The organism is Campylobacter concisus, from assembly GCF_003048555.1.
Lineage (GTDB): Bacteria > Campylobacterota > Campylobacteria > Campylobacterales > Campylobacteraceae > Campylobacter_A > Campylobacter_A concisus_AO.
The window spans coordinates 1-45,284 of record NZ_PIRR01000011.1; the positions used below are offsets into that span (position 1 = coordinate 1).

General features: G+C 37.2%; 48 protein-coding genes. 38 read left to right on the plus strand and 10 right to left on the minus strand.

The genetic code is table 11. From position 1 onward, the window contains the following. The first annotated feature begins 64 nt into the window (after positions 1-64). The 7 genes from trxA (at position 65) to CVS92_RS03080 (ending at position 4,984) form a co-directional block, all read left to right on the plus strand. Complete coding sequence (trxA, locus tag CVS92_RS03050; protein WP_107788469.1) at positions 65-367, plus strand: thioredoxin; 303 nt, start codon at positions 65-67, stop codon at positions 365-367. Then, positions 367-813, plus strand: a complete 447-nt coding sequence (locus CVS92_RS03055; protein ID WP_107788470.1) for a hypothetical protein — start codon at positions 367-369, stop codon at positions 811-813. Before trxA ends, CVS92_RS03055 begins: the two co-directional genes overlap by 1 nt. 9 nt (positions 814-822) lie before the next feature. Then, positions 823-1,761, plus strand: coding sequence for an NAD(P)/FAD-dependent oxidoreductase (locus CVS92_RS03060; RefSeq protein ID WP_107788471.1), 939 nt, complete (start codon positions 823-825; stop codon positions 1,759-1,761). A 145-nt stretch (positions 1,762-1,906) separates the two neighbouring features. Then, the gene (gene dapB, locus CVS92_RS03065; RefSeq protein ID WP_107788472.1) at positions 1,907-2,677 is read left to right on the plus strand and encodes a 4-hydroxy-tetrahydrodipicolinate reductase; all 771 of its coding nucleotides are present in this window, start codon (positions 1,907-1,909) and stop codon (positions 2,675-2,677) included. After that, positions 2,670-2,978 (plus strand): DUF2314 domain-containing protein, encoded by a 309-nt coding sequence (locus CVS92_RS03070; RefSeq protein ID WP_107788473.1) that lies wholly within the window; start codon positions 2,670-2,672, stop codon positions 2,976-2,978. The genes dapB and CVS92_RS03070 overlap by 8 nt, the downstream gene beginning before the upstream one ends. Positions 2,979-2,987: 9 nt before the next feature. Beyond that, positions 2,988-4,325, plus strand: coding sequence for an amidophosphoribosyltransferase (gene purF, locus CVS92_RS03075; protein WP_072593956.1), 1,338 nt, complete (start codon positions 2,988-2,990; stop codon positions 4,323-4,325). Continuing rightward, positions 4,322-4,984, plus strand: a complete 663-nt coding sequence (locus tag CVS92_RS03080; RefSeq protein ID WP_107788474.1) for a hypothetical protein — start codon at positions 4,322-4,324, stop codon at positions 4,982-4,984. The genes purF and CVS92_RS03080 overlap by 4 nt, the downstream gene beginning before the upstream one ends. Positions 4,985-5,106: 122 nt before the next feature. Here CVS92_RS03080 and CVS92_RS03085 read toward each other — a convergent pair whose 3' ends face one another. The 8 genes from CVS92_RS03085 to CVS92_RS03120 form a co-directional block, all read right to left on the minus strand. Further along, entirely contained in the window at positions 5,107-5,658 is a 552-nt protein-coding gene (locus tag CVS92_RS03085; RefSeq protein WP_107686204.1) for a DUF2393 family protein, read from the minus strand. Then, a complete protein-coding gene (locus CVS92_RS03090; protein ID WP_107788475.1) occupies positions 5,658-6,188 on the minus strand; it encodes a DUF2393 family protein in 531 nt (176 codons plus the stop codon). The genes CVS92_RS03085 and CVS92_RS03090 overlap by 1 nt, the downstream gene beginning before the upstream one ends. Next, positions 6,178-6,912: a bifunctional phosphoribosyl-AMP cyclohydrolase/phosphoribosyl-ATP diphosphatase HisIE gene (hisIE, locus tag CVS92_RS03095; protein WP_107788476.1), complete on the minus strand. Its 735-nt coding sequence runs from the start codon at positions 6,910-6,912 to the stop codon at positions 6,178-6,180. The genes CVS92_RS03090 and hisIE overlap by 11 nt, the downstream gene beginning before the upstream one ends. 2 nt (positions 6,913-6,914) lie before the next feature. Continuing rightward, complete coding sequence (locus CVS92_RS03100) at positions 6,915-8,033, minus strand: prohibitin family protein (protein WP_021090685.1); 1,119 nt, start codon at positions 8,031-8,033, stop codon at positions 6,915-6,917. Positions 8,034-8,050: 17 nt separating this feature from the next. Beyond that, a complete protein-coding gene (locus CVS92_RS03105; protein ID WP_107788477.1) occupies positions 8,051-8,965 on the minus strand; it encodes a branched-chain amino acid transaminase in 915 nt (304 codons plus the stop codon). A gap of 104 nt (positions 8,966-9,069) precedes the next feature. After that, a complete protein-coding gene (locus tag CVS92_RS03110; RefSeq protein ID WP_107788478.1) occupies positions 9,070-9,711 on the minus strand; it encodes a thiol:disulfide interchange protein DsbA/DsbL in 642 nt (213 codons plus the stop codon). Positions 9,712-9,720: 9 nt separating this feature from the next. Further along, positions 9,721-10,218, minus strand: coding sequence for a thioredoxin-dependent thiol peroxidase (gene bcp / locus CVS92_RS03115; RefSeq protein WP_107788479.1), 498 nt, complete (start codon positions 10,216-10,218; stop codon positions 9,721-9,723). Next, the gene (locus CVS92_RS03120; protein ID WP_107788480.1) at positions 10,215-10,418 is read right to left on the minus strand and encodes a tautomerase family protein; all 204 of its coding nucleotides are present in this window, start codon (positions 10,416-10,418) and stop codon (positions 10,215-10,217) included. Before CVS92_RS03120 ends, bcp begins: the two co-directional genes overlap by 4 nt. A 114-nt stretch (positions 10,419-10,532) precedes the next feature. On the opposite strand from CVS92_RS03120, the gene CVS92_RS03125 reads away from it, so the two are divergent. Next, positions 10,533-10,937, plus strand: coding sequence for a hypothetical protein (locus tag CVS92_RS03125; RefSeq protein ID WP_107788481.1), 405 nt, complete (start codon positions 10,533-10,535; stop codon positions 10,935-10,937). Here the strand turns inward: CVS92_RS03125 and CVS92_RS03130 are convergent. Beyond that, positions 10,934-14,242 carry a DUF748 domain-containing protein gene (locus CVS92_RS03130; RefSeq protein ID WP_107788482.1) on the minus strand — a complete coding sequence of 1,103 codons (3,309 nt, stop codon included), beginning with the start codon at positions 14,240-14,242 and terminating at the stop codon, positions 10,934-10,936. The two genes, CVS92_RS03125 and CVS92_RS03130, sit on opposite strands and share 4 nt — an antisense overlap. 173 nt (positions 14,243-14,415) lie before the next feature. Between CVS92_RS03130 and CVS92_RS03135 the strand changes: the two genes are divergently transcribed. The 24 genes from CVS92_RS03135 (at position 14,416) to CVS92_RS03250 (ending at position 36,330) form a co-directional block, all read left to right on the plus strand. Further along, on the plus strand, positions 14,416-15,948 hold the full coding sequence (locus tag CVS92_RS03135; RefSeq protein WP_107788483.1) for an ABC transporter substrate-binding protein: 1,533 nt from the start codon (positions 14,416-14,418) through the stop codon (positions 15,946-15,948). Positions 15,949-15,960: 12 nt separating this feature from the next. After that, complete coding sequence (locus CVS92_RS03140; protein WP_107788484.1) at positions 15,961-16,899, plus strand: ABC transporter permease; 939 nt, start codon at positions 15,961-15,963, stop codon at positions 16,897-16,899. Then, on the plus strand, positions 16,896-17,696 hold the full coding sequence (locus CVS92_RS03145; RefSeq protein WP_107788485.1) for an ABC transporter permease: 801 nt from the start codon (positions 16,896-16,898) through the stop codon (positions 17,694-17,696). Before CVS92_RS03140 ends, CVS92_RS03145 begins: the two co-directional genes overlap by 4 nt. Continuing rightward, positions 17,693-18,373: an ATP-binding cassette domain-containing protein gene (locus CVS92_RS03150; protein WP_107788486.1), complete on the plus strand. Its 681-nt coding sequence runs from the start codon at positions 17,693-17,695 to the stop codon at positions 18,371-18,373. Before CVS92_RS03145 ends, CVS92_RS03150 begins: the two co-directional genes overlap by 4 nt. After that, on the plus strand, positions 18,370-19,119 hold the full coding sequence (locus CVS92_RS03155) for an ATP-binding cassette domain-containing protein (RefSeq protein ID WP_107788487.1): 750 nt from the start codon (positions 18,370-18,372) through the stop codon (positions 19,117-19,119). Before CVS92_RS03150 ends, CVS92_RS03155 begins: the two co-directional genes overlap by 4 nt. 27 nt (positions 19,120-19,146) lie before the next feature. Next, on the plus strand, positions 19,147-20,220 hold the full coding sequence (locus tag CVS92_RS03160; RefSeq protein WP_107788488.1) for an epoxyqueuosine reductase QueH: 1,074 nt from the start codon (positions 19,147-19,149) through the stop codon (positions 20,218-20,220). Between the two features lie 150 nt (positions 20,221-20,370). Next, positions 20,371-20,817: a 3-hydroxyacyl-ACP dehydratase FabZ gene (gene fabZ, locus CVS92_RS03165; protein ID WP_021091063.1), complete on the plus strand. Its 447-nt coding sequence runs from the start codon at positions 20,371-20,373 to the stop codon at positions 20,815-20,817. Between the two features lie 21 nt (positions 20,818-20,838). Next, entirely contained in the window at positions 20,839-21,627 is a 789-nt protein-coding gene (gene lpxA / locus CVS92_RS03170; protein WP_021091018.1) for an acyl-ACP--UDP-N-acetylglucosamine O-acyltransferase, read from the plus strand. Further along, positions 21,627-22,859 (plus strand): ATP-dependent Clp protease ATP-binding subunit ClpX, encoded by a 1,233-nt coding sequence (clpX, locus tag CVS92_RS03175; protein ID WP_021090629.1) that lies wholly within the window; start codon positions 21,627-21,629, stop codon positions 22,857-22,859. Before lpxA ends, clpX begins: the two co-directional genes overlap by 1 nt. A gap of 9 nt (positions 22,860-22,868) precedes the next feature. After that, entirely contained in the window at positions 22,869-23,906 is a 1,038-nt protein-coding gene (locus CVS92_RS03180; RefSeq protein WP_021090637.1) for a rod shape-determining protein, read from the plus strand. Beyond that, the gene (gene mreC, locus CVS92_RS03185) at positions 23,896-24,651 is read left to right on the plus strand and encodes a rod shape-determining protein MreC (protein ID WP_107788489.1); all 756 of its coding nucleotides are present in this window, start codon (positions 23,896-23,898) and stop codon (positions 24,649-24,651) included. Before CVS92_RS03180 ends, mreC begins: the two co-directional genes overlap by 11 nt. Further along, the gene (carB, locus tag CVS92_RS03190; protein WP_107788490.1) at positions 24,651-27,911 is read left to right on the plus strand and encodes a carbamoyl-phosphate synthase large subunit; all 3,261 of its coding nucleotides are present in this window, start codon (positions 24,651-24,653) and stop codon (positions 27,909-27,911) included. The genes mreC and carB overlap by 1 nt, the downstream gene beginning before the upstream one ends. Before the next feature lie 163 nt (positions 27,912-28,074). After that, positions 28,075-28,515 carry an isoleucyl-tRNA synthetase gene (locus CVS92_RS03195; RefSeq protein ID WP_085657831.1) on the plus strand — a complete coding sequence of 147 codons (441 nt, stop codon included), beginning with the start codon at positions 28,075-28,077 and terminating at the stop codon, positions 28,513-28,515. A gap of 49 nt (positions 28,516-28,564) precedes the next feature. Further along, positions 28,565-29,119, plus strand: a complete 555-nt coding sequence (locus CVS92_RS03200; protein WP_107788491.1) for a DUF507 family protein — start codon at positions 28,565-28,567, stop codon at positions 29,117-29,119. Further along, entirely contained in the window at positions 29,116-30,234 is a 1,119-nt protein-coding gene (gene carA, locus CVS92_RS03205) for a glutamine-hydrolyzing carbamoyl-phosphate synthase small subunit (protein WP_084041626.1), read from the plus strand. Before CVS92_RS03200 ends, carA begins: the two co-directional genes overlap by 4 nt. A 22-nt stretch (positions 30,235-30,256) precedes the next feature. Further along, entirely contained in the window at positions 30,257-30,901 is a 645-nt protein-coding gene (locus CVS92_RS03210; RefSeq protein ID WP_107788497.1) for a sulfite exporter TauE/SafE family protein, read from the plus strand. A 79-nt stretch (positions 30,902-30,980) separates the two neighbouring features. Beyond that, a complete protein-coding gene (locus tag CVS92_RS03215) occupies positions 30,981-31,664 on the plus strand; it encodes a response regulator transcription factor (RefSeq protein WP_084041627.1) in 684 nt (227 codons plus the stop codon). A gap of 92 nt (positions 31,665-31,756) precedes the next feature. Further along, positions 31,757-33,244, plus strand: a complete 1,488-nt coding sequence (gene ccoN, locus CVS92_RS03220) for a cytochrome-c oxidase, cbb3-type subunit I (protein ID WP_035167282.1) — start codon at positions 31,757-31,759, stop codon at positions 33,242-33,244. Beyond that, positions 33,244-33,909 (plus strand): cytochrome-c oxidase, cbb3-type subunit II, encoded by a 666-nt coding sequence (gene ccoO, locus CVS92_RS03225; RefSeq protein ID WP_084041629.1) that lies wholly within the window; start codon positions 33,244-33,246, stop codon positions 33,907-33,909. Before ccoN ends, ccoO begins: the two co-directional genes overlap by 1 nt. Before the next feature lie 9 nt (positions 33,910-33,918). After that, on the plus strand, positions 33,919-34,128 hold the full coding sequence (locus tag CVS92_RS03230) for a cytochrome c oxidase, cbb3-type, CcoQ subunit (protein ID WP_021090915.1): 210 nt from the start codon (positions 33,919-33,921) through the stop codon (positions 34,126-34,128). Then, on the plus strand, positions 34,116-34,979 hold the full coding sequence (locus CVS92_RS03235; protein WP_107788492.1) for a cbb3-type cytochrome c oxidase N-terminal domain-containing protein: 864 nt from the start codon (positions 34,116-34,118) through the stop codon (positions 34,977-34,979). Before CVS92_RS03230 ends, CVS92_RS03235 begins: the two co-directional genes overlap by 13 nt. Further along, positions 34,979-35,191: a DUF4006 family protein gene (locus tag CVS92_RS03240; RefSeq protein WP_021090794.1), complete on the plus strand. Its 213-nt coding sequence runs from the start codon at positions 34,979-34,981 to the stop codon at positions 35,189-35,191. Before CVS92_RS03235 ends, CVS92_RS03240 begins: the two co-directional genes overlap by 1 nt. Before the next feature lie 106 nt (positions 35,192-35,297). Beyond that, positions 35,298-35,867 carry a hypothetical protein gene (locus CVS92_RS03245; protein WP_107788493.1) on the plus strand — a complete coding sequence of 190 codons (570 nt, stop codon included), beginning with the start codon at positions 35,298-35,300 and terminating at the stop codon, positions 35,865-35,867. Next, complete coding sequence (locus CVS92_RS03250) at positions 35,860-36,330, plus strand: FixH family protein (RefSeq protein WP_103560498.1); 471 nt, start codon at positions 35,860-35,862, stop codon at positions 36,328-36,330. Before CVS92_RS03245 ends, CVS92_RS03250 begins: the two co-directional genes overlap by 8 nt. Before the next feature lie 117 nt (positions 36,331-36,447). Here CVS92_RS03250 and CVS92_RS03255 read toward each other — a convergent pair whose 3' ends face one another. Beyond that, complete coding sequence (locus CVS92_RS03255; protein ID WP_103560499.1) at positions 36,448-37,035, minus strand: flavin reductase; 588 nt, start codon at positions 37,033-37,035, stop codon at positions 36,448-36,450. A 150-nt stretch (positions 37,036-37,185) separates the two neighbouring features. On the opposite strand from CVS92_RS03255, the gene CVS92_RS03260 reads away from it, so the two are divergent. The 6 genes from CVS92_RS03260 (at position 37,186) to CVS92_RS03285 (ending at position 45,132) form a co-directional block, all read left to right on the plus strand. Beyond that, positions 37,186-39,531: a PD-(D/E)XK nuclease family protein gene (locus CVS92_RS03260; RefSeq protein WP_107788494.1), complete on the plus strand. Its 2,346-nt coding sequence runs from the start codon at positions 37,186-37,188 to the stop codon at positions 39,529-39,531. Continuing rightward, positions 39,528-42,347: a RecB-like helicase gene (locus CVS92_RS03265; protein ID WP_107788495.1), complete on the plus strand. Its 2,820-nt coding sequence runs from the start codon at positions 39,528-39,530 to the stop codon at positions 42,345-42,347. The genes CVS92_RS03260 and CVS92_RS03265 overlap by 4 nt, the downstream gene beginning before the upstream one ends. Before the next feature lie 80 nt (positions 42,348-42,427). Further along, the gene (rplM, locus tag CVS92_RS03270) at positions 42,428-42,856 is read left to right on the plus strand and encodes a 50S ribosomal protein L13 (protein WP_002939292.1); all 429 of its coding nucleotides are present in this window, start codon (positions 42,428-42,430) and stop codon (positions 42,854-42,856) included. Between the two features lie 2 nt (positions 42,857-42,858). Next, positions 42,859-43,248: a 30S ribosomal protein S9 gene (gene rpsI, locus CVS92_RS03275; protein ID WP_021084780.1), complete on the plus strand. Its 390-nt coding sequence runs from the start codon at positions 42,859-42,861 to the stop codon at positions 43,246-43,248. Between the two features lie 153 nt (positions 43,249-43,401). Continuing rightward, entirely contained in the window at positions 43,402-44,418 is a 1,017-nt protein-coding gene (locus CVS92_RS03280; RefSeq protein WP_084041636.1) for an OmpA family protein, read from the plus strand. Between the two features lie 75 nt (positions 44,419-44,493). Next, on the plus strand, positions 44,494-45,132 hold the full coding sequence (locus tag CVS92_RS03285; RefSeq protein WP_107788496.1) for an HAD family hydrolase: 639 nt from the start codon (positions 44,494-44,496) through the stop codon (positions 45,130-45,132). Positions 45,133-45,284: the final 152 nt, after the last annotated feature.

Genomic DNA, 45,284 nt, shown 5'->3' on the forward strand with positions numbered 1-45,284 from the left:
AATTTAAATTTGATTTGTATAATTGCAACATTTTAAAAAATAAGGAGAAAAAAAGGGAAAATACATCGAACTTACAAAAGAAAATTTTGATGTTACAAAAGAGGGCGTTGCTTTAGTAGACTTTTGGGCTCCATGGTGCGGACCTTGCCGTATGCTAGCTCCAGTGATCGAAGAGCTTGCTGAAGACTTTGATGGCAAAGCAAAAATTTGCAAGGTAAATACTGACGAAGTGCAAGATCTTGCAGTTGAGTTTGGCATCAGATCGATCCCAACATTGCTATTTTTCAAAAATGGCGAGCTAGTTGAACAAATGGTCGGTGCACAGTCAAAACAAGCCCTAACTGACAAACTAAATTCGCTTCTTTAATGAGCGAAAAAAGAAGAGGAAGTCTACTTCCTCTTACATATATATTTGGTTCATTTTTTGGTGCAGCTATGATAGCAGCTGCATTTGCGTATAGCAACTATCGTTTTTCACAATATAAATTTGTTGATTTTGCGAAGCTAGTTTTCTACGAAAAAAGCGAAATTTTCACTCCAAAAGAGCCAAAATACACGCTTTTAATCTTTAGCTCAAATCAATCAAAATTAGACAAAATTTTACCAATCAAAAATGAAAAAGTTGTGGCAATCGATATCTTTCAAAAAAGATATGAGTCAAACTCAACACTAAAATATATAAGCTCAGATATTAATACGGTCTTGGAGCTAATACAAAATTTAAGCATTACAAAGCTTCCAAGTAGTGTTGAGATAGTTCATCAAAAGGGCGAGATTTATAAACAAAATTCGCCCATAAATGTTTTAGAATAAAGGAAATTTATGCTTGATTTAGCAATTATCGGAGGCGGTCCAGCAGGACTAAGCGCCGGACTTTACGCCACTAGAGGCGGATTAAAAAATGTTGCAATGTTTGAAAAAGGCGAGCCTGGCGGTCAGATCACCTCGAGCTCAGAGATAGAAAACTACCCAGGCCAAAAAGCACCTGGCGAGAGTGGCTTTGACTTTATGAGCACTTGGTGGAAGCAGTGTAGCGCATTTGGTCTAGTTCACAAATGGGCAAATGTTGTTGGCGTTAGAAAAAATAGCGACGGCAGCTTTGAAGTTTTACTAGAAGGTGGCAAGAGCGAGCAGGCAAAGGCCGTAATCGTAGCGACTGGTTCAACCCCAAGACGTGCTGGTTTTAAGGGTGAGGATGAATTCTTTGGCAAAGGCGTTAGTACATGCGCAACATGCGATGGCTTTTTTTACAAAAACAAAGAAGTGGCTGTTCTTGGCGGTGGTGACACAGCTGTTGAAGAAGCACTTTATCTAGCAAATATCTGCTCAAAAGTCTATCTTATCCATAGACGTGACGAATTTAGAGCGGCGCCAACTACGGTTGAAAAAGCTAGAAAAAATGAAAAGATCGAATTTATAACAAGTGCAACGATAAAAGAGGCGCTTGGCGATAAAATGGGTCTCACAAAGATCGTGCTTGATACCAAAAATGGCGAGCGTGTGCTTGATGTGCCGGGAATTTTTACCTTTGTAGGACTAAACGTAAATAACGAAATTTTAAAAGACGAAAACGGCAAATTTATCTGCGATATGGTCGATGGTGGACAGGTCAAGACCGATCTAAAGATGCAAACTAGCCTAAAAGGACTTTTTGTGGCAGGTGATATCAGAGAAGACGCTCCAAAACAAGTAGTTGTAGCCGCAGCTGATGGTGCAGTAGCAGCACTTAGCGCTATGAGCTACATTGAAAACTTACATTAATCCTTAAATTTAGCCAAATTTTTGGCTAAATTTTTCTTCTTTTTCTATCAAATTTTTGATTTTATACGCATTTTTTAAAGCCTATTTGTAATCTATCTATAATAAAATTTATGTTAAATTTCAATCAAAAATCAAAGGATAAATTTTGGTAAGAATAGGCCTTTACGGCGCTAGCGGAAAGATGGCTCAAAGTATCATTTCTTGTTTAAAAGATGAAAAAGATGCCACTTTAAGCATTGCTTTTAGCCAAAAAAATCAGGTTGAAAATTTAAATAGCGAACTTTTGACAAACGACTTTGCTAAATTTTTTGAAGCGTGCGACGTCATCATCGACTTTAGCCAAAAAGAGGCGACCGTAGCACTGCTAAACTACGCTAGAACCAACCCAAAACCACTAGTTATAGGTACGACCGGGCTAGATGACGAAGATAAAAACTTACTCCATCTAGCATCTGGAGCTATGCCTATTCTTTACGCAACAAACATGAGTCTAGGCGTAGCAGTGTTAAATAGAATTGCAAGGATAGCTTCGAAAGTTTTAAGAGAATTTGATATAGAGATCGTCGAGCAGCACCACAGACACAAAAAGGACGCTCCAAGCGGCACTGCGATGACCTTGGCGGGCTGCGTGGCAGAGGCAAGGGATCTAAATTTAAAAGATGTTTTAGTAACTGGCAGAGCTGGCATGGTAGGGGCTAGGAGCAAAGACGAGATCGCAGTCATGGCGCTTCGTGGTGGAGATGTAGTCGGTCGTCACACGGTTGGCTTTTATAATGACGGCGAATTTATCGAGCTAAACCACACGGCAACTAGTAGAGCGACCTTTTCAAAAGGTGCGATCAAGGCTGCCATTTGGCTAAAAGATCAAAATAGTGGCCTATACTCGATAGACGATAGCTTAGGGCTTGATGATTAAATTTGAGCTTGATGATGTAGAGAGTTACAAACTAGAATTTGGTGATAAATTCTACCTGCCTGAGCGTGAAAAGCGTCAAAATTTAAGAGCTGGCGATATAGTAAAGCTTATATTTAGATTTGAAGATGATGAATTTGCTCAGGTTGAGCGCATGTGGGTGGTCGTTAGCAAGACAAATAACGGCGAATTTACCGGCATTTTAGATAATGAACCATTTACAAAAGGCTGTTTAAATGTTGGCGATGAGATCAAGTTTAACTACAAAAATGTTCTTGAAATTTACAAAGATGATGAAAACTAAAGGAAAAAAATGTGTGCAATAGTTGGTATTATAAATTCTAAAGATGCAGCAAAGACTGCCTATTATGCGTTATTTTCTATGCAGCATCGCGGCCAAGAGGCAAGCGGCATTAGTGTTTGTGATGACGGAGAAATTTCTACTCACAAGGGTAATGGCCTAGTTACAGAGGTCTTTAATGAAGAAATTTTAAGATCACTAAAAGGCGATATGGCGATCGGTCACAACCGTTATGCAACTGCTGGTAAAAACTCAGGTCGTGATGCCCAGCCAATAGCCGCTAATTACTCTTTGGGACAAATTTCAATCGTCCATAATGGAAATTTGGTAAATAAAGATGAGGTTAGAGATGAGCTTATTAAGGATGGTGCGATATTTCAGACAAATATGGATACTGAAAATATCATCCATCTAATCGCAAGAAACCATAGCGAACACTTGCAGGACCGTATTATTGCAGCACTTGATAAGATAAAAGGTGCTTATTGTCTGCTTATCCAGTCACGTCATAAAACCTTTGCCATAAGAGATCGCTGGGGTGTTAGGCCACTAAGCCTTGGCAAGCTAAAAGATGGTGGATATATCGTAGCTAGCGAGACTTGCGCTTTTGATCTTGTGGGGGCTAGCTTTATAAGAGATATTAGGCCTGGTGAGATGATAGTTTTTGAACATGGAAAAAGTGAGTTTCAAAGCATTCAAATTTATGAGCCAGATCCTAGAATATGCGCATTTGAATATATCTATTTTGCTCGCCCAGATAGCGTGATAGAAGGTAAAAGCGTCTATGAAGTTAGAAAAAAAATGGGTGAAGTACTAGCTAAAAAGAGCAAGATTAAAGCAGATTTCGTCGTACCTGTACCAGATAGCGGAGTACCAGCAGCGCTTGGGTACGCAAATGAGAGCAAAATCCCATTTGAGCTAGCTATCACTAGAAACCACTATGTGGGTAGAACCTTCATCGAGCCAAGCCAAGAGATGAGAAATTTAAAAGTTAAGCTAAAACTTAATCCGATGTCATCGGTTCTAAAAGGTAAAAGTATCGTTGTTATCGATGATAGTATCGTTCGCGGTACTACTTCAAAAAAGGTGGTTGATCTTTTAAGACATGCGGGCGCTAAAGAGATTCATTTTAGAGTCGCTTGTCCTGAGCTTAAATACCCTGAGCGATATGGTATCGATACGCCAAGCTTTGAAGAGTTAATAAGCTCTAAAAAAAATGCAGAAGAAGTAAGAGAATATATCGGTGCAGATAGCTTAGAATTTTTAAGCATAGATGAACTTAAAGAAAGTATCGGCAATGAGCGAAAATATTCGCTTGTAAGCTTTGATGGTGACTATTTCATAAAGTGAAAAATTTAGCCATTTTTTTGCTTGTTGCAATATTTTTTAGTGGTTGCTCACAAAAGAGTCCAAGCAAAAAAGATGAAATTTATATTTACGTAAGCTACTATGAGATAAATGGCACAAAACAGCAGCTACAAATAAAAACCGTTCAAAATTTCGCAGAACAAAATGCTAGTGTGCCATTTTTTGGTGTAGTAAATTTTTTAGCAGAAGATAAAATTTTAAATGCTTATTCGCTTGCAAAGGGTACTATAAACGTACTTGAAGTAAATAACAACTCTATAAATTTAAATAAATCAAGTGATATTCTGGCTTTAAAAAAAGCTAATGAGATAAAATTTTATGAGATAAGGCCTGATGTGCTTGAGAGTGTTAAATTTAGCTCAAAAAATAGTGTTTGCGGTGATTTTTTGTTACAAAAGCCAGTGCATGTAAATGTAGCAACAAACTACTATTTAAGAGATGATAGCTTTTTTGCAAGCTTAATAGAGGCAAATTTCTTTTATAAAAAAGGCGCAAAGATCCTAAAAAAAGAGTTTGTTTATAATATAGCTGAGATTAAAATCCTAGAGGAAGCAAAAGAATTTACACAAAAGACAAAGCAGCTCTTTTTAAATGACCTACAAAAATTGGGAAGGCTACTTGATATACTTTGTACTTTTTAAATCTTTATCTTAAAAATTAGTATTCATCTCAGATACTAAAAAAGATAAGATTTACTCTAAAATCAAACTAATACTTAGCGTTTTATCCTATGAAATTTGTGAAAATTTGCTTTAAATTTGACTTAGTAGCAATTTAGTTTTGTGATATTTATGCCATTTTTAAAGTAAGGCGGATATGGCATATATACGGTAAATGGTGTGCTTTTTTGCTTTGGTAAATTTTTGGCTACATCAAATTTATATTCAACTGTATTTGGCCTCTCGTCCTTATCTGTGCCAAGAACCCATGAGAAAAATGAAAGCCCACTTGGCTTAAAAAATGCTTCACCGCCAAGGTCATTTTTATTTAGCGGTTGATTGATTAGTTTGACTGTCAGTGTGCAGTTGCTAATTGTAAATTTACCGATATTTCTCACTTGCCCTTTAAAAACGATACTCTCATTTCGTAAAATTCGCTCACTTTTTACATTTTCAAGCATGCCTTTTTTTGTATATTTATCAAGCACTAGCATCAAAAAAACAGCAAGTGTGGTTGAGACTAGAATGTTTGTAAAAAATAGTGATAAAAATAACTTTCGCTCAGCTCTAAGTGAGAGAACAAGAAATAAAATAGAAAGCAGAGCAATCGCAAAAAGAACGATAATATGAACGATCGTAAAATATGCTGAGCTCATCAAAAACACTCCACTTTTTTAGAGATATTGTAGTCTATAAATGCGAAATCATTGACAAATTCTTTAACCTCAATGCTTTGCTTTGGTAAAAATTCCTCGTTTAAGATGATTCTTTTTCTAGCAAATGGATTAAGTGAGTTAAAAAAGTCTTTCGTATTTTGTCTTGAGCTTAGATAGAAGTCAAGTTCGATTTTGCAGATACTAAGTACATTATTTGAATTATTTGTAATATTAAAATCAACCATTAGTGCATCGACATATTGAAGCTGTTTGGTGGTTATTTTGCTTATGCTAACTGGTCTTAAATTTTCATTTATGTATTTACTAGCGTAGTAGTTGGCAGCAAAAAAACCGAAAAATCCAGCTAGTATAAACAAAAATCCCATTTGCCACCATGATTTTATGGCGATAAAAATTCCCACAAGTATGATTAATATAAAAGCTAAAAATATCCAGCCATAGGTTAGAAAGTCAATGAGCTTTGCATTTTGTAATACAAAAAGTAAGTCGTGCTTGATGCTATTTAACATCTCGCGATCTTTTCTCTTCAATGCCGCTTATGTCAAAACGTCTTGCAAGTTCGTTTTTTACAGCATCTGGATGGATATTATGGGCTGAAAGTGCCACAAGCGCATGAAAGCAAAGATCGGCTGCTTCATAGATCAGATCATCTTTTGCTTTTTGCTCATTTTGCTTTGAGTTTTCTGCGAAACTAAGATCCTTTGCGGCCATTATAAATTCGCCAGCCTCTTCGCCAACTTTCTTTAAAATTTGATTTTCGCCTTTTTTAAAAAGACTTGCCACATATGAAGTCTCAGGGTTAGCATTTAGCTTTCTATCTTCTATCACATGGTAAAGCTCATCAAGCACACCATAATTTATTTTTTTGACTTCAACTTTTGTATCTAAAATTTTGCCGTCATGCAAATTTATCTCATTAAAAAAGCACGACCTTGCTCCAGTGTGACAAGCAGCGCCTCCGTTTTGAATCACTTTTAAAAGCAAAGTATCGTTATCGCAGTCTAAAAAAGCAGCCTTTATCTCCTGAGTGTTGCCACTTTCTTCGCCTTTTTTCCAAATTTTATTTTTGGTGCGTGAAAAGTAGTGAGCGTAACGGCTAGATAGACTTAAATTTAATGCTTCTTCGTTCATGTAAGCAAGCATTAAAACTTCATTTGTGGCATGATCGCAAACCACTACTGGAAGCAATCCACCAACCTTTTGCCAGTCTATACTTTTTGTTACGCTATTCATTTTTATCTCTCGCTTACTGAGCTAGCCCTTGCTTTATCTTTTGCATCTAGCCAGATGTTTGGCACAGCCCCACCAGGTGTTAAGAAAATTTTAGCATCTTTGTTTTCTTTTAGAGCCTCGTTAAATTTGTTTTGCGTCTCGATCTGCTTTAAATTTAGTAGATTTTGATCGACACTTTTTGCGACCTCTTTGTTCGCATACGCAGTTGCGTCAGCCTCGATTTTAATGGCATCAGCCTTACCTTTTGCTTCAATAATCGCAGCTTTAGCGGTACCTTCAGCAAGTGCGGCTTGTTTTAAGGCTTCTTGATTTGCTCTTTCTACTTCATATTTTGTTCTTTCGGCTTCTTGTTTAGCGATTTGGACGCGCTCGATCTGCTCTTTTACCTTTGAAGGCAAGATGATCTCACGAAGCTGCACTGTTAAAAGCTCAACTGGCTTATTTGGCTGAGAGTCGATGTCTTTTCTTATGCCATCATCGATTTGTCTTGCTAGATCGTTTCTCTTTGTTGGAAGCTCTTCTGCTGTGTATTTACCAGCGATACTACGAACTACGTCACGAACGACAGGATCAACTATCTTGCTCTCCCAGCTAAGACCCCAAGAGGCAATAGTTTGAGGGGCATTTTCTGGATTTAAACGGTATTGCACAGTAATATCAATGCTAACTGGTAAATTTCTAGCATCAAGTACTGAAATAGAATTTTTACGTAAAATTCCAGCGCCAACGCCTTGATATGATTTTTGCATTGATTCGCCCATATCCTCGCCAGAAGTATAGTTTATGATCCTAACTCTGGTGTCCACGATGATGATGTCTTGGATAAAAGGTAAAAAGAAGTGAAAGCCTGGTTGCAAAGGATTTGGCTCGTATTTACCTGCTGTAGACTTAATACCAACTTCGCCTGAGTGAATCACTTTAAATGGCTGAGTGATAGCAAAAATAGCAATAATTGCAATTACAATGTAGGCAAGTGCTCCAAATTTACCAAAGCCACTTGGTAAATTTGGCATTTTAAAGTCCTTTTTGAAAGGCGGCTCTTTGTCGCTATTTTGACTAGAGCCTCTGTTGTCATTACCTGGCTTTTTTTTATTGAAATAATCGTTTAAATCAGCGGGCATTTCGTTCCTTTAAATTTTTAAATATATGTTAAAAATGATTCATACTTTTTGTTTAGACCATAAACTACGTCAAAATAAGCTTTTTGTAGTCTCCTTGTCACTTCGCCTCTAGCACCATTACCAATGATTCGGTTATCTATGCTATTTATCGGCGTTACTTCAGCTGCTGTGCCTGTGAAAAATGCCTCGTCAGCTGTGTAAGCCTGATCTCTTGTGATGCGCTCTCTTCTTACTTCAATGTCAAGATCGTGAGCAAGTCTTATGACTGTATCTTGAGTAATGCTAAGTAGGCTGTTGTCATTTGGTGGAGTGATTAAAACGCCATTTTCAACGATAAAGAAGCACTCGCCTGGACCCTCAGCCACAAAGCCTTCGCTATCAAGAAGTAGCGCCTCGTCGTATCCAGCCTCTTTTGCCTCGTAGTTTGCCATTTGTGAGCTTAGGTAGTTTGAGCTAGCTTTTGCTCTATTCATTTGGGCAGCAGGTGCAAGTTTGGCAAAGCTTGAAATTTTAACTCTGATACCTTTTTCTAGGCCTTCATCGCCAAGATAAGCACCCCATTCCCATGAGGCGATAGCGGTTTGCACTGGTGCTTTTGTGTGAGCTACGCCCATTACGCCGTATCCTAAAAAGATAAGTGGGCGAATATAAACATTGCCGTCATATTTGTTTGCGCGAAGAAGCTCTATTTGCGCTTTTTCAAGCTCTTCCTCGGTGTAAGGTACATTTAAAACAGTCATTTTTGCTGATCTTAAAAGCCTTTTTGTGTGATCTTGGAGTCTAAAAATAGCTAGACCTTTTTTTGTTTTATAAGCTCTTGTACCCTCAAATACGGCATTAGCGTAGTGCAAAGAGTGAGTTAGAACGTGTACTTTTGCATCGTCCCATTTAACTAATTTTCCATCCATCCAGATAAATTCTGAAGCATTCATTGTTAAACCTTTCTTTTTTCTTAGAAATTTTGATCTGAGTTTATCTAAAATTGCTTTAAATTTACATTTCTAAGACCAAAATTTGCAGATATTACCCGCCAAAACTACTTATCTAAAAGCTCTTGTATGATCTTTGCCATCTCATCGATTGATGAAGCTGCGCTTAAGTTTATTAAGTATTTGCCGCTTACTACAAAAGCTGGCACACCGCTGATACTTGCCACATCATAAGAGGCGAACCATGCGTCTAAAAGCTCTTTTGCTCTTTCGCTATTTAGTGCTTTTTCGTAGTCGTCCTTGCTCACGTGAGCTGCTTCGAGGGCTAAATTTAAAAATCTATCCTTGTCCTTGCCATTGCTAAAATCATCGTTTTTATCGTGCCTAGCTTTATAGATAGCAAATTTAGCCTGCTTAAATTTAGACTCGTCACTTAGCAGATCCGTCCCATTTACTTCGTCTATAGAGATAAGAGCGGCAAAAATCTTACTCGCGCTCTCGCCAAGCTTGCCTTTAGTGCTTAGGTGATATGGCATAAATTTAACCCCATCAAGCTTTGCCATTAGCTTTCTTGTGATCGAGCGATCAAACTGATAGCAGTGTGTGCAGTCGTAGCTAAATACCTTGACGACCGAGTTTTTAGGTACGTTAAGAGGCTTTGCTAGAGTTTGATACTCTACGCCTTCGGTTAGCGCTGATAAATTTAGCGCAAAAAACGCACTTAAAATTAGCATTTTTATAAATTTCATTTATACCCCTTATTTTACTAGATCGGCTAGTACTTTAGCGGCATGATCTTTTGCTTTTACGCTTTTATAAATTTTTAATATCTTACCGTCTTTACCGATCACAAATGTGCTTCTAGCTATGCCAAGATACTCTTTGCCGTAGTTTTTCTTAACTTGCCAAACTCCATAAAGCTTTGAAATTTCTTTATCTTCGTCGCTTAAGAGGATGTGTTTTAAATTTTGCTTGGCGATAAAGCCCACATGAGACTTGACGCTATCTGGACTAATGCCGATGATAACAGTGTCATTTTTTATAAATTCATCGTAGTTTGCACTAAATTCACAAGCTTCAGTCGTGCAGCCTGGCGTGTTATCTTTTGGATAGAAGTAAAGTACTACATTTTTACCTATAAAGTCTTTTAATGCGACCTTTACGCCATCTTGATTTAACGCTTCAAAGGCTGGTGCCGTGTCGCCTGCGTTTAGTGTGATTTTTCTTTCTAGGTCTGCTTTGCTAAATTCGCTCATTTTGTTCCCTTTCTCTTATTTTCTATACTCTCGCCACCCACGCCTATGTTGCCAGCGTCGTGAGTCTCTAAAAATATCATAACTGACTCTTTTTTCTTGCCAAGTACCCTGACAAGCGTATCTGTTACTTCTTTATAAACTTGATCTTTTTGCTCTTTTGTAGGCTCTGGGCCTGCTATTTTTATATTTACATAAGGCATTTTCGCTCCTTTTTAAGATGTGAAATATTAGCTAATTTGAGTGAAATTTCAGATTAAAGCCTTTATTTAAGAATTTGGCATTAAAATACAAAAACTTGTTACTGGGAGCGAAAAATGGACTACAACAAACACAATAAAGGCTTTGTTTGCTTTATGTATGGCTTTGGACGAAGCAGGGCAGTTTACGCTGTTTTGATGGTGCTGGTCGCATTTTTGCTCGGTTTTTTAACACTTGGCTCAAGCGCTCAAGCTGACGTTTTAAATTTACAAATAGCCCTTGGAGTCATGCTTTGCGGTCTTTTACTCATCCTTATAAATCCAAAAATTTTTATCATAAAGCTCGTAGGCTATCTCACCAGTCTAACTGGTGTTATGATCGCCCTTCATAATGCTAGTTTGCTAGGTATGGACTTTGACCTATACTTTTACGCGAGTCTCGTTTTTGGTGCATTTATGATGCTCATGCTTCTTAGCTGGTTTGTTTACAATGCAAGAAGTAGCGAGATAAATGAAATTTAGTTCGCCACTCCCATTAGCACGCTTGTGTAGGTGTTTTGCTTAGGATCATTGCTGGTTGGCTCTTTGATGCTTATCCTGCTAGCGTCAAGCCCAGCTTTGATAAGCGCCTCTTTTATGGCTTTTGCACGCTCATTTGCAAGCTCTACAAGTTTTTCTTTATCGACCTCGATGCCTTTTAGCGCTTCTTCTCTTAAAGTCTTGTCACTTCTGTCTTTTGCTTTTGGTGCGAGTGAGTTTAGCACTGCTATGTAGTCTTTGCCACTAATTGCGATCATTTGATTTATCTTTTGATCGAGCTTTTTTTCTTTAAAGTAGAGTACATCTATTTCAGAATAAGTTGGCGTGATGCTAAGTTTCATCTTTGGTTTTTCGGATGTTATCTTTATAAAATCATCTATTTTGGCCGCTTCTGAGCTTATCAACTCGCTACTTCCAGCAAGAAAATCAATAGAGCTCAGATCCTTGCTACCAAGTCCTAGAGCATTTCCTAAAAACCTAAACGGAGCGAGCGTAATGTCGGCAAATAGCTTCTTTACCGCGGCCCAGACAACGCCACCATATTTAAAGTCAGGATCATTTAAATTTCCCTCAACCGGAAGATCGATGTTTATCTGGTTATTTTCATCGCTTAAAATAGAAATGGCAAGCGATAGCGGTAAATTTACGGCATCTTTTGAGTCAACTTTTTCTCCAAGTGTAAGAGAGTCAAAATTTATAAGATTTGAGCCATCTAGTTTTGAGTCGATAACGCTATAACTTAGATTTAAATTTAGCTTACCTTTTTCTATTTTATAGCCTAGAAATTGCCCACTATAAGGTGTTACGTCGATTAGATCGATATCTTTAAAGTCAAGCTTGATATTGGTATTTTGCCTTATCTCAAACGGAAACAATTTTGCTGTGATCTTAGAGAAGCCATTTTTGCCGACTACGCCTTGAAATTCTCCAGAGCTTGGACGTTTTTTATCAATATCAGTAAGCTTTCCATTTAGCTTTGATATCCTTGTGGCAAACGGCATAAATAAAGACACGTCTGAGAAATCAACTTCGCCGTTGTTGAGTGAGAAATTTTTAATACTGAAATTTAGTTCATCGTCTTTTTTACTAGCTACCTTTTTGCTCTCAGATTTTTGCTCGCTTTGAGCTTTGTTTTTATCTTCTTTTACGATTTTGCTTAGGTTAAATTCTCGCTCTTTGCTTAGATGAGCTTTAATAAAAGGCGAGTTTAAGCTTACGCCAGATAGTTCTAGGTCGTTTTTGAAAAATAAAATTTTATCTATATTCAAGCTTTTAAATGCAAAAAGCTTTTCGCGGTCTTTGTCGTTTAAAGCTATATTTTTTATACTGATTTTTGCGTTTGCTTTGGCATCTTTTGCGTAGTGTAGCTCGGCATCAGCACTCATCTCTCCACTAGCAAGATCTGCTTCTAAAAACGGCTTTGCGTAGGCAAAATATTTTGGCAAATTTTTATCTTCAAGTTTGATTTTAGCAGTTATATTAATTGGTTCAAGTTTGATCTTTGAAGTTAGGTCTAAATTTAGCTTTTGCGAGCTTTTCATATCCACTTTTGCGTCAAATGGCTTACCAAAATCGCTACTTAAATTTGCTATTTTTACAAACAAATTATCAAATTTATGAGCGATTTTCTCGCCTTCAAAAAGATGCGTCAAAGCGATATTGGCATTATTTACATTGATATTTTTTATGTCAAATTTAAACTCATTTTCTTTGTTTTTTGAAGCTGGTGTATTCTCTTTTTTAGTTTTAGTGCGGTGATTGGTCGTTTTTACTGGCCCATGCTCACCAAGTCCAAGCTGGCTTATCGCGCTTAATCCACTACCATTTAACTCCGAGTTAAATTTTGGTCTATTTACATCGATATTCTCAGCATTCAAAGCCATATTTAAAATATCAAATTTGATCGTTTTTGTAAGCACATCAGCGATATCTAAAACCTCTTTATTTTTTGCCTTTAAATTTATGCCATTTATACTAATCTCATCAAGAGTTGCAAGGCTTTTATTGGTATCTTGAGCGAAGCTAATGTTTGAGATTTTAACCCCTGCCACATTTGCATTTGCATTTTTACTAAGCGGGGCATTGATGTCATCAAACGCTATTTTTTCAAGCGTGAGAGCTGTTTTGTTATTTGCTAAATTTGCATTTAAATTTGAGGCATTTATATCTTTTAGATTTACTAAATTTTTACTGGTTTCGTCTATTTTTAGGGCGTTTGCATTTATGCTATTTAGTGTAGCTGTTGCATTTAGCTCACTTTTTTCATTTAAATTTGCTAAAAGCGAAATATTGCTTAAATTTAGTGATTTTAAGCTTGCTGTTATTGCATTTTTAAATGACACATCGCTTAAATTTATGGCATTTAACTCTAATTTAGCATCTATCTTGTCTGCTATTTTGCTTGATAAATCAAATTTTGGAAGCTCTAGTTCACCAAGACTTAGTTCGTTTTTACACTCATCTATGCTTAGTGATTTTACATTTAAAAAGCTATCCTTTAAATTTATATTTGTAGCGTTCTCGTCGGCAATTAAAGCGTAATTTATTCCTAAATTTATGACCGCATTTTTAAGATTTAGTGTGTCGTTATCGATAAAGCTAATCGCGACTGGATCGATACTAAAATCCTTTATGCTGATATTGCCCTCGATTTTTAGGGGATTTAGCTTGATATCGCCATTTAGATCGATCTTGTGTGCTAGAGTCGAGTTTGCGTCAAAGATATGGCTGCCTGCACTATTTTTCTTCGTATTTAGCGAGCTTAGCTCGTAGTTTATATCGTCAAAATTTACGTTAAATGGCTTTGTTAAATTTTGATCACTATATGAAAATGAGCCTTTGATGATTTTTGCGTTATTTAGGGCAAAATTTATAGAGCTAGTGCTGTTATCTTCGGTAGTTGCATTATCGTCGCTTATAAAATTACTAAAGTTAAATTTTGAATTTTTATCTCGTAAAATTTTGACATTTGGCTCTTGAAGCCTAAAAATATCAACTTCAACTAATTTTTTAAAGATAGAAAATGGCTTTAGCTTGACGTCAATTTGCTTTGTGCTAAAAAGTGGCGAAGTGCTGTTTAGCTCAGCGTTTGTCGCATTTAGCTCGAAGGTAAAAGGATTAAATTTAGCACTTTCCACAAAAAGCGTTGCATTGTAGTCTTTTAGATATTTTGGAGCGATATGTTTAATGCCATAAGGTACTCCAAAAAATCCAAGAAGAGTATAAATAACTAAAAGTGAAACTACGCAGATGGCTGAAATAAGTGCTGTTTTTTTATTTTTATTCATTTAAATTTTTACCTTGAAGTGATCTAAAATAAACTTTGATTTTACTTTAAATAAGGTTAAATTCTAGTTAGAAATTTCTAAATTTTTAGACGTTTAAATTTACATTTTAGTTAATAATACTTTTATAAAATTCGTATTACCATTTTACAAATATTTCAAAAAAAGGGGATAATGTGAAGAGAATTTTACTTGCATTTTTCTTGTTATTTGGCGTTTACCTTTACGCAAATGAGAGTAAAGTCGTAATAGCTATTGAGGAGCAAACACCTCGTATAAATCCACTTTACGACGAGGATCACGATCCTACGCTTTCGCTAGTGTTCTCTGGTCTTACGAGCCACGATGAGAATAGCAACATCGTGCCTGAGCTTGCTAAGTCTTGGCAGGTGAGCGATGATGGACTGGAGTATGTTTTTGAGCTAAGAGATGATGCTTTTTGGCATGACGGGGTGAAATTTAGCGCAAAGGATGTTAAATTTACTATTGAAGCGGCTCAAGATAAGAAGCTAAACGCGCCTGCTATCTCAAATTATGAAGTCGTAAAAAGCGTTGAAATTTTAGGGGATTATAAAGTAAAGATTACGCTTAATGAGCCGTTTCCGCCATTTCTTGACGCGCTTAGCTTTGGCGTTTTGCCTGAGCACATTTTAAAAGGCAAAGATATCTCAACCGATAAATTTAACGAGGCTCCAGTAGGAACTGGCGCATACAAGCTTGTAAAGTGGAAAAAAGATGAGAGCTTGGAATTTGTGGCAAATGAGAAATTTTACAAGGGCGAGCCAAAGATAAAAAGGGTATTTTTTAAAATTGTTGGTGATGAAAATTTAAGACTCGTTGGGCTTAAAAGTGGTGAGATCGATGTCGCGCTCATCTCTCCAACCGGCGTAAATTTCATAAAAGATGATAAAAAATTAAGCCTGCTTAAATTTAAAAGTGCAGACTATAGAGCTTTGATGTTTAACTTTAATGATCCTCTTTTTCAAGATAAAAATGTAAGGATAGCCCTAAACTACGCGGTAAATAAAGATGAGATAGTTAAAAATTTATTTCACGGATATGCAAGCGTAGCGAACAACCCGATAGAAAAAAGCTTTGCAAACGACGGCGAGTTTAAATTTAGCTACGATCCGCAAAAGGCAAAAGAGCTACTTGAAAAGAGTGGCTTTAAGAAAAATAAGGCTGGTTTTTTTGAAAAGGACGGCAAGGAACTTGGCTTTGATATCTACGCCTTTAATAACGACATCTTAAGGGTCAATCTAGCCAAAATTTTAAGCAGTGAGCTAAATAAATTTGGTGTAAAAGCCAAAGCCTACGCAAAGCCAAGAACAGCCTTTAGTATAAGCGAGGTTGATAGCTTTATCATCGGCTGGGGAAGCCCATTTGATCCAGACTTTCACACATATAGAATTTTTGGCGGATTTGCCGATGTGAGCGTAAATGAAAATGGCTGGAACTTTAGCCACTACAAAGATGCAAACGTCGATCTTGCCCTAAAAAATGCAAGATATACAAAGGATGTGGAGCTTAGGAAAAAGCACTATAAAGAATTTCTAAAAGCACTTTATGAAAATCCACCTTACATTTTTATAGCCTATCTTGACTATCCACTTGTGTTTAATAACAAAATTTCAGGCATCAAGACACAAATTTTAGGTCATCATGGGGCTGGATTTTTATGGAACATAAGAGAGTGGCAAGTAAAATAGTGGATAAAAACTTTGTTTAGAGCCATTTTAAAAACAGCGATCTCAAATCTTGGATTGCTGTTTTTTATCTCGTTTTTTCTATTTTTACTCATATACTTTTTGCCAGGAAATGTCACTGACGCGATGTTTTCAAGGAGTGAAGCGATAAATTTCGCCATAAAAGAGCAAATTTTAAAAAATTTAGGGCTAAAAGATAACTTTTTCGTGCAGTATTTTAGGTGGCTTGGTGGCTTTATCACAGGCGACTTTGGCACTAGTTTTGTAAGCGGGGCAAGCGCTTTTTTACTCATTAAAGAGAGACTTTTAAACTCGATTATTTTGTTTTTTGCTTCGTTTTTTCTGATAGCTTTTTTATCATTTTTTTTAGGGCTTTTAAGCGCCATTTATAAGAATAAATTTGCCGATATCTTTATAAATTTTAGCTCGTTTTTGCTTGCCTCGCTCCCTCATTTTTACGTAGCTCTCGTGCTTATAGCGATCTTTAGCGTCTATCTAAATTTGCTGCCAAGTTCAGGCGCAAACGAGCTAGGCTCTAGCGGAGTAGGGGCTAAATTTATCATCTTGCCAACGCTTGCCATCATCTTGCCACACCTTGGCGCAAACGTAAAATTTGTAAGAGACAGGCTAAATCAAAGCCTAAACACTGACTTTATCCAGACGGCTCACGCTAGAGGTTTGGGACGAGGCAAAATTTATCTCTTTGCGATAAAACACGCAAGCACCGATATAGTCTATTATTTCGCCACTCTTGTGGCTGGCGTTTTTGCTGGCTCATATGTCATTGAGAGCATTTTTTCATTTCCAGGAATAGGCAAGCTTGGCCTTGATGCGGTGATCGCCAAAGACTATCCAGTCGCACTTGCGACCATTTTACTAACGGCTGTTTTTGTCGTTTTTGCAAATTTACTGGCTAAAATTTTTGCCATATTAGCAGATAAGAGAAATTTATGAGAAAAGTCATATTTTCCTTAGCCTGTTTTGTCTTTTTAGCACTTGTCACATTTGCCTTTGTGACGCCATTTTTTTCTAAATTTGAGCCAAATTTCACTAACTTTATGGCGGTAAATTTAGCCCCAAGTAGCGAGCATATCTTTGGAACTGACATCCTTGGTAGAGACAATCTCATAAGAGTGGCCTACGCGCTTAAAAACTCGCTTCTTATCTTACTGCTAGCTGGCTTTTTAACGACGCTTTTCTCGCTCATCTACGCATATTTTGGCACGAGTAGGAGCAGAGTTTGTGAGAGCCTCTTTGATAAGGGGCTTGATGCCTTTTTAAGCATACCAAACATCGTTTTTATCATGCTTTTTAGCTCATTTAGTAGCGGAGATCTGCTTATAACATCTTTTATCATCGCTATTTGCTCGTTTATGCAAGGCGCAAAAGTTTTTATGCAAAATTTAAGACTTAGTAAAAAATGCGACTACGCCGAGCAAGCTGTGATAAATGGAGCTAGTAAATTTAGCCTTATCTGCTTTGAAATTTTGCCAAATTTAAAGCATCTAATAGTTAGTATCTTTGGCATAAATGCGATAAACGCTGTCGTCATGGAGGCTACGCTTGGCTTTTTTGGCGTGGGTAGTGACGCTAATAAAATAAGCCTTGGCATCATGCTAAATGAGAGCAAAGAGGCGCTTTTTCTTGGCTCTTGGTGGATGGTGCTTTTCCCTGGCTTGACGCTCTTTTTGCTCATCCTTGCAACCTCGATCATCACGTCAAATTCAAAAAACGGCAATATAAAAATATGATAGAGATTAAAAATTTAAACGTTTCTTATAAGGATAAGAAGCTTTTGCGTGAGCTTGATTTTGCTATGAGTGAGGGTAAATTTATAGGTATCACAGGTGCAAGTGGCAGTGGCAAATCGCTCTTTGCAAAGAGCTTAATAAGGCTTTTTGATGATGATTTTAGAGTGAGGGCGGATAAATTTAGCATTTATAAAAAAGATATCTTAAAACTTAGCCAAAATGAGCTAAAAGAGCACCGAAAGAAGGTCGCTGCACTTATCTTTCAAAACTCAGTTGCAAGCCTTCATCCACTCTTAAACGTGGGCGATCACTTTAACGCATATCTTGGTGGCGATAATAAAACAAATAAAGAGCTTGCTTTTGCTTATTTTAGGGAGTTTGGGCTGGGTAATGCCAATCTCATCTGGCACAAATACTCATACGAGCTAAGTGGTGGCGAGGCGAGCCGTGTGCAGATCGCTCTTGCGCTTTGCTTGAAGCCAAAAATTTTAATCTGCGACGAGATAACAAGCGGGCTTGATAGCATTAGCGGTAGCCACGTGGCTGGCATCTTAGAGAGCTTAAAGGGCAAGATGAGCGTCATCTTTATCTCGCACGATGAGGCGCTGACAAACTATCTTAGTGATGAAATTTGGCAGATGAGAGATGGGCGGCTAAATTTAAAGGAAAATGCGTGAAAATCAGGCTTGAAAATGTATCAAAAAGTTTAAGCTTTAAGGAGCATTTTAACGCTAGAGCTGAAGTGCTGCATCTTTTGGAGGGGATAAGTTGCGAGCTTGATGATGGCGAAAATTTAGCTATTTTGGGGCAAAGTGGCAGTGGCAAAAGCACGCTTGCAAAGCTCATATCATTTAGCGAGCCAAAAAGCGGGGGCAAAATTTATATAAATAATAAAGAGATCACAGACAAAAATGAGCTAAAAAAAGATATCAGATATATCTTGCAAAACCAAAAACAAGCCCTAAATCCAGCGCTAAAAGTAAAAACAGCCATCGCCCACGTGAGGTCATATCTTAAGCTTAGCTTTAGCGAAAATGAGCTTAAAGAGCTTTTAGCTAATTTAAATTTAAAAGATGAAATTTTAGAAAAATTCCCATCTCAGCTAAGTGGCGGCGAGGCGACAAGGATCGGGATACTGCTGGCACTGCTCTCAAAACCAAAAGTCTTAATCTGCGATGAGATAACAAGCGGGCTTGATAACGAGACAAAGCAAAAGATCATAAATTTGCTTTTAAGCTTAGATGAAAAGATCAGTATCATCTTTATCACACACGATATTTTAAGTGCGATGAAAATAGCGCAAAAAGTGCTAATAATCGAGGCTGGCAAGCAGGTGGCGTGGGGTAAATTTGATGATCTTGTGAGTCAAAGTGTCCTTAAAAAATACCTTGATGCTGCAAAAATTTATAAAAATAATCTTTGATATAATGCGAGCAAAAAAGGTTAAATTTTGCTAGTTCACATCTGCTGCTCGGTCGATAGCCACTACTTTTTACAGCGCCTACGAAAAGATCATCCAAATGAACGAATAGTAGGCTATTTTTATGACCCAAACATACATCCATATAGCGAATTTTTACTGCGTTTTGAGGACGTGAAGCGAAGCTGCGAGAAGCTAGACATCGAGCTAATATGTGGACAATACGACTATGAGGCGTGGCTTGGTGGCACAAAAGGACTTGAAGATGAGCCAGAAAAGGGCAAAAGGTGCGAATATTGCTTTGACTTTCGCATGAAAGACTCCGCTAAAAAAGCACTTGAGCTAGGACTTGGTAAGATCACGACGACACTTTTGATGAGCCCAAAAAAGGACTTTTCTCAGCTTAAAAAGGCACTTGATGAGGCAGTGGCTGGCTCAAATTTAGAGGCGGTTGCGGTTGATTATAGAAAAAATGGCGGCACAAGCGAGCAGTTCATCCTAGCTAAAAAAGATAAGCTCTATCACCAAAATTACTGCGGCTGCGTCTTTGCACTAAAAAAGCAGCGCGACTCGCAAAATTTACCACAAAGTGAGCTTATGAGCGAGCTACACGCAAGAGCGCTTTATGGCAGCATTGAGGCTAGGCTTGAGCTTTACAAAAAGGTGCGCGAGTGCGAGGCGAGAGGTGAGAAATTTCACCTTTTTAGAAGGCGATTTTTAAACTACAGGCTTTTACGCGCTTACGTAAAATTTGAAGGTCATATGACACCGAGCTACTTTGTGCTCTACTCTGGCTTTAAAAGAGAAAATTTAAAGCTAAATATAGAGCGCGACTGCGAGATGGACGATGAGCTAAAAGAGGGCGCGATATTTATGAGCATAGAGTGCTTCAATAAATTTACAAATAGCAAATTTAAAAGCATTGATGAGCTTTGCAAAAGGCCGCTCGAGCTTGACGCTGAGATGAAATTTCGCCGTGATATAAGCGGGGAATTTTCACAAAATCCTATCATTATCTTAGATGAGATCAAAAAGGGTAGCTACGAAATTTACGCAAAGGCTGTTTTTTATAACGATAGTGAAGAAATTTTGGTTTTAGGCTAAAAGGTGAGTTTATAAAATTTATCTTAAAGCGGTGAATTAAATTTTTGCCACATAAGGCGAAATTTAGAGATTTTTAAAAGAGGCTAATAATTTTTTTCTTAGTATAAATTTGTTACAATCGCCAGAAATTTACATTACTAAGGCTAAAACGTGATAGATGTCGTAGAAATTCAAAAAATTCTCCCACATAGATTCCCATTTTTACTTATAGATAGAGTTGTCGAGCTAGAGCCTGCAAAAAACATCGTCGCTTACAAAAATGTAACCATTGGCGAACCGATATTTCAGGGGCACTTCCCAGGCCATCCAATATATCCTGGCGTTATGATAATAGAAGGCATGGCGCAAGCTGGTGGCGTGCTAGCGTTTAAGAGTATGAGTGATGAGCATCAAGCTGGTATCGAGAACAAAGTGGTCTATTTTATGAGCATAGACGGAGCAAAATTTCGCCATCCAGTCCGCCCTGGAGATAGACTAGAGTATAGACTAAACGTGCTAAAACACAAAGGAAATATCTGGGTGCTTGAAGGCAAGGCATATGTAGATGACGCACTTTGCGCTGAGGCTGAACTAAAAGCGATGATAGTCGATAAATAGGCTTTAAGACAAAGAGATACAATGAAAAATATCCACCAAACAGCCGTTATAGAAGATGGAGCGATCATTGGAGATGACGCAAATATCGAGGCTTATGCGTTTGTAAGTAAAGATGCGGTCCTTGGCAACAACGTCACGATAAAGCAAGGCGCAAGGGTGCTTGGCAAGACGAGGATCGGCGATAACTCTCGTGTATTTAGCTACGCGATCGTGGGCGATATCCCGCAAGATATCAGCTATAAAGATGAGATTGATACCGGGGTAATTATCGGCGAGCACGCAACTATACGTGAGTTTTGCACGATAAACTCAGGCACGCACAAAGGCGATGGTATAACAAGGATCGGTGATAATGCTTTTATAATGGCATATTCTCACATTGCACACGACTGCATAATAGGCAGCAACGTCATTTTGGCAAATAACGCAACTCTAGCAGGCCATGTCGAGCTTGGCGATTACGCTGTTGTGGGCGGTCTTACGCCTATTCATCAGTTTGTTAGAGTTGGCGAGAGCTGCATGATTGCAGGTGCAAGCGCGCTTAGCCAAGATGTAGTGCCATTTTGCCTAGCTGAGGGCAACAGAGCTTATATAAGAAGCTTAAATTTGGTCGGCATTAGGCGTAGATTTGATAAAGAGCAAGTTGAGGAGCTAGTTCGCGCTTATAAATTTTTGTTTAATCAAGGCATTAGCCTAAAAGATCAGGCAAATGAGCTAATCGCTAAAACCAGCGATGAAAATGTTAAAAAAATGTGTAAATTTATATTAGAAACGACAAGAGGAATTCCGCTTGCAAAAGGAAGAGATTAATGGCTAGAAAGTGTAATTTTTGTGGAGAGGCAGAGTCTGCTGAGAGAAGATTACTCGCTGATATCGAAGGAAATGCCTATATATGCGAGTATTGTATCGCTGCTGCATACGATATGATACATGGAGATACTAGTGTAGAAGAGAGTAAAAATGACGAAACGATAGAGTATCAAAAGCTCACACCAAAGGAGCTAAAAGCTGTACTTGATAACTATGTGATCGGTCAAGATAGGGCTAAAAAGGTCTTTAGCGTCGGCGTATATAACCACTATAAGAGAATTTTTAAACAAAGCGACATCAAAGACGATACTGAAATTTCAAAATCAAACATCTTGCTTGTTGGTCCAACTGGAAGCGGAAAGACGTTGATGGCTCAGACTTTGGCAAGATTTCTTGATGTGCCTATCGCAATTTGTGATGCCACAAGCCTAACTGAGGCTGGATATGTCGGCGAGGACGTTGAAAATATCCTAACAAGGCTCTTGCAAGCTGCAAATGGTGATGTTAAAAAGGCGGAGCAAGGCATCGTCTTTGTCGATGAGATCGATAAGATCGCTAGAATGAGTGAAAATAGAAGCATCACAAGAGACGTTTCAGGCGAAGGCGTACAGCAAGCGCTTTTAAAGATCATCGAAGGAAGCGTCGTGAACATCCCACCAAAAGGCGGCAGAAAACATCCAAACCAAGACTTCATCCAGATAGATACGACAAATATTTTATTCGTTTGTGGTGGTGCATTTGACGGACTTCTTGATATTATTGAGAGAAGAGTTGGTAAAAATGTACTTGGATTTAACCAAGAAAAACGTGGTAAAAATGAAAAAGAAAATTTACTAAGCCTGCTTGAGCCAGACGATCTAGTAAGATATGGCCTCATCCCAGAGCTTATTGGTAGACTTCACGTAGTAGCTACTTTGAACGAGATAACAAAAGAAGATATGGTTAAAATTTTAACCGAGCCAAAAAATGCGATATTAAAACAATATCAAAAGCTTTGTGCGATTGACGGTGCTACGCTTAAATTTGATGATGAAGCGCTTGAAGAGATAGCAAGTCTAGCTATTGAGAGAAAGACCGGAGCAAGAGGGCTTAGAAGTATAATGGAAGAGCTTATGACAGACATAATGTATGAGCTACCAGAGTTAAAAGAGTATGATATTGTTATCTCAAAAGAGACTGTAAAAGATAAGGCAAAGCCAATTTTAATAAAGCACGATAAGAAAATAGCATAAAGGAAATAGATGTTTTTAGATCAGGTTATAGGTTTTTTCTCAAGTGATATGGGCATAGATCTCGGTACGGCAAATACACTTGTTTTGGTAAAGGATAAAGGCATAATAATAAATGAGCCTTCTGTTGTTGCGGTAAGGCGTGAGAAATATGGTAAACAAAAAATTTTAGCGGTCGGACATGCTGCAAAAGAGATGGTAGGAAAAACCCCAGGCGATATTGAGGCGATAAGGCCGATGAGAGATGGCGTTATTGCGGATTTTGATATGACTGAGCGTATGATACGCTATTTTATAGAAAAGACTCACAAAAGAAAAAGCTTTCTACGCCCAAGGATCATCATCTCAGTTCCTTATGGATTAACTCAGGTCGAAAGAAAAGCTGTTAGAGAAAGTGCCTTAAGTGCTGGAGCAAGAGAGGTATTTTTGATCGAAGAGCCTATGGCAGCAGCAATCGGCGCAAATTTACCAGTCCGTGAGCCACAAGGCAACCTAGTAGTCGATATCGGTGGTGGTACGACTGAGATAGGTGTTGTCTCGCTTGGTGGTCTAGTTATTTCAAAATCAATCCGCACAGCTGGAGATAAGATTGATATTAGTATTGTTAATTACATAAAAGAGAAATATAACCTACTAATAGGTGAGCGAACTGGCGAGGAGATAAAGATTGCTGTAGGTTCTGCTGTGCAGCTTGAAAAAGAGCTAAGCGTAGTGGTAAAAGGACGCGACCAAGTAAGTGGTCTTTTAAGTAGAGTCGAGCTAACAAGCGAAGATGTAAGAGAGGCGATGAGAGAGCCACTAAAAGAGATCGCAGATGCGCTTAAAACCGTGCTTGAGATGATGCCGCCTGATCTTGCTGGTGATATCGTCGAGACTGGTATCGTGCTAACTGGCGGTGGAGCGCTTATTAGAGGGCTTGATAAGTTCTTATCTGATATCGTTAAACTTCCAGTATTTGTAGCAGATGAGCCACTTCTCGCGGTTGCTAGAGGAACAGGCAAGGCACTTGAAGAGATTGGGCTTTTACAACAGCTGACAAATGAAGAGTAAGATTGTTCTTTTTGTTTTTATAGCATTGCTTGCTACGGCCTCAGTTTTCAAGGGAGAAATTTTAAGTAATCTTTCTATCGGGTTTAGTAACTATGCTACAAATTCATACGACAATTTTGCTAAAAGCGTGAAAGACTATATAAACGAATATTTTAGGCAGGCTAGCGAGATAGAAAAACTAAGAGCGCAAAATGAAGAGCTAGAGCGCTCAGCCACACTTCTTTCTACTTTTGCAAATGAGCTAAATCAAATTTTAAAAGATAAAAACTCAACTGCCTACGCCCCAGCTGTAAAGCTAGTAAAAGGGCTTAGTTACGTGCATATCGGGGATTATAATAAAATTTGGATAAGCGAGTTTGAAGGATACGACCCAAATAAAATTTACGGGCTCATCTATCAAGGAAATAGCGCTGGCATCGTCATCGCAAAAGACGGCAAGCCGCTAGCATACTTGCAAAACGACCCAAAAAGTATATTTGCAGTTTACATAGGAAATGACAAAATTCCAGGCGTCGCGCATGGAAATCAAGGCCAAATAATGGTGAAATTTATCCCACAATGGCTCAGTCCAAAAGAGGGCGATGAGGTCTTTACGAGCGGGCTTGACGGGATATTTTTTAGTGGAGTGCCAGTAGGGCGCGTGAGTAAAATTTTAAAAGAGAGCTCCTATCAAAGCGTGATAGTTGAGCCCTATGCAAAGCCAAACATACCAAACTATCTATACGTTGTAACAAAGGAAAAATGATGCCAAAAAGAACAGACATAAATACCATTTTGCTAATCGGCTCAGGCCCTATCGTCATCGGTCAAGCCTGCGAATTTGACTACTCAGGCACGCAAGCAGCCAAGACGCTAAAAGAGCTTGGATACCGCGTAGTGCTTATCAACTCAAATCCAGCCACCATCATGACTGACCCAAATTTCGCCGACGCAACGTATATAGAACCGATCACAAAAGATAGCATTTTAAAGATCATCGAAAAAGAAAATATTGATGCTATCTTGCCAACGATGGGCGGTCAAGTGGCGCTAAATGCCGCTATGGAGGTCTTTGAGAGCGGTCTTTTAAAGGATGTCAAATTTCTTGGTGCAAACCCAGAAGCGATAAAAAAGGGCGAAGATAGACAAATTTTTAAAGCAACTATGCAAAAGATCGGCATGGATCTACCTGAGAGTAGATATGCCTACAACATGGACGACGCGCTAAATGCGGCAAATGAGATAGGCTTTCCGCTCATCATAAGAGCTAGCTACACGCTTGGTGGCGCAGGAAGTGGCGTGGCTTATAATATGGATGAGTTTAAAGAGCTAGCCAACACCGGCCTTGACGCAAGCCCGATACATGAAATTTTGATAGAAGAGAGCTTGCTTGGCTGGAAAGAGTATGAGATGGAGGTCATCAGAGATAGAAATGATAACTGCATCATCGTCTGCTCGATCGAAAATTTTGACCCAATGGGCGTTCACACAGGCGATAGTATCACGGTCGCACCAGCACTAACACTCACAGATAAAGAGTATCAGGCTATGCGTGATGCAAGCTTTGCTATACTTCGTGAGATTGGCGTTGATACTGGTGGCAGCAACGTGCAGTTTGCCATAGATCCAAAAACTGGCCGTATGATCGTTATTGAGATGAATCCACGTGTGAGCCGGAGTTCAGCGCTAGCAAGTAAAGCTACTGGCTATCCGATCGCCAAGGTAGCGACGCTTCTAGCCGTTGGTTTTAGCCTAGATGAGATCAAAAATGATATCACAGGCACACCTGCTAGCTTTGAGCCGGTGATTGACTACATCGTGACAAAAATTCCTCGCTTTACATTTGAGAAATTTCCAGGATCAAACCCATATCTAGGCACCGCGATGAAGTCGGTTGGCGAGGTTATGGCGATAGGTAGGACATTTAAAGAGAGCATCCAAAAGGCGCTTTGTAGTTTAGAGCGCGACCTTTGCGGATTTAACAGCCTTAGCCTAGAGAAAAACGCTTTGATTTATGGTATCAGAAATGCAAATGAGAGGAGAATTTTATATCTAGCACAAGCCTTTAGAGATGGCTTTAGCGTGGCTGAGGTGCATGAGTTTAGTAAGATCGATCCATGGTTTTTAGAGCAAATTTATGAGATAGTTAAATTTGAAGATAAGATCGACATGGATATCTTAAATAACGAAGAGCTGCTGCGAGAGGCCAAAAGTATGGGCTTTTCAGACAAGATGATAGCTGTGCTTATAAATGAAAAAGACGATCTTGAGCTTAGCCAAAATGATATCTATTTTGCTAGGCAAAAGCTTGGCATCGAGCTTGAATACAACGAGGTCGATACTTGTGCGGGCGAGTTTAAGGCACTAACGCCATATCTTTACTCAACCACAAATATCACTAAATTCCCTAAAAAAGAGCTAGCAAAAGACGCTAAAAAGGTGATGATAATAGGTGGTGGTCCAAATAGGATCGGTCAGGGCATAGAGTTTGACTACTGCTGCGTGCACGCAAGCTACGCCCTAAGAGACCTTGGCATAAAAACGATAATGTATAACTGCAACCCAGAAACCGTCTCGACTGACTACGATACGAGTGATATTTTGTACTTTGAGCCGATTGATTTTGAGCATGTTAGATCAGTTATCGAGCGCGAAAAGCCAGACGGCGTGATCGTGCATTTTGGCGGACAAACTCCGCTTAAATTTGCAAAACGCCTAAGCGTGATCGGCGCAAAGATCATCGGCACAACTGCAAGAGTGATCGACGTGGCAGAGGATAGAAAAAAATTTAGCGAATTTATAAATAAAATAGGCGTTCTTCAGCCTAAAAACGATACCGCCACTAGCCTAGAAGAAGCCTTGCAAAAGGCCGCAAATATCGGCTATCCAGTGCTTGTTCGCCCAAGCTACGTCCTTGGCGGCAGGGCGATGAGAAGGGTACACAACGAGAGCGAGCTAAAAGAGTATATGAGTGAGGCGGTCAAAGTTAGCAACCACTCGCCAGTGCTACTTGATAAATTTTTACAAGACGCAAAAGAGCTCGACGTAGATGCGATATGTGACGGCAAAGAGGTCTATATCGGCGCTATAATGGAGCACATCGAGGAGGCTGGAATTCACTCTGGCGACTCAGCTTGCATATTGCCACCGATGAGTTTAAGTGATGAAATGATAAAAAAAGTGGAGAAGCAAACTAGAGATATCGCGCTAAATTTAGGTGTTGTCGGCCTTATGAATATCCAGTTTGCCATCTATGAAAACGAGCTTTATATGATCGAGGTAAATCCTCGCGCGAGCAGGACTGTGCCGTTTGTGAGCAAGGCCACTGGCATGCCTATGGCAAAGGTAGCGACAAGAGTTATGTGGCAGAGAAATTTACGTGAAGCGCTTAAATTTTATGATGATTACAAGGTGGTTTATGAAGATGGCGACATCTTAAAACCTCGCGTTAGCTCGCATATTTGCGTAAAAGAGTGTGTATTACCGTTTAACAAGCTAAGTGGCGCCGATCTCATCCTTGGCCCTGAGATGAAGAGTACGGGCGAAGTCATGGGTATCAGCCACGACTTTGCAAGCTCATTTGCAAAGAGCCAGATCGCTGCTAGCAACACTTTACCAAGCAAAGGTAGGGTATTTTTAACACTAGCTGACGCTGATAAATCTTACGCGCCAGACCTTGCAAAAGAGCTAATAGCACTTGGTTTTAGCATCATCGCAACTGGCGGTACGCATAAAATTTTAAGTGAAGCTGGTGTGGAGGCCGAGTTTGTCTATAAGATAAGCGAGGGTAGGCCAAATGTCGAAGATAGGCTAAAAAACGGCGATATCGCACTTGTTATTAACACAAGCGATACAAAATCAAGCGTGGATGATGGCAAAAAGATCCGCCAAAATGTGCTTAGATTTAAGATTCCTTACTTTACAACGATCCGTGCAGCACTCGCAGCCGCTAAGTCGCTAAGCTCAGTTCAAACTGGCAAAGCACTTGAAGTAAAAAGCTTGCAAGAGTATTTATCTAAAAAGTAATAAATTTAAGGCAGTTTAGCTTATAGCTAAACTGTTTTTAAAGTATTATTAAGAGCAATAGATATTAATGCATGGCATTTTGCTTTGAATTTTAGTCTAGCTTTCATCAATCTAGTAATATTAAAGCTTATGTTTAATATAATCTCACTCAAAAGGAGAGATTATGAAAATTTTAAATGCTTTTTTTACGGGTATTATATTTGTCCTTGCTCCTATTTTTACGCTATTTGTTGGAATTTACAACAACTACTTTTCTTACTATGGCATAAGCGAGTATTTTAATGTTATTTTTGTTGATAACGTGCCTTTCTTATGGCTTTTGCCCGTATTTTTTATATTTGGGTATTGCTTTTTTTACGCGCCTTTTAGAAAAATTTTTAGAGCCTTTTATTTAGTTTTGCTGATAGTTTGTGCTTTTAGTTGGTATCCTGACTTTGGACGCACTTTAGGAGAAAATTATTTTATGAGCAAATCGCTATCTTTAGATATTTCATCAAATTTAGAAAATGAGCAAAAGACTGATGGAAAGATACTTTATGATGGACGAAGAGAAATTTATTTTTTAAGAAGCGATAATAATAAAGTCGTTAAAATTTCAAAGTAAAGTTTTACCTTTATTTAGTTAAAATGGCATAAAAATTTAAAGGTTTAAAATGCGTTTAAAACTCCCACACGTTCCGTATATTTCACATAAAATAGCAATAGATCTTCTAAATTGTGGTTTCGTAAGACTAAATAAAGGCATTGAGCCAATCGTAGCAAAAACAAGTGAAATTTTAACAGTCGATATTCAAAAAGAAAGAGCTTTAGATGAGCGAGTAAATGAGCTTTTGGAGAAAAATGAAGACGAGATGCAAACTATGCAAATTGACCGCAAAAATATGTTTTGGCTCGTTAAAAAGAAGCTCGCAGGTGAATTTGATGTAATTTTAACCCACGAAGATAGATTTAGCAATATCGCTCACAAAGTGCTTGAAACTATTTGGAAGAGCGGTCTTGTTGATTATAATGTATCTGAAAATCGCGTAAAAAATGTGATTTATAACTCAATAGACGAGTACTTAAAAAGCTATGAGAAGATAGAAGATGATGTTTATGAAATGATACAAAATTATAAACATAAGCTAATCCCAGGAACTGATGAATATGATCTTGTCTTTGAGCGTTTGTATCAAGATGAGCTTAAAAAAAGAGGCATGCTTCAATGAAAGCTTACATTTATATTGAAAATGGTGTTTTTTTAGAAGCAAAAGCTTTTGGTGCTCATGGTGAGTGTGCAGGTGAGCTCGTTTTTAATACCTCGATGACTGGCTATGAAGAGATCATGAGCGATCCAAGCTATGCTGGTCAGTTTATCGTCTTTACGATGCCAGAAATAGGTATAGTAGGTATAAATGAAGACGATATGGAGAGCCTTAGAATTCATGCAAGCGGCGTTATAATGAGAAGCTACAACGAGACCCCGTCAAACTACCGCTCGCAAAAATCTTTGGGAAAATTTTTCGAAGAGCAAGGTAAATTTGGCGTTTATGACGTTGATACTAGATACCTCACAAAGATGCTACGCGATGAAGGTGCCTTGATGGCTTATATCTCAACACAGATAAGTGATAAAGACGAGCTAAAACGCAGGCTTGAAAGTAGTGGGCGTATCGAAAATATAAACTACGTAAAAACAGTTAGTGCGATGGATGAATATGAGCACAAAAAAGGCGCTTGGGATAGAAATTTAAAGTCATATAAGCCGCTAAAAAGTATTGGCAAAAAGATAGCTGTTTTTGACTTTGGCGTAAAGAGAAATATCTTAAACGAGCTATGTGAAACTGGTCTTGAAGTCATCGTCGTGCCACACGACACTAAGGCTGAAATTTTGATAGAAAAATTTAAAAATGGCGAGATAAATGGGGTATTTTTATCAAATGGTCCTGGTGAGCCAAAAAATTTAAAGGCCGAAATAGGCGAGATCAAAAAGATGATAGAGGCTAGGATACCTATATTTGGCATCTGTCTCGGACATCAGTTACTCTCAAACGCCTTTGGGTACGAGACATATAAGCTTAAATTTGGTCAGCACGGAGCAAATCACCCAGTGCTAAATTTAGAGACAAAAGCGATCGAGATAACAACACAAAATCACAACTACAACGTACCTGAGAGTATCGCAGAAGTAGCTGTTGTGACTCATAGAAATTTATTTGACAACACAATTGAGGGTGTGAGATACAAAGACTATCCGATCTTTTCGGTCCAGCACCACCCAGAAGCAAGTGGTGGTCCAAGCGAGAGTAAATATATATTTAAGCAGTTTTTAGAAATTTTATAAGATGCAAAACTTAAACCTCTACATGATTGTCTCAGTTGCATTTTTAAGTAGCTTTAGTCATTGTGTAGGTATGTGTAGTGGATTTTTGAGCCTACAGACTCTATTTTTTAAAGGCAAAAGCAAGAGAGAAATTCTAATGCTAAGTACGCTTTATAGTCTAGCTAGAATTTTTGCTTATGTGGTTTTAGGAGCTTTGTTTGGTACCTTTGGAGCTGTTATTAGCTTTAGTATGCAAGCAAGAGGTGTGATATTTTTTATAGTTGGCTTAGTGATCGCGTTTATCGGCATTGCCTTACTTTTTAGGGGTGAGCTTTTAAAATTTGTAGAGAATCAAAAGGCGCTTAATTTTGTAGTAAGAATTGCAAAAACGAGGATTCAAAAGAAAAATTTAACAAATTTTTTATTACTTGGTTTTTTAAATGGCTTTTTGCCTTGTGGTGTGGTTTATTATTTTTTGGCACTTGGGATTTTAAGTGCAAATTTTATTGATTCGGTTTTTATAATGCTTGTATTTGGTCTTTGTACATTGCCAGCCATGCTTTTAGCTAGCTTTGTATTTGGAATTTTAAATGAAAAATTTAAAGACATAATGTTTAAGATCTCAGCTAGCATAATGATAATAAATGGAATTTATCTATCATTTTTAGGGTATAGAGCAAATGCCTAAGATGGTAAAGCGAGAGAAATAATTGTTAATTGCATCAAATTTATGATGTTTGATAAATATAACCAAAAAGGAAGAGTAAATGAGCAAGATTCTTAATAATCTAACCGTTCTTATCGTTGAAAATGAGGGAGATGGTAAAAAAATAGTACAAGAAGTTATGCGAGATAAATTCGAAAAAGTTATCACTGCTCAAAATGGCGATGAAGGACTTAAGAAATTTAAAAAATATAATCCAAATATGGTTATAACAGACGTTTTTATGCCTATAATGAATGGCCTTGATATGGCTAAATGCATTAAAGAAATTTCAAAAGATACACCTATTATAGTTTTTAGCACAAATAGTGAAAAAGAGACACTTCTAAAAGCGATAGATGTTGGTATTGATAAATACGTTTTAAAGCCGATTGATCTTGATGATTTTTTGGTTACGTTAGAAAATGTTGCTAAAAATAAGATAGAGACAGCAAATATTATTCAGGTTACAAATGGATATAGTTTTAATAAAATAAAACGTGTGCTTATCAGAGATGGTGTTGAAATTTCTCTTACAAAAAAAGAACTTGCATTTATATCTTTACTCATAAAAAGACTTGGTACGCTTGTGCTTCACGATGAAATAAAAAATGTTGTTTGGGTTGGCGAGAGCGTGACAGAGGCTGCTATTAGGACCTTTGTTAAACGTGTTAGAGATAAAGTTGGTAGTAATTTTATAAAAAATGTTCCTGGACTTGGTTACAAAATAGATAGAAGACTCTCCTAGTAAAAGATAATTTATATTAATTAAGTCTTTTTATAGTTTTTCTACTCTAAAATAATCGAAAATTAATATAAATTTAACTAGGAGGAAAATTTATGCGACCATCCCAGTTGCTACATTATGATTATAGTGTGGCAAAACTCTTTATGTTTTCCACGATATTTTTTGGTATTGTTGGCATGGCTATTGGTGTTTTGGTAGCTTTTCAGCTTGCCTGTCCTGATCTAAACTATATAGCTGGTGAGTATTCGGCATTTGGTAGATTGCGTCCTCTTCATACTAACGGTATCATTTTTGGTTTTATGCTCTCTGGTATATTTGCCACTTGGTATTACATAGGACAGCGTGTCCTAAAAGTATCAATGAGTGAATCTCCGTTTTTGATGTTCATTGGTAAGCTTCATTTTTGGCTTTATATACTTGTTATGATTCTAGCTGTCGTGACACTTTTTATGGGTGAGAGTACATCTAAAGAGTATGCCGAGCTTGAGTGGCCACTAGATATTGCTGTAGTAGTAGTCTGGGTGCTTTGGGGCGTAAGTATATTCGGGCTTATTGGTATACGCCGCGAGAAAACACTTTATATCTCGGTTTGGTATTACATTGCTACATTCCTTGGCGTTGCTATGCTTTATCTATTTAATAACATGGAAATTCCAACAAGGCTAGTTAGTGGATATGGCTCATGGCTACACTCAGTTTCTATGTATGCTGGCTCAAATGATGCTTTGGTTCAGTGGTGGTACGGTCACAACGCAGTTGCGTTTGTATTTACAGTAGCGATCATCGCCCAAATTTATTATTTCTTGCCAAAAGAGAGCGGACAGCCAATATTTTCTTATAAGCTTTCGTTATTTTCATTCTGGGGCCTTATGTTTATCTATCTTTGGGCTGGCGGTCACCACCTAATATATACTGCTGTGCCTGATTGGATGCAGACTATGGGTTCGGTTTTTTCTATTGTTTTGATTTTACCTTCTTGGGGTTCAGCTATTAATATGCTTCTTACAATGAAAGGCGAATGGACACAACTTCGCGAGAGCCCGCTTATTAAATTTATGATTCTAGCTTCAACTTTTTATATGTTTTCAACTCTTGAAGGCCCTATCTTAGCTATTAAATCTGTAAATGCACTAGCTCACTATACTGACTGGGTGCCAGGACACGTACATGATGGCGCACTTGGCTGGGTTGGTTTTATGACTATGGCAGCACTTTATCACATGACGCCACGTGTCTTTAAGCGCGAAATTTATTCAAAATCCCTAATGGAAGCTCAATTTTGGATACAAACAACAGGTATCGTTTTATACTTTGCTTCGATGTGGATTGCTGGTATTACGCAAGGTATGATGTGGAGAGCGACTGATAGCTATGGAAATTTACTCTACTCATTTATTGATACTGTTGTAGTGCTTATACCTTATTATTACATTAGAGCTATTGGTGGACTTTTGTATTTGATTGGCTTTTTGATGTTTGCTTACAATATCTACAAATCAACTTCTGCTAAAGCTATTTTGGCAGAGCCAAAAAGTGCAACGCCTATGGGCGGTGCTAAAGCCAATGCGGAGGTGATGTGATGTTTGCTTGGTTAGAAAAAAATCCATTCTTTTTTGCAGTTTGCGTCTTTATCGTCATAGCTTATGCTGGTGTGGTAGAAATTTTACCCGACTTTGCAAATAGGGCTAGACCACTTGAGGGTACAAAGCCTTATACGGTTTTAGAGCTTGCTGGAAAAAATATATATATACAAAATGGTTGCAATACTTGTCACTCACAGATGATACGTCCGTTTAAAGCAGAGACTGATAGATACGGCATGTACTCTTTAAGCGGCGAATTTGCTTATGATCGTCCTCATCTTTGGGGTTCAAAAAGAACGGGTCCAGATCTTATGCGTGTGGGTAATTATAGAACAACAGATTGGCATGAAAATCACATGCTAAACCCAGCCTCTGTTGTGCCAGGCTCGATCATGCCAGCATATCCATTTTTATTTAAGAAAAATGCTGATATAGAGACTGCTTACGCTGAAGCACTAACTGTTAAAAAGGTTTTTAACACACCTTATGATGAGAAAGATATGCCAGCTCTTGGCACTTTTGAGCAAGCAAATGCTAACGTGAAAGAGCAGGCTGCAAGTATCGTTGAAAGTATGAAAGATGAGCAAGTAAAAAGTGCCTTTGCAAAGGGTGAAATTCGCCAGATCGTGGCACTTATTGCCTATCTAAATAGCCTAAAATAGGAGTTAATAATGGACATTAGAGAACTTCAAGCTTATGGCTATTTTATTTTGACAGCATTCTTAGCTATCACTTTGTACGCTTATTTTTTTCATCTTTACAAAAGTGAAAAGCAAGGTAGAAGAAATTATGAGAAGTATTCAAGATTAGCCCTAGATGATGAGATTGGTAGTAAAATTTTAGAGCAAAAGGCTACAAAGGAGAGTGTATGCAATGGCTAAATTTAGAAGATAATATAAATTTACTTGCGTTAATAGGTGCCATCTTAATTATCGTACTAACTGTCGTTGTAGCTGGCAAGTATGTTGGTCAAATGAAAGTTAAAAAAGATGAAAGTGTAGAGCTTAGCGAGCATAACTGGGACGGAATAGGCGAGTATAAAAACCCAGTTCCATTTGGTTGGGCGATAGTTTTTTTACTAACTCTTGTTTGGGCGATTTGGTATTATTTACTTGGTTATCCACTAAATTCTTACTCACAAATCGGTGAATATAATAAAGAAGTAAAAGAAGCAAACGCTAAATTTGAAAAAGAGTATGCAAACCCAAGCAAAGAAACGCTTCATGCTATGGGAGAGAGCGTATTTTTGGTGCAATGCTCAGCATGTCATGGCATCACAGGCGATGGCATTGGTGGCAAAGCTGCAAATTTACAAATTTGGGGTAGTGAACAAGGAATAGTTGATACGATACTAAATGGCTCAAAAGGGCTTGATTATCCTATGGGTGAGATGCCAGCAGGACTAGCTGATGCTGATGGAGCAAAGGCTATCGCAGCCTATGTTGCAAAGGAGATAAGTGCTATAAAAAGTACAAAAAATGAAAATTTAGTAGCTATGGGAAAAGAGCTTTACGCAGCTTGTGCAGCTTGTCACGGAGATGATGGCAAAGGCATGGATGGCATGTCGGCTGATCTTAGTAAATATGGCTCAAGTGAGTTCATCGTAGATGTACTAAATCGTGGTAAAAACGGCAACATCGGTGTTATGCCTAAATTTAATGATGGCAGATTAAACGAGATACAACAAAAAGCAGTTGGCGAATATGTCATATCGCTATCAAAGGGCGAATAATGGAAAATAAAAATAGAAATATCTTTGCTTTAAATGGTATTAGCGGTTATTTGGTGGCAGTTTTGCTTTTGCTATCTATCCTTGGCGTACTTACTTATATTGGTATTGGCTTGCAAAAAGATGTAGCAACCAAACCTTACTCATTAAAAGATGCAAGTAGCATTGAGATGAAGAGCGTTGATAACGCTAAACACGTCATTATAAAGGAGTAGTGATGCTAGGCATAATAGAAAAAGCCATAATCTTGCTGATAGTTGTTGCAGGAGCTATTTGTGCGTGGTCAGTGCTTACATCAAACCACCTTTTTGTAGGCTAGGTGTGAGAAAATTTATACTCATTTTTATATTTTTGCTCTCACAAAGTTTGGCTTTGGGAGCAAATTTTGTGATAAATAATGATGAAATTCTAAGCCAAAAAGTAAGTGTAAAGCTAAATGAGATCGGCAGTGAGCTTTACGCAAAAAGCGGTATAAATTTAGCAGTTGGCATATATAAAGATGGTGAGCTAGAAGCTCTTTTTAAAGAGCAAAACCTTAGCTCGCCTTATGCTTTTTTACTGCTTATAAAGGATAAAAAGAAAGTAGAAATTTTTGCCGATTCTAATACTTCAAAGCTTTTTAATAAAGAACAAATTTTAAGTGTAAATCCAGAGTCAGGAACGATAATTCCTATTTTAGTTTCTAAAAATGGTAAAGATGTCTATAATGCTGCTATATTAAATGGCTATGCTGATATTGCCGAGCAAATCGCATCTAACTTAAATTTTCAGCTTGAAAGTAGTGTTGGAAATTCAAACAAAACTACGTTAAATTTTTTAAGATTTTTCATCTATGGTTTGGTTACATTTTTTATAATTGTTATCTTTTATAAAAAGGTAAAAAATGGATAAAAAAACCTTTTGGCCTTATGCTATCGTGCTTAGTTTCATTGCTATCATTATCGCTTGCGCAGTAACGATCATCATAGCACTGAAACATCCAGTCGAGATGGATAGCTCCTATATGCAAAGCTACCAAAATGTCGATGAAAATATAACCTTTATCAAAGAGAGTGAAAAACGCTTTGATGAGAAATTTGATCTAAAATTTGAGCCAAATTTTAATGCCCTAAATGCTAAGTTTAAATTTCATCTAACTCCAAAAAAAGGAGAAATTTCAGCTTTAAAATATGAAATTCTACTCACCCGCCCACAGACAAATAAAGAAAATAAAATTTTAAGAGCTTCATGGCAAGAAAATGATCTAGTAAGCGAAGAAACAAGTCTACAAGAAGGCAGGTGGCAGCTACTTTTAAGGCTAAGTGACACTAATGATACAAGGTATTATAAATTTGATCTTAATGTCACAAAATGATCTTAAAATCGTAGCTTTGGTATCTGAGAAAGATCTCAAAGCTGGATTTAAATTTTAACAAACTAATCTTTTTGGCTAAAACTAAAACACTAAGTTTTTATCAAATAAAGCTATAAATCAAATCTCTTTAAATCCAAAATTTAATCCCAAACGCTCGCAAGTGCCGACATATTCTTTAAATTTATAGATTAATGGATGCCATTTTTGCGTATCTATCTTTTCATCTTTTAGTAAATTTTCATCTACAAAAATGCCTGTAATCTTGCAAGTAACGATGCTAAACCACTCTTTTAACTCTATCTTTTCTACAACCGTTTCTATCTGTATCTTGCACTCTTTTATCCTGACGGTTTTTGCTTTTATACCAGGCTCTTTGCTGAGATTTGCTACCTTAAATTTATCGTGCTCGTAGGTGTAGCCAAGATTCTTTTTTTCTTCTGGCACTTCACTATCGCCAGTTAGTTTTTCCATTTTTTGCACAGCTTCTAGCAGGCTTTCATCACATAAATTTAGCGTGATATCTGAACCATTTTTGATATTTTTAAAGCCTTGATTTTCAATGCCTATGCCAAGCACTACTGTATTTCCTAACGTCCAAGAGGATGAAAGCACCGTGATATCATCGTTTGCGTTTTTATCTTTTGTGGTAGCCAGCAAAACCGGAAAGCCGTAGTAAAAACCTTGTCTGTTTAACTCTTTATGCATTTTTGCTCCTTTTTTATGATTGTAGCTTTTGGCTCTTTAAGGCTTAAAATTTTAATGTATTTAGATAAAAATTTAAAGCTTTACCTAAGCGTAAAAAGCGCTCTTTTATAAGCAATTAGATATCATTTCTTAAAAATTTAAGAGAGAAAAATGCATAACCTAAACCAACTTTTTGTCTTTACGAACTCGCGTAAGATTCGTGAATTTAATGCAAGTTTTAATGATGAATTAATCCCAAAAAGCCTAAGTATTGCTGAGTTTTATAAAAAGGTAGTTTATGTAGATGGTAGGTTTGAGATTGATAGCACCTATGCTTTAGTGCTTATGAATAGAGCCTGTGCTAGCGTCAAAAAGGCAAACTCTGTTCTTAAAATCCCAACTGAGTTTTTTGAATTTTTGAAAAATAATGACTATCTTTTTTCATTTTTTAAAGAGCTAGCTATTAGTAAAAAGAGTATCTCTGAGATCAAATTTAACGATATTTACGCTAATTTTGAGGAGCATTTAAACATACTTGAAGCGGTTTTAAAAGAGTATGAGAGCTTGCTTGATAGAGAAAATCTCTACGATGATATAATCTTGCCAAAAATTTATAACATAAATGAAGCTTACATCAAAAGCTTTAGTGAAATTTCACTACACATAGATGGAATTTTAAGCGAATTTGAGTGGGAAATTTTAGAGAAAATCTCAAAGCTAACTACGCTAAAAATTATCTTTCAAACTAGTGTTTTCAACACAAAGCTAATCAATAAAATAAGGCAAATTTCAGCTATTAACGAGATTGAAAATTACAAAAAATATGAGCTAAATTTAAAGACAAATGAGCTAATTTGCTTAGAAAATATCAAAAAATTTGAGCCAGTCTTAGAAAAGCGGTTTGCCACTAGAAGCCTGCAATGTGCCTACGCTATGGCAAAGGCGAGCGAGTTTGTGCGTGATGGAATAAAGCCTGAAAACATCGCTGTTATATTGCCAGATGAGAGTTTTAGTGAAATTTTAAGGTTACATGATAGCAATAAAATTTTTAACTATGCTATGGGTGAGAGCTTTAAAAATACAAAATTTTATGAGGTACTTTTTTACATTACAAAAGCGATAAACGAAGAGGCAAGACCGGTTTTTGATCAAAACAAGTGTGAGAGCTACGAGGAGCTTGGCTTTATCTTGAACACACTTGGCGTAAGCGAAGAGCTTTTTAATAAATTTAAATCAAGCTATTTTGACCTTTGCGACTTTGCTAAATTTAAAGAGCTAATAGATGAGCTTTTAATGCTTGAAAATGAGCCAAGATGCGAAGAAAAGCTTGCACTTGAGCTTTTTAGGATCGAGAATTTATGTAGGTATTTTAGCTTTAGCCTAAAGCAGCTAAGTGAAATTTTCTTGCTAAATATCTCACGCCTTAGCATCGATGATGTGGGTGGTGGAAAGATCAGTGTCATGGGCATGCTAGAGAGCCGTGGAATGAAATTTGATGGCGTAATCATAGTTGATTTTAATGATAACTTCATCCCAGCAAGAAGCACAAATGAGATGTTTTTAAACTCAAAAGTGAGGCAAAAAGCAGGGCTTATAAGCTACCTTGAGCGTGAAAATTTGCAGAGATTTTACTATGAAAGTCTTATAAACAATGCTAAAAAGGTCGCCATAAGCTGTGTTTTAAACGAAGAGAGTATTCCTTCAAGATTTTTAAAAAATTTCAAAATAATAAAAGATGAGAAATTTAGTGACGAGGCTTATTTAAAATTATTTTTAAAAGGAAGTACAAGCCTAAATTTAAGCGATGATGAGATCATTTTGGAGCATGATTTTTTCACTAGACCGCTATCATTTTCGACACTAAATTTATTTCTAACTTGCCCAAGAAAGTATTATTACGCAAAGATAGCTGGTATAAAAGGAGCAAAAGCAATAGCAACTGAGCCAGGATCTAAGCAAGGAAATAGCGTGCACAAGGCGCTTTATGAATACTACACAAGTGATTTTTATAGACAAAAAAATATATTTGATTTGGCTATTTTTAAAGAAATACTTGCAAAGCAAGATTTTTCTTCGCTTGAGCTTGAGATTTGGTCGCAGAAATTTAAAGAATACGCAGAGTTTGAAAATAAACGTTTAAATGCTGGCTTTAGAGTGCTTGAGTGCGAAAAAGACATAGAGAGCAGTTTTTGTGATGTAAAGATAAAAGGCATTATCGATAGGATCGATGTTAGCCCTGATGGTGAGCCTTTTATACTTGATTATAAAACTGGTGAGGCAAATGCGAATTCGCTTCAGCTTGCATTTTATGAAGCACTTTATGGTAGCGAGGTAAAAAGTGCTTATTTTGCTCTAAAGAATGAACCAGTACTTATTAACTCTAAAAAAAGTGTGGATGATCTAAAGGCCGAAATAGAAAATCTAAAGAGTATAAATAACACTAAGATAAATTTTGAAAGAAAAAGCGGAGCTTGTAAATTTTGCGAGTATGCCATACTTTGTAGGAGAGAGTTATGAAAGATTTTTTAGCCCTAAAAGCAAGTGCTGGAAGCGGGAAAACATTCGCTTTAAGCGTTCGTTATATCGCTTTGGTGCTTAGAGGCGAAAATATAAACGAGATCATCGCTCTAACCTTTACCAAAAAAGCGGCCAATGAGATGAAAGAGCGCATAATCACAACTTTTTTGGACTTGCAAAACAAAAAAGACGAGCTTGATAAGCTTTGCAAAGAGCTTGGTTTGAGCCAAGATGAGGTCATAAAAAGACGCGATGAGAAGCTTGATAGGTTTTTGCAAAGTGAGCTAAAAATTTATACATTTGATGCATTTTTCTCTGGAATCCTAAAGAAATTTAGTCAAAATTTAGGGCTTAGTCCTGATTACAGCGTGCAAGATAGTCTGCAAGATCTGGCGTGGAAAAAATTTGTAAAAGAGGTAAGTAAAGATCAAAAGCTTCTTAGTGAGCTTGCACTCATGATGATAATCTCAAGCCAAAAAGAGGCGAGTTTTTCGCAGACTTTGGCTAAATTTTATGAGAGCTTTGGCGGTGAGCTAAAAGATAGTGGTGCAAGCTATCCAGATGATAGCAAGGTAAGAGCAGCACAAAAGGAGATAAATGAGCATATAGCCTTGCAAAATGGTGCTAGCGATACGGCCAAAAAGACATTTAGTGAGCAAAATTTATTTGAGCTTTTTAAAAATAAGGTCTTTGAAAGAGAGAGCCTGGATTACCGCACTTTTAGTAAAATTTACACAAGTGAGCTTGACGAGCTTTTTGTAAAGCTAAAAGAGGCGGCAAAAGAGTATATTTTGGAGGTTGAAAGATACAGACTTAGCGGTTTTAGCAAGCTCTTAAACGTTTATAAATACTCAAATTTAGAGCTAAATAAAGAGATAAACGCTTTAAGTTTTGCTGATATAAATAAGCTGGTCTTTAAGCTTTTGGTTGAAAATTTTGATAAAGATGTGCTTTATTTCAGGCTTGATGGCCGCATAAATCACCTTTTGATAGATGAGTTTCAAGATACAAATGTGATCCAATATGAGATCATCTTGCCAATTATCAATGAAATCGTTTCAGGATACGGACAAAACGGGCTTGGAAGCTTCTTTTACGTTGGAGATACGAAGCAGAGTATCTATAAATTTAGGGGCGGTAAAAAAGAGCTTTTTGATAAGCTTGGAGATAATTTTAGTCAGGTAGATATAGAAAATTTACCAAGTAACTACCGCAGTTTAAAGGCTTTAGTGAAATTTAATAATGCTGTTTTTGAAGAAATTTACCATAGATATGGGCTTAGCTTTGAGCCACAAGAGCCAGCTAAAAAAGATAAGGAGCTAAGCTACAAAGTAAGTGGCGAGTGTCCTTATTTTGAAGCCAAAGAAGATGACTACGGCTACTTGCGTGTGCTAAGCGTTGAAGATATCGCGGGTGCAGTCGTTTCACAAGTAAAAGAGCTACTTGCTGCTGGCGTAAATGTAAGTGAGATAACTGTGCTTTGCTGGAAAAATAGTGACATCAGCCTCATCTCAGAGGTGCTTAGCAGTGAGGGGATAAAAAGCGTAAATGAAGGCAGCTTGGAGCTAAAGCGAACGCCGTTTGTTGCAGCGATCATCGAGTATGCGAAATTTTGTCTTTTTGGTGAAGAAATTTATGAAAAAAATGTAAAAGCACTCGTAAATACAAATCCTAAAAGGCTAAAAATAAAAGCCGAAGATAGTGCGACAAAAAGCCTATTTTATCTAGCTAAAAATTTATATATAAATATGGCTGATGTTGATATTTTAAGGCTTTTTGAGCTAAGCAGTGGCTACAAAAATTTAAGCGATTTTATCTTTAATCTTGAAAATTTTAGTTCTAAAATCAGTCCTAAAAATGCTGATGGCGTAAAGATAATGACCGTTCATAAATCAAAAGGACTCGAGTTTGCTCACGTGATAGTTTGTGATATGATGAGCAAGGGTAGGGGCGATGACTCAAACTTTATAACAGAATATAGCGAAAAAGGCGAGTGGATAGTAAAAAGCCGAATTTCTGGTAGAGAAAATTTTGACCCTGAGTATGCTGGCGTGTTAGAGCAAATAAAAGAGCTTGAGAAACAAGAAAATATCAATAAAATTTACGTCGCTTTCACTAGGGCTACAAAGTCGCTTATCATTATTAAACAAGCTGCTCCAAGTGGAAATAGTCCTAGCTTTTTTTCTTTTTATACTAGAAGCGATAAAAGCGAAGTAAACGACTATCTTGATTTAAAAGAGTTTAGTTTTGGTAAAATTTTACCTAGCAAGAGTGAGCAAAAAGAGGCAAAAAAAGATGAAAAAATGCCTGAAATTTTAAAGATAGAAAGGCAAGACGTAGAGGCAAGAGAGCAAAAAACGAGCGGTAAAAATTTAGAGGCAATCTATTTTGGCTTAGCGTTTCACTATTTACTTGAGATGAGTGAGAAATTTGATGAAAATTCGCTTTTAAAAGCTAAGAGTTTAATGCTAAATAAATTTTATAAATTTCTCTCACCTGATAGACTTGAAGATGCCTTTAAACGGGCAAAAATGCTAATAAATGAGCCAAAATTTCTAAAGTGCATAAAAGATAAAGAAATTTACAAAGAGCAGCCATTTAAAGTAAAAAATGAACTAAAGCAGATGGACTTATTTTGTATTGGAGAGAGCGAAATTTGTGTGATTGACTATAAAACGACCGATAAAAATATTGAGGAAAATAAAAAACAAGTTAGAGAATACAAAGAGGCATTAAGTAAATTTTATCCAAAGCATAGTATAATCGCCGTCATCTTCTACGCTCTTGATGGAAAAATTTCATATATTGAAGTTTAAATGCTACTTAATTTAAGCTTTATAAAAGCATTGTTTAAATACAATCACAACTCAAAAATTAACTTGGCAAAGGTAAGAAAATGACAAAAATAACAAAGCCAAATGAAGTTAAACGAGACTGGATCGTTGTTGATGCAGCTGGTAAGCGCTTTGGTAGATTGCTAACTGAGGTAGCAACTATACTTCGTGGCAAAAACAAACCATGCTTCACGCCAAATGTAGATTGTGGCGACTATGTTATCATCATAAATGCTTCTAAAGTAGAATTTACTGGTAATAACAAAGCTGAAGATAAACTTTATCACAGACACTCAGGATACTTTGGCAGCGTAAAAAGTGAAAAATTTGGCGATTTGATAGCAAATAAGCCAGAAAAACTATTTAAATTAGCTGTTCGTGGAATGCTTCCAAAAACTAAACTTGGAAGAGAGATGATAAAAAAACTAAAAGTTTATGCTGGCAGTGAGCATCCTCATACGGCACAAATAGCTAAAAAAGAAGGAAAATAATTATGGCAAAAGTTTATGCAACTGGTAAAAGAAAAACTGCCGTAGCAAAGGTTTGGATAAAAGCTGGAAGCGGTAAAATCGTAGTAAATGGTATGGATCTTAATACTTGGCTTGGTGGACATGAAGCTATAAAGCTTAAAGTAATTCAGCCACTTCTAGTTACTAAACAAGAGAGTTTAATAGATGTAGTAGCTACAACTTTAGGTGGTGGTTATTCAGCACAAGCTGAGGCTTTAAGACACGGCATTTCACGTGCTTTAGCTGACATGGATGCTGATTTTAGAGCAGCACTTAAACCAAAAGGCTTATTAACTAGAGACTCTCGTGTTGTTGAACGTAAGAAATTTGGTAGAAGAAAGGCTAGAAGAAGCCCACAATTCTCTAAACGTTAATGAATTTTTGCAATTGCTTTTGCATTTGCAAAATTTAAGTTGTGTAAATTTCAAATTTACATTGTTAATTAAATTATGATTTAGAGTCGGTTAAATTTTATTCAGTTAAAATGTAACCACTTTAAAATAAATCCTAAGGAAGGAATTCTAAATATGAAAAAGATTGCTTTAGCTATGGTTGCCGCAACAGCGGTTTTTGCGTCTAACGCAGCATATAATTATGAAGTTACTCCAACTATTGGCGGTGTTCACCCAGAGGGAAATCTACGTGTAAAAGACCATAACTTTGTTGGTGTTAGAGCTGCTAGAAATCTTGAAGATTTTTTCTTTGATCAAGTAGAGCTTGGTGTTGATTATACTCAAAAAGCAAAAGAAAAAACAGGTAGCTTAACAAGAGAAGGAAGAGTTCTTAGATATCATGCAAATCTTGTAAAAGATATAGTTGATTTTGGACCAGTTAGTCTATATGGCTTAGTTGGTGCTGGATATGAAGATGTTCCAGCTATTTTTGTTAAAAATGAAGATGGCGGTTTTGGCCAATATGGTTTTGGTTTAAGATATCAAGTAACTGATAGATTTGCTCTTAAAGCAGAAGCAAGAGACGCTATCAAATTTGAGCACGCTGATCATAACCTATTCTATTCACTAGGCTTTGGTATCGGTCTTGACTCAAAAGCAGCTCCAGTTGTGGCAGCAGCTCCAGTTGCAGCAGCAACTCCAGCAGCAACTCCAGTTCTTGATGATGATAATGATGGCGTGCCAAATGATATAGATCAATGCCCTAACACTCCAGCTGGCGTGGTTGTTGACGAAAGAGGATGCGAGAAAGTTATCGTTCTTAGAGACCTAGATGTTAACTTTGCATTTGATAGCTATAAAGTCGGACCAAAATATGCAGCTGAGATCAAAAAAGTAGCTGACTTTATGGGCGAACACCCAGATTATAAAGTTGTACTTGCTGGTCACACTGATAGTGTAGGCGCAGAAGCTTATAACCAAAAACTATCTGAAAAAAGAGCAAAGGCAGTAGCTGATGTTCTTGCTGGCTATGGCGTAAGCGAGGATAAAATTTCAACAGTTGGCTACGGTGAGCTTAAACCAATTGCTACAAATAAAACTAAAGAAGGTCGCGCTCAAAATAGACGCGTTGAAGCTACTTTCAATAAATAATCTTAATTGTTTAAGGTTACTTCTTTTAGGGGCTTAGCTTCGGCTAGGCCCTTTTTTATTTCTACGGAGAAAATGATGAACAAAACCATACTTTTTGATTTGGACGGTACGCTTATTGATTCTACTTCTGCTATTTTAAAAGGATTTGATAGAGCTTTTTTATCTCATGGCAAAAAAGAGCCAGACCATAATGCATTAAAGTCTTTGGTTGGTCATCCGCTTGAAATAATGTTTGAAAGACTTGGTGCAAGCAAAAATTTAATTGATAGCTATATAAAAGAATATAAAGCTTGTTACGAAAAAATTTATCTTGATGAGACAGTACTCTTAGATTATGCAAATGAAGCATTGAAGGAGGCAAGTAGCTTTGCTGATGTAGGTATAGTTACTACTAAAACTTCAAAATTTTCTATTATCTTGCTTGAGCATTTAGGAGTTATGAAATATATAAAAACTGTTATTGGAAGAGACGATGTTGCTAATCCAAAACCAAATCCAGAGCCAATAAATTTGGCTTTAACTAGACTTAATAAAGATAAAAATAATGCATTTATGGTAGGTGACACCATTATGGATCTAATGGCTGCACAAGCTGCTTTTGTTACAGGCGTGGGTCTAACTTGTGGATATGGTCAAAAGAGTGATTTGGAGAAATTTAGTAAACATATTTTCTCAAATCCATTTGAAGCCGTTAGTTTTATAGAAGAGGTTTAATAATCTAGTATCCCCAAACTGCTTATACTTTAAAGTAAATTTAACCTAACGTTTAGCTTGCTTGGTTATAAAATTTACTCCAAAAATTTATTACCTTTGTTTGGCGCAAAATCTTTTTAAAAATATTTATTATGAATTTTTAACATCTAAAT

Excerpts from the sequence above, each read along its gene's own strand:
- rplM (WP_002939292.1), top strand. The coding sequence starts at position 42,428 with ATGACAAAAATAACAAAGCCAAATGAAGTTAAACGAGACTGGATCGTT.
- CVS92_RS03100 (WP_021090685.1), bottom strand. The coding sequence starts at position 8,033 with ATGCCCGCTGATTTAAACGATTATTTCAATAAAAAAAAGCCAGGTAAT.
- CVS92_RS03150 (WP_107788486.1), top strand. The coding sequence starts at position 17,693 with ATGATAGAGATTAAAAATTTAAACGTTTCTTATAAGGATAAGAAGCTT.
- purF (WP_072593956.1), top strand. The coding sequence starts at position 2,988 with ATGTGTGCAATAGTTGGTATTATAAATTCTAAAGATGCAGCAAAGACT.
- CVS92_RS03110 (WP_107788478.1), bottom strand. The coding sequence starts at position 9,711 with ATGAAATTTATAAAAATGCTAATTTTAAGTGCGTTTTTTGCGCTAAAT.
- CVS92_RS03240 (WP_021090794.1), top strand. The coding sequence starts at position 34,979 with ATGGAAAATAAAAATAGAAATATCTTTGCTTTAAATGGTATTAGCGGT.
- CVS92_RS03260 (WP_107788494.1), top strand. The coding sequence starts at position 37,186 with ATGCATAACCTAAACCAACTTTTTGTCTTTACGAACTCGCGTAAGATT.
- bcp (WP_107788479.1), bottom strand. The coding sequence starts at position 10,218 with ATGAGCGAATTTAGCAAAGCAGACCTAGAAAGAAAAATCACACTAAAC.
- CVS92_RS03060 (WP_107788471.1), top strand. The coding sequence starts at position 823 with ATGCTTGATTTAGCAATTATCGGAGGCGGTCCAGCAGGACTAAGCGCC.
- CVS92_RS03125 (WP_107788481.1), top strand. The coding sequence starts at position 10,533 with ATGGACTACAACAAACACAATAAAGGCTTTGTTTGCTTTATGTATGGC.
- CVS92_RS03195 (WP_085657831.1), top strand. The coding sequence starts at position 28,075 with ATGAAAATTTTAAATGCTTTTTTTACGGGTATTATATTTGTCCTTGCT.
- rpsI (WP_021084780.1), top strand. The coding sequence starts at position 42,859 with ATGGCAAAAGTTTATGCAACTGGTAAAAGAAAAACTGCCGTAGCAAAG.
- mreC (WP_107788489.1), top strand. The coding sequence starts at position 23,896 with ATGAAGAGTAAGATTGTTCTTTTTGTTTTTATAGCATTGCTTGCTACG.
- CVS92_RS03210 (WP_107788497.1), top strand. The coding sequence starts at position 30,257 with ATGATTGTCTCAGTTGCATTTTTAAGTAGCTTTAGTCATTGTGTAGGT.
- CVS92_RS03090 (WP_107788475.1), bottom strand. The coding sequence starts at position 6,188 with ATGTTAAATAGCATCAAGCACGACTTACTTTTTGTATTACAAAATGCA.
- CVS92_RS03055 (WP_107788470.1), top strand. The coding sequence starts at position 367 with ATGAGCGAAAAAAGAAGAGGAAGTCTACTTCCTCTTACATATATATTT.
- CVS92_RS03145 (WP_107788485.1), top strand. The coding sequence starts at position 16,896 with ATGAGAAAAGTCATATTTTCCTTAGCCTGTTTTGTCTTTTTAGCACTT.
- CVS92_RS03130 (WP_107788482.1), bottom strand. The coding sequence starts at position 14,242 with ATGAATAAAAATAAAAAAACAGCACTTATTTCAGCCATCTGCGTAGTT.
- CVS92_RS03085 (WP_107686204.1), bottom strand. The coding sequence starts at position 5,658 with ATGAGCTCAGCATATTTTACGATCGTTCATATTATCGTTCTTTTTGCG.
- CVS92_RS03120 (WP_107788480.1), bottom strand. The coding sequence starts at position 10,418 with ATGCCTTATGTAAATATAAAAATAGCAGGCCCAGAGCCTACAAAAGAG.
- CVS92_RS03105 (WP_107788477.1), bottom strand. The coding sequence starts at position 8,965 with ATGAATGCTTCAGAATTTATCTGGATGGATGGAAAATTAGTTAAATGG.
- carB (WP_107788490.1), top strand. The coding sequence starts at position 24,651 with ATGCCAAAAAGAACAGACATAAATACCATTTTGCTAATCGGCTCAGGC.
- CVS92_RS03280 (WP_084041636.1), top strand. The coding sequence starts at position 43,402 with ATGAAAAAGATTGCTTTAGCTATGGTTGCCGCAACAGCGGTTTTTGCG.
- CVS92_RS03230 (WP_021090915.1), top strand. The coding sequence starts at position 33,919 with ATGGACATTAGAGAACTTCAAGCTTATGGCTATTTTATTTTGACAGCA.
- lpxA (WP_021091018.1), top strand. The coding sequence starts at position 20,839 with ATGAAAAATATCCACCAAACAGCCGTTATAGAAGATGGAGCGATCATT.
- CVS92_RS03255 (WP_103560499.1), bottom strand. The coding sequence starts at position 37,035 with ATGCATAAAGAGTTAAACAGACAAGGTTTTTACTACGGCTTTCCGGTT.
- CVS92_RS03215 (WP_084041627.1), top strand. The coding sequence starts at position 30,981 with ATGAGCAAGATTCTTAATAATCTAACCGTTCTTATCGTTGAAAATGAG.
- CVS92_RS03200 (WP_107788491.1), top strand. The coding sequence starts at position 28,565 with ATGCGTTTAAAACTCCCACACGTTCCGTATATTTCACATAAAATAGCA.
- CVS92_RS03070 (WP_107788473.1), top strand. The coding sequence starts at position 2,670 with ATGATTAAATTTGAGCTTGATGATGTAGAGAGTTACAAACTAGAATTT.
- CVS92_RS03235 (WP_107788492.1), top strand. The coding sequence starts at position 34,116 with ATGCAATGGCTAAATTTAGAAGATAATATAAATTTACTTGCGTTAATA.
- CVS92_RS03180 (WP_021090637.1), top strand. The coding sequence starts at position 22,869 with ATGTTTTTAGATCAGGTTATAGGTTTTTTCTCAAGTGATATGGGCATA.
- CVS92_RS03250 (WP_103560498.1), top strand. The coding sequence starts at position 35,860 with ATGGATAAAAAAACCTTTTGGCCTTATGCTATCGTGCTTAGTTTCATT.
- hisIE (WP_107788476.1), bottom strand. The coding sequence starts at position 6,912 with ATGAATAGCGTAACAAAAAGTATAGACTGGCAAAAGGTTGGTGGATTG.
- carA (WP_084041626.1), top strand. The coding sequence starts at position 29,116 with ATGAAAGCTTACATTTATATTGAAAATGGTGTTTTTTTAGAAGCAAAA.
- ccoO (WP_084041629.1), top strand. The coding sequence starts at position 33,244 with ATGTTTGCTTGGTTAGAAAAAAATCCATTCTTTTTTGCAGTTTGCGTC.
- CVS92_RS03265 (WP_107788495.1), top strand. The coding sequence starts at position 39,528 with ATGAAAGATTTTTTAGCCCTAAAAGCAAGTGCTGGAAGCGGGAAAACA.
- clpX (WP_021090629.1), top strand. The coding sequence starts at position 21,627 with ATGGCTAGAAAGTGTAATTTTTGTGGAGAGGCAGAGTCTGCTGAGAGA.
- CVS92_RS03285 (WP_107788496.1), top strand. The coding sequence starts at position 44,494 with ATGAACAAAACCATACTTTTTGATTTGGACGGTACGCTTATTGATTCT.
- ccoN (WP_035167282.1), top strand. The coding sequence starts at position 31,757 with ATGCGACCATCCCAGTTGCTACATTATGATTATAGTGTGGCAAAACTC.